General features: G+C 60.1%; 58 protein-coding genes (1 of these 58 running past the window's edge). 50 read left to right on the forward strand and 8 right to left on the reverse strand.

Translation table 11 applies throughout. From position 1 onward, the window contains the following. Positions 1-298: 298 nt before the first annotated feature. On the reverse strand, positions 299-820 hold the full coding sequence (locus tag AF70_RS08470) for a DUF2062 domain-containing protein (protein WP_028938939.1): 522 nt from the start codon (positions 818-820) through the stop codon (positions 299-301). A 136-nt stretch (positions 821-956) separates the two neighbouring features. Here AF70_RS08470 and AF70_RS08475 point away from each other — a divergent pair, with 136 nt between their 5' ends. The 15 genes from AF70_RS08475 to AF70_RS08545 all read left to right on the forward strand — a co-directional run bounded on the left by AF70_RS08475 (position 957) and on the right by AF70_RS08545 (position 15798). Next, positions 957-3191, forward strand: coding sequence for a DNA internalization-related competence protein ComEC/Rec2 (locus AF70_RS08475; RefSeq protein ID WP_028938940.1), 2235 nt, complete (start codon positions 957-959; stop codon positions 3189-3191). 97 nt (positions 3192-3288) lie between these two features. Further along, positions 3289-3924, forward strand: a complete 636-nt coding sequence (locus AF70_RS08480; protein WP_007941964.1) for a MotA/TolQ/ExbB proton channel family protein — start codon at positions 3289-3291, stop codon at positions 3922-3924. Next, a complete protein-coding gene (locus AF70_RS08485; protein WP_018926235.1) occupies positions 3921-4349 on the forward strand; it encodes a biopolymer transporter ExbD in 429 nt (142 codons plus the stop codon). The genes AF70_RS08480 and AF70_RS08485 overlap by 4 nt, the downstream gene beginning before the upstream one ends. Further along, a complete protein-coding gene (gene lpxK / locus AF70_RS08490) occupies positions 4349-5359 on the forward strand; it encodes a tetraacyldisaccharide 4'-kinase (RefSeq protein ID WP_028938941.1) in 1011 nt (336 codons plus the stop codon). Before AF70_RS08485 ends, lpxK begins: the two co-directional genes overlap by 1 nt. A gap of 25 nt (positions 5360-5384) precedes the next feature. Then, complete coding sequence (locus AF70_RS08495; RefSeq protein ID WP_003179363.1) at positions 5385-5570, forward strand: Trm112 family protein; 186 nt, start codon at positions 5385-5387, stop codon at positions 5568-5570. After that, positions 5567-6331: a 3-deoxy-manno-octulosonate cytidylyltransferase gene (gene kdsB, locus AF70_RS08500; RefSeq protein WP_018926233.1), complete on the forward strand. Its 765-nt coding sequence runs from the start codon at positions 5567-5569 to the stop codon at positions 6329-6331. Before AF70_RS08495 ends, kdsB begins: the two co-directional genes overlap by 4 nt. Beyond that, positions 6331-6795 carry a low molecular weight protein-tyrosine-phosphatase gene (locus AF70_RS08505; protein WP_019582718.1) on the forward strand — a complete coding sequence of 155 codons (465 nt, stop codon included), beginning with the start codon at positions 6331-6333 and terminating at the stop codon, positions 6793-6795. The genes kdsB and AF70_RS08505 overlap by 1 nt, the downstream gene beginning before the upstream one ends. Continuing rightward, positions 6792-7811, forward strand: a complete 1020-nt coding sequence (gene murB, locus AF70_RS08510; protein ID WP_028938942.1) for a UDP-N-acetylmuramate dehydrogenase — start codon at positions 6792-6794, stop codon at positions 7809-7811. Before AF70_RS08505 ends, murB begins: the two co-directional genes overlap by 4 nt. 243 nt (positions 7812-8054) lie before the next feature. Then, entirely contained in the window at positions 8055-8525 is a 471-nt protein-coding gene (locus AF70_RS08515; RefSeq protein WP_007941956.1) for a (2Fe-2S)-binding protein, read from the forward strand. Continuing rightward, positions 8522-10843, forward strand: coding sequence for a xanthine dehydrogenase family protein molybdopterin-binding subunit (locus AF70_RS08520; RefSeq protein ID WP_028938943.1), 2322 nt, complete (start codon positions 8522-8524; stop codon positions 10841-10843). Before AF70_RS08515 ends, AF70_RS08520 begins: the two co-directional genes overlap by 4 nt. Then, a complete protein-coding gene (locus tag AF70_RS08525) occupies positions 10843-11826 on the forward strand; it encodes an XdhC family protein (RefSeq protein WP_018926228.1) in 984 nt (327 codons plus the stop codon). The genes AF70_RS08520 and AF70_RS08525 overlap by 1 nt, the downstream gene beginning before the upstream one ends. Continuing rightward, positions 11823-12416: an NTP transferase domain-containing protein gene (locus tag AF70_RS08530; protein WP_019582723.1), complete on the forward strand. Its 594-nt coding sequence runs from the start codon at positions 11823-11825 to the stop codon at positions 12414-12416. The genes AF70_RS08525 and AF70_RS08530 overlap by 4 nt, the downstream gene beginning before the upstream one ends. 414 nt (positions 12417-12830) lie before the next feature. Beyond that, on the forward strand, positions 12831-13973 hold the full coding sequence (locus AF70_RS08535) for a hypothetical protein (RefSeq protein WP_231508955.1): 1143 nt from the start codon (positions 12831-12833) through the stop codon (positions 13971-13973). Between the two features lie 11 nt (positions 13974-13984). Beyond that, complete coding sequence (locus AF70_RS08540; RefSeq protein WP_019582726.1) at positions 13985-14902, forward strand: DMT family transporter; 918 nt, start codon at positions 13985-13987, stop codon at positions 14900-14902. Then, the gene (locus tag AF70_RS08545) at positions 14902-15798 is read left to right on the forward strand and encodes a hypothetical protein (protein ID WP_019582727.1); all 897 of its coding nucleotides are present in this window, start codon (positions 14902-14904) and stop codon (positions 15796-15798) included. Before AF70_RS08540 ends, AF70_RS08545 begins: the two co-directional genes overlap by 1 nt. Before the next feature lie 13 nt (positions 15799-15811). Here the strand turns inward: AF70_RS08545 and AF70_RS08550 are convergent, their stop codons facing one another. Both AF70_RS08550 and rne read right to left on the reverse strand, forming a co-directional pair. Beyond that, positions 15812-16699: a LysR family transcriptional regulator gene (locus AF70_RS08550; protein WP_019582728.1), complete on the reverse strand. Its 888-nt coding sequence runs from the start codon at positions 16697-16699 to the stop codon at positions 15812-15814. A gap of 259 nt (positions 16700-16958) precedes the next feature. Continuing rightward, complete coding sequence (rne, locus tag AF70_RS08555; RefSeq protein ID WP_028938945.1) at positions 16959-20165, reverse strand: ribonuclease E; 3207 nt, start codon at positions 20163-20165, stop codon at positions 16959-16961. A gap of 700 nt (positions 20166-20865) precedes the next feature. Between rne and rluC the strand changes: the two genes are divergently transcribed. The 3 genes from rluC to sppA are packed head-to-tail and all read left to right on the forward strand — an operon-like array spanning position 20866 to position 23488. Further along, positions 20866-21825, forward strand: coding sequence for a 23S rRNA pseudouridine(955/2504/2580) synthase RluC (rluC, locus tag AF70_RS08560; RefSeq protein WP_007941997.1), 960 nt, complete (start codon positions 20866-20868; stop codon positions 21823-21825). Then, the gene (locus AF70_RS08565) at positions 21812-22474 is read left to right on the forward strand and encodes an HAD-IA family hydrolase (RefSeq protein ID WP_018926225.1); all 663 of its coding nucleotides are present in this window, start codon (positions 21812-21814) and stop codon (positions 22472-22474) included. Before rluC ends, AF70_RS08565 begins: the two co-directional genes overlap by 14 nt. Positions 22475-22498: 24 nt before the next feature. Further along, entirely contained in the window at positions 22499-23488 is a 990-nt protein-coding gene (gene sppA / locus AF70_RS08570) for a signal peptide peptidase SppA (protein WP_019582730.1), read from the forward strand. Between the two features lie 60 nt (positions 23489-23548). On the opposite strand, the gene AF70_RS08575 is transcribed toward sppA, so the two are convergent. After that, positions 23549-24127 (reverse strand): nucleoside triphosphate pyrophosphatase, encoded by a 579-nt coding sequence (locus AF70_RS08575; protein ID WP_019582731.1) that lies wholly within the window; start codon positions 24125-24127, stop codon positions 23549-23551. Positions 24128-24232: 105 nt separating this feature from the next. On the opposite strand from AF70_RS08575, the gene AF70_RS08580 reads away from it, so the two are divergent. The 17 genes from AF70_RS08580 (at position 24233) to AF70_RS08660 (ending at position 38053) form a co-directional block, all read left to right on the forward strand. Further along, positions 24233-24760: a YceD family protein gene (locus AF70_RS08580; protein ID WP_007942001.1), complete on the forward strand. Its 528-nt coding sequence runs from the start codon at positions 24233-24235 to the stop codon at positions 24758-24760. Between the two features lie 13 nt (positions 24761-24773). Further along, positions 24774-24956, forward strand: a complete 183-nt coding sequence (rpmF, locus tag AF70_RS08585; RefSeq protein ID WP_003179396.1) for a 50S ribosomal protein L32 — start codon at positions 24774-24776, stop codon at positions 24954-24956. A gap of 3 nt (positions 24957-24959) precedes the next feature. Further along, entirely contained in the window at positions 24960-25970 is a 1011-nt protein-coding gene (gene plsX, locus AF70_RS08590) for a phosphate acyltransferase PlsX (protein WP_081625794.1), read from the forward strand. 125 nt (positions 25971-26095) lie between these two features. Then, on the forward strand, positions 26096-27034 hold the full coding sequence (fabD, locus tag AF70_RS08595) for an ACP S-malonyltransferase (protein ID WP_026286430.1): 939 nt from the start codon (positions 26096-26098) through the stop codon (positions 27032-27034). Between the two features lie 16 nt (positions 27035-27050). After that, positions 27051-27794 carry a 3-oxoacyl-ACP reductase FabG gene (fabG, locus tag AF70_RS08600; RefSeq protein ID WP_007942004.1) on the forward strand — a complete coding sequence of 248 codons (744 nt, stop codon included), beginning with the start codon at positions 27051-27053 and terminating at the stop codon, positions 27792-27794. A gap of 192 nt (positions 27795-27986) precedes the next feature. Further along, on the forward strand, positions 27987-28223 hold the full coding sequence (acpP, locus tag AF70_RS08605) for an acyl carrier protein (RefSeq protein WP_003175607.1): 237 nt from the start codon (positions 27987-27989) through the stop codon (positions 28221-28223). Between the two features lie 109 nt (positions 28224-28332). Further along, positions 28333-29577 (forward strand): beta-ketoacyl-ACP synthase II, encoded by a 1245-nt coding sequence (gene fabF, locus AF70_RS08610; protein WP_007942005.1) that lies wholly within the window; start codon positions 28333-28335, stop codon positions 29575-29577. After that, positions 29577-30392, forward strand: a complete 816-nt coding sequence (gene pabC / locus AF70_RS08615) for an aminodeoxychorismate lyase (RefSeq protein WP_019582733.1) — start codon at positions 29577-29579, stop codon at positions 30390-30392. The genes fabF and pabC overlap by 1 nt, the downstream gene beginning before the upstream one ends. A gap of 3 nt (positions 30393-30395) precedes the next feature. Further along, a complete protein-coding gene (mltG, locus tag AF70_RS08620) occupies positions 30396-31586 on the forward strand; it encodes an endolytic transglycosylase MltG (protein ID WP_028938946.1) in 1191 nt (396 codons plus the stop codon). A gap of 19 nt (positions 31587-31605) precedes the next feature. Beyond that, positions 31606-32238 carry a dTMP kinase gene (tmk, locus tag AF70_RS08625; RefSeq protein ID WP_028938947.1) on the forward strand — a complete coding sequence of 211 codons (633 nt, stop codon included), beginning with the start codon at positions 31606-31608 and terminating at the stop codon, positions 32236-32238. After that, positions 32231-33217 (forward strand): DNA polymerase III subunit delta', encoded by a 987-nt coding sequence (locus AF70_RS08630; protein WP_019582735.1) that lies wholly within the window; start codon positions 32231-32233, stop codon positions 33215-33217. The genes tmk and AF70_RS08630 overlap by 8 nt, the downstream gene beginning before the upstream one ends. Before the next feature lie 194 nt (positions 33218-33411). Further along, entirely contained in the window at positions 33412-33768 is a 357-nt protein-coding gene (locus tag AF70_RS08635) for a PilZ domain-containing protein (RefSeq protein ID WP_019582736.1), read from the forward strand. Between the two features lie 14 nt (positions 33769-33782). Then, entirely contained in the window at positions 33783-34574 is a 792-nt protein-coding gene (locus tag AF70_RS08640) for a TatD family hydrolase (protein ID WP_019582737.1), read from the forward strand. A gap of 383 nt (positions 34575-34957) precedes the next feature. After that, positions 34958-35596, forward strand: coding sequence for a TetR/AcrR family transcriptional regulator (locus AF70_RS08645; RefSeq protein WP_007942012.1), 639 nt, complete (start codon positions 34958-34960; stop codon positions 35594-35596). Positions 35597-35742: 146 nt separating this feature from the next. Then, positions 35743-36711, forward strand: a complete 969-nt coding sequence (locus tag AF70_RS08650) for a GTP 3',8-cyclase MoaA (protein ID WP_018926212.1) — start codon at positions 35743-35745, stop codon at positions 36709-36711. A gap of 159 nt (positions 36712-36870) precedes the next feature. Next, complete coding sequence (locus AF70_RS08655; RefSeq protein ID WP_019650440.1) at positions 36871-37476, forward strand: DUF4823 domain-containing protein; 606 nt, start codon at positions 36871-36873, stop codon at positions 37474-37476. 16 nt (positions 37477-37492) lie between these two features. Then, positions 37493-38053 carry a DUF1285 domain-containing protein gene (locus tag AF70_RS08660; RefSeq protein WP_019582739.1) on the forward strand — a complete coding sequence of 187 codons (561 nt, stop codon included), beginning with the start codon at positions 37493-37495 and terminating at the stop codon, positions 38051-38053. Between the two features lie 56 nt (positions 38054-38109). On the opposite strand, the gene AF70_RS08665 is transcribed toward AF70_RS08660, so the two are convergent. Next, the gene (locus AF70_RS08665) at positions 38110-38982 is read right to left on the reverse strand and encodes a triacylglycerol lipase (protein ID WP_019582740.1); all 873 of its coding nucleotides are present in this window, start codon (positions 38980-38982) and stop codon (positions 38110-38112) included. Between the two features lie 241 nt (positions 38983-39223). Between AF70_RS08665 and AF70_RS08670 the strand changes: the two genes are divergently transcribed. The 10 genes from AF70_RS08670 to AF70_RS08715 all read left to right on the forward strand — a co-directional run bounded on the left by AF70_RS08670 (position 39224) and on the right by AF70_RS08715 (position 50136). After that, positions 39224-39940, forward strand: a complete 717-nt coding sequence (locus AF70_RS08670) for a FadR/GntR family transcriptional regulator (protein WP_018926208.1) — start codon at positions 39224-39226, stop codon at positions 39938-39940. Positions 39941-39981: 41 nt separating this feature from the next. Next, positions 39982-40857: an SMP-30/gluconolactonase/LRE family protein gene (locus AF70_RS08675; protein WP_028938948.1), complete on the forward strand. Its 876-nt coding sequence runs from the start codon at positions 39982-39984 to the stop codon at positions 40855-40857. A 273-nt stretch (positions 40858-41130) separates the two neighbouring features. After that, positions 41131-41949 carry an SDR family oxidoreductase gene (locus tag AF70_RS08680; RefSeq protein WP_018926206.1) on the forward strand — a complete coding sequence of 273 codons (819 nt, stop codon included), beginning with the start codon at positions 41131-41133 and terminating at the stop codon, positions 41947-41949. Between the two features lie 130 nt (positions 41950-42079). Beyond that, positions 42080-43084, forward strand: coding sequence for a substrate-binding domain-containing protein (locus tag AF70_RS08685; protein ID WP_019582742.1), 1005 nt, complete (start codon positions 42080-42082; stop codon positions 43082-43084). A gap of 65 nt (positions 43085-43149) precedes the next feature. Continuing rightward, positions 43150-44694: an L-arabinose ABC transporter ATP-binding protein AraG gene (gene araG / locus AF70_RS08690; protein WP_019582743.1), complete on the forward strand. Its 1545-nt coding sequence runs from the start codon at positions 43150-43152 to the stop codon at positions 44692-44694. A gap of 9 nt (positions 44695-44703) precedes the next feature. Continuing rightward, the gene (gene araH / locus AF70_RS08695) at positions 44704-45672 is read left to right on the forward strand and encodes an L-arabinose ABC transporter permease AraH (RefSeq protein WP_018926203.1); all 969 of its coding nucleotides are present in this window, start codon (positions 44704-44706) and stop codon (positions 45670-45672) included. Positions 45673-45871: 199 nt separating this feature from the next. Then, positions 45872-46585: a GntR family transcriptional regulator gene (locus AF70_RS08700; protein WP_028938949.1), complete on the forward strand. Its 714-nt coding sequence runs from the start codon at positions 45872-45874 to the stop codon at positions 46583-46585. Continuing rightward, positions 46582-47580, forward strand: coding sequence for an ADP-ribosylglycohydrolase family protein (locus tag AF70_RS08705; protein ID WP_028938950.1), 999 nt, complete (start codon positions 46582-46584; stop codon positions 47578-47580). The genes AF70_RS08700 and AF70_RS08705 overlap by 4 nt, the downstream gene beginning before the upstream one ends. Before the next feature lie 155 nt (positions 47581-47735). Beyond that, complete coding sequence (locus tag AF70_RS08710) at positions 47736-49214, forward strand: cytosine permease (protein ID WP_028938951.1); 1479 nt, start codon at positions 47736-47738, stop codon at positions 49212-49214. Beyond that, positions 49207-50136 carry a PfkB family carbohydrate kinase gene (locus AF70_RS08715; protein WP_028938952.1) on the forward strand — a complete coding sequence of 310 codons (930 nt, stop codon included), beginning with the start codon at positions 49207-49209 and terminating at the stop codon, positions 50134-50136. The genes AF70_RS08710 and AF70_RS08715 overlap by 8 nt, the downstream gene beginning before the upstream one ends. Before the next feature lie 42 nt (positions 50137-50178). Here AF70_RS08715 and AF70_RS08720 read toward each other — a convergent pair whose 3' ends face one another. From AF70_RS08720 to AF70_RS08730, 3 genes are all read right to left on the reverse strand, one after another. Next, complete coding sequence (locus AF70_RS08720; RefSeq protein WP_019582748.1) at positions 50179-50559, reverse strand: Rho termination factor N-terminal domain-containing protein; 381 nt, start codon at positions 50557-50559, stop codon at positions 50179-50181. Positions 50560-50612: 53 nt separating this feature from the next. Continuing rightward, a complete protein-coding gene (locus AF70_RS08725) occupies positions 50613-50867 on the reverse strand; it encodes a hypothetical protein (RefSeq protein ID WP_018926197.1) in 255 nt (84 codons plus the stop codon). Between the two features lie 127 nt (positions 50868-50994). Further along, complete coding sequence (locus tag AF70_RS08730; protein WP_019582749.1) at positions 50995-51648, reverse strand: HD domain-containing protein; 654 nt, start codon at positions 51646-51648, stop codon at positions 50995-50997. A 231-nt stretch (positions 51649-51879) separates the two neighbouring features. On the opposite strand from AF70_RS08730, the gene AF70_RS08735 reads away from it, so the two are divergent. From AF70_RS08735 to AF70_RS08755, 5 genes are all read left to right on the forward strand, one after another. Next, complete coding sequence (locus tag AF70_RS08735; protein WP_019582750.1) at positions 51880-52362, forward strand: GNAT family N-acetyltransferase; 483 nt, start codon at positions 51880-51882, stop codon at positions 52360-52362. 218 nt (positions 52363-52580) lie between these two features. Further along, entirely contained in the window at positions 52581-53573 is a 993-nt protein-coding gene (locus tag AF70_RS08740) for a 2-dehydro-3-deoxygalactonokinase (protein ID WP_028938953.1), read from the forward strand. A 19-nt stretch (positions 53574-53592) separates the two neighbouring features. Further along, positions 53593-54213, forward strand: a complete 621-nt coding sequence (locus AF70_RS08745; RefSeq protein ID WP_018926189.1) for a 2-dehydro-3-deoxy-6-phosphogalactonate aldolase — start codon at positions 53593-53595, stop codon at positions 54211-54213. Between the two features lie 47 nt (positions 54214-54260). After that, positions 54261-55409, forward strand: coding sequence for a galactonate dehydratase (gene dgoD, locus AF70_RS08750; protein ID WP_007903915.1), 1149 nt, complete (start codon positions 54261-54263; stop codon positions 55407-55409). Between the two features lie 83 nt (positions 55410-55492). Then, on the forward strand, positions 55493-56723 hold the 5' portion of the coding sequence (locus AF70_RS08755; RefSeq protein ID WP_019650464.1) for an MFS transporter. It continues 80 nt past the right edge of the window; only the first 1231 of its 1311 coding nucleotides appear in the window; the start codon lies at positions 55493-55495; the stop codon falls past the right edge of the window.

Below are 56723 nucleotides of genomic sequence, written 5' to 3' on the forward strand. Positions count from 1 at the left end.
CTTTCCCAGAGGCCGAACGCAGGTATTGCGCAGGGGGCACCGCGGCAGGGATGCCGCGGTAGCCGCCCCCGGCCATGGATGGCCGATGGCGGCGGGCCCCCGGAATAATGCCGGAGTGAGGGCATGCCGAGCCTAAGCGAGGCACCGAATGGCGGGGCAAGAGCGCTTTGGTTACTTTCGCGCTTTTCGAAAGTGACCCGCTGTAAGAGCGGAACCCTAAGTGGCCGTTACAGAAAAAACGGATATGTACGCCACCAAAAAGCCATAAAAAAACGGCCTCCCAAGTGGAGGCCGTTTTTCATTCCTGCATCCGGCTGCGCTTACGCCGTGCCCACTGCCGACTCACCCACCAGCGCCAATACATCATCACCAGACAATAAGCCAATGCCCCAAGCACCAGCCCCGTTACCACCGAGCCGAGTAAAAACGGCTGCCACAAAGTAGAGAGTTCGCTGCTGATCCATGCCCAGGTCAACTCGTCCGGCAAGCTCCTGGCGGGGATGTCCATCAGCCAGGCGCCAGTCTGGTAAGTGCAGAAGAACACCGCCGGCATGGTGATCGGATTGGTCAGCCAGACCAGGCTGACGGCAATCGGCATGTTGCCGCGCACCACGATGGAGAGGATGGCGGCCAGCAGCATTTGCAACGGGATGGGCAGGAATGCCGCGAACAGACCGACGGCCATGGCCCGCGCGACGGAATGGCGATTGAGGTGCCAGAGGTTCGGGTCATGCAGCAGGGTGCCAAGAAAGCGTAAGGATTTGTGTTCCCTGATGCTGGTCGGGTCTGGCATGTAACGTTTGAATAAGCGCCGGGGCATAAGGCTTCTCGGTCGGTTAAGGCGGCAAGTATGTCTGGATTCTACGAACCGCCCATTCAGACTTTGTGACAATTGTTAACGACGCCTGTGCGGCGCGACGGCTAAGCCTAGGGAGGGGACTCTCAAGGACGGGCTTATGCGCACAGGGATGATGGCGCTGGCGTTGGGTCTGCTGGCCCTGCGTTTTTTGCCGGCCCTGCCGCCGGCAGGGTTGTGGCTGTTGTTGCCGGTAGTGGGTTTGATGTTGCTGCCGTTTCGAACCTTTCCACTGGCATTTTGGTTGTTCGGTTTCAGTTGGGCGTGTGCGAATGCGCAGTGGGCGCTGGATGATCGCCTGGCGCTGAAGCTCGATGGCGAGACTCGCTGGGTCGAAGGCCGGGTTACCGGGTTGCCGCAGCAGGCCGAGGGTGTAGTGCGTTTCGAACTGACAGACAGTCAGTCGCGTCGCACCCAACTGCCTCGGCACCTGCGTCTGGCCTGGTATGGCGGGCCGCCCGTCAACAGTGGCGAGCAGTGGCGGCTGGCAGTCAAATTGAAGCGTCCTGCCGGGCTGCTCAACCCCCATGGTTTTGATTACGACGCCTGGTTGCTGGCCCAACGTATTGGCGCCACTGGGACCGTCAAGGATGGTCAGCGACTGGGTCAAGCGCAGTGGGCCTGGCGCGACGGCATTCGTCAGCGTTTGCAGGCCGTGGATGCGCAGGGGCGAACGGGGGCGCTGACGGCGTTGGTGCTGGGGGACGGCGCCGGGATGAGCCGTGAGGACTGGCAGGTGCTGCAAGACACCGGCACCGTGCATCTGTTGGTGATTTCCGGGCAACACATTGGTTTGCTGGCGGGGCTGGTGTATCTGCTGATCGCCGGGCTGGCGCGCTATGGCTTATGGCCCAGGCGCTTGCCGTGGCTGCCATGGGCGTGTGGGCTGGCGTTCGCGGCGGCACTCGGTTATGGGTTGCTGGCCGGCTTCGAGGTGCCGGTGCGTCGGGCCTGCCTGATGATTGGTCTGCTATTGTTGTGGCGGCTACGGTTTCGTCACCTCGGCGCCTGGTGGCCGCTGTTGCTGGCGCTTGACGGTGTTTTGCTGCTGGACCCGCTGGCAAGCCTGCAACCGGGTTTCTGGTTGTCCTTTGCGGCAGTAGCGGTGCTGATTTTCACCTTTGGCGGGCGATTGGGCCCGTGGAGTTGGTGGCAAACCTGGACCCGTGCCCAATGGCTGATCGCAATCGGTCTGTGCCCGCTGCTGTTAGTGCTGGGGTTGCCGATCAGTCTCAGCGGACCGCTGGCCAATCTGCTGGCGGTGCCCTGGATCAGCCTGCTGGTCTTGCCGCCGGCGTTGCTCGGAACGCTGCTGTTGCCCATTCCCTATGTGGGCGAGGGGTTACTGTGGTTGGCTGGCGGTCTGATCGACCTTTTGTTCAAGGGGCTGGCGTTGGTGGCCGGGCAATTGCCCGCGTGGGTGCCGGTGGCGGTTCCGTTGTGGGTTTGGGCATTCGGCACGCTGGGCGCATTTCTGCTGTTACTGCCAAGGGGCGTGCCGTTGCGCCCGATGGGCTGGCCGTTGTTGCTGTTGCTGGTTGTTCCGCCTCGGCACACGCTGCCTGAAGGTGTCGCCGAAATCTGGCAACTGGATGTCGGCCAGGGGTTGGCCATTCTAGTGCGCACCCGCCATCACACACTGCTGTATGACGCCGGGCCACGGTTCGGCGATATCGACCTGGGTGAGCGGGTGGTGTTGCCAACATTGCGCAAACTGGGGGTGAATGAACTTGATCTGATGCTGATCAGCCACGCCGACGCCGACCATGCTGGTGGCGCGCGAGTCATTGCCAGGGGATTGCCGGTGACGCGGGTGCTGAGCGGCGATCCATTGGCCCTGCCGGACGAGCTACACGCCGAGGGCTGCGAGAGCGGTCAACAGTGGACTTGGGACGACGTGCGGTTCCAGCTCTGGCAGTGGCCGTCGGCCAGTGACAGCAATCAGAAATCCTGCGTGCTACAGATCGAAGCCAACGGTGAACGATTGCTGCTGACCGGCGATATCGATACCGCAGCCGAGCGGGCGCTGCTCGACAGTCCACTGGCGGTGCCGACGGACTGGTTGCAGGCCCCGCACCACGGCAGTCGCAGTTCATCTTCGATGGCGTTGCTCAGCGCTCTGCAACCCAAAGTCGTGCTGATCTCTCGCGGCAACGGCAATTCTTTCGGGCATCCTCATCCCACGGTCGTGGCGCGCTATCAAAAACGTGGCATGGCGATCTACGACAGCGCGGAGGAGGGTGCCATTCGTCTACAACTGGGGCGCTTCAAACCACCGTGGACGATGCTTCAGGAACGGCGCTTCTGGCGCGATCCGCCAGCATTGCGCCAGTAACCAGCGTCGTCAAACCCCGACCGGATGCGACATCGCGGTCTTCGGTGCGCTCACCCCCTATGTTAGAGTGGCGCACTTTTTCGAGGGGACTGTCACTGTGTGGGAATTGGTCAAATCCGGCGGCTGGATGATGCTGCCGATCATTCTGAGTTCCATCGCGGCCATGGCGATCGTCGCCGAGCGTCTCTGGACCCTGCGCGCCAGCCGCGTGACCCCGGAGCACCTGCTCGGGCAGGTCTGGGTCTGGATTAAGGACAAGCAACTCAATAAAGAAAAGCTCAAGGAACTGCGCGCCAACTCCCCGCTGGGCGAGATCCTGGCCGCCGGTCTGGCGAACTCCAAGCATGGTCGCGAGATCATGAAAGAGTGCATCGAAGAGGCCGCCGCGCGGGTGATTCATGAGCTCGAACGTTACATCAACGCCTTGGGCACCATCGCCGCCATGGCTCCGTTGCTGGGGCTGCTGGGTACGGTGCTGGGCATGATCGATATTTTCAGTGCGTTCATGGGCACGGGCATGGGCACCAACGCCGCGGTGCTGGCCGGAGGTATTTCCAAGGCACTGATCACCACCGCCGCCGGCCTGATGGTCGGTATTCCGGCCGTGTTCTTCCACCGCTTCCTGCAACGTCGGATCGATGAGCTGGTGGTGGGCATGGAGCAAGAGGCGATCAAACTGGTCGAGGTTATTCAGGGCGATCGCGACGTGGACCTGGCCGAGGGTAAAGCGTGAAATTCCGTCGTAAACCACGGGAAACGGTAGACATCAACCTCGCGTCGCTGATCGACGTGGTGTTTATCCTGTTGCTGTTTTTCGTCGTGACCACCACCTTCACCCGTGAAACCCAGTTGCGCGTCGACCTGCCGGAGGCGGTCAGCGGCTCCCCGGCTGAAGACCAGCAGCTCAAGCAACTGGACATCGCCATCAGCGCCGACGGGGCGTATTCGGTCAACAACCAGCTATTGCCGAAAAACGACCTCACCAGCCTGATGGAAGCGCTACAGAAAGAATCCAATGGCGACACCAATCTGCCGTTGTCCATCAGCGCCGATGGCAAAACCCCCCATCAGTCCGTCATCACCGCGATGGACGCTGCCGGCAAGCTCGGTTTCAGCCACTTGCGCATGACCACTGTCGAGGCGGCGCCGGCGTCCTGATGGCCATGTCCGATCGATTGCTCGCTGCGTGGTACGAAGGTCATCCGGCGTTGAAGCTGTTGCAGCCTCTTGAATGGCTGTACCGGCGCGTGGTCACTGGCAAGCGCGAGCGCTTTTTGGCGGGCGAGGGCGAGATCTACCAATCGCCCGTGCCGCTGATCGTGGTCGGCAATATCACGGTGGGCGGCACGGGCAAGACGCCGCTGATTCTGTGGATGATCCAGCACTGCCAGCGCAGCGGCCTGCGGGTCGGTGTGGTCAGCCGTGGTTACGGCGCCAAACCGCCGCAATTGCCGTGGCGGGTCACAGCGGATCAAGGCGCGGACGTGGCGGGCGATGAGCCGCTGTTGATCGTCCAGCGCACCGGCGTGCCGCTGATGATCGACCCGGACCGCAGCCGTGCGGTCAAAGCCTTGCTGGCGAGTGAGCCGCTGGACCTGATCCTCTCCGACGACGGTATGCAGCATTACCGGCTGGCTCGAGACCTGGAACTGGTGCTGATCGACGCCGCTCGCGGCTTGGGCAACCGCCGTTGTCTGCCCGCCGGACCATTGCGCGAACCGGTCGAGCGCCTGCAAAGCGTCGATGCAGTGCTGTACAACGGCGCTGCCAATGATCGCGAAGACGGTTTTGCCTTCCAGTTGCAACCCACCGAACTGGTCAACCTGCACAGCGGCGAACGGCGGCCTCTGGACTACTTTCCCGCTGGTCAGGCCCTGCACGCCGTGGCCGGGATCGGCAATCCCCGGCGTTTCTTCACGACCCTCGAAACGCTACACTGGCGGCCAGTGCCCCATGCATTTGCCGACCACGCCGAGTACAGCGTGCAGGCTTTGAATTTCACACCGTCATTGCCAGTGGTGATGACAGAAAAGGACGCGGTGAAGTGCCGTGCCTTCGCCGCCGCCGATTGGTGGTACCTGGCGGTCGATGCTGCGCCATCGCCGGCCTTCGTGGCCTGGTTCGATACGCAGCTGATGCGCCTGTTGCCGGCTCGTCTTTTGCCTTAACTCCGTTTCTATCCAGGGAATGTACATGGACACCAAATTGCTCGACATCCTCGCTTGCCCGGTCTGCAAAGGCCCGCTCAAGCTCAGCGCCGACAAAACCGAGCTGATCAGCAAGGGCGCCGGCCTCGCGTACCCGATTCGCGACGGCATCCCGGTGATGCTCGAAAGCGAAGCGCGCACCCTGACCACCGATGAGCGTCTGGATAAATGACCACAGCCTTTACCGTTGTCATTCCATCGCGTTACGCCTCCACCCGCTTGCCGGGCAAGCCGCTGCTGCTGATCGCCGGCAAGCCGATGATCCAGCACGTCTGGGAACAGGCGAGCAAAAGCAGCGCCCAGCGCGTGGTGGTTGCCACTGACGATGCGCGCATCGTCGAGGCCTGCAAGGGCTTTGGTGCCGAAGTGGTGCTGACTCGCGAAGATCACAACTCCGGCACTGACCGCCTGGCTGAAGTGGCGGCGAAACTGGGCCTGGCCCCGGACGCGATCGTGGTCAATGTTCAGGGCGACGAGCCGTTGATCCCGCCAAGCGTGATCGATCAGGTCGCCGCCAACCTGGCCGCTCACACCGAAGCACGCATGGCCACCCTGGCCGAGCCGATCGAAGACGTCGAAACCCTGTTCAACCCCAATGTGGTCAAAGTGGTCAGCGACCTCAATGGCCTGGCGCTGACCTTCAGCCGTGCGACCTTGCCGTGGGCTCGGGACGCGTTTGCCAAGAGCCGCGAGCAATTGCCGGAAGGCGTGCCATATCGCCGCCACATCGGCATTTATGCTTACCGTGCCGGCTTCCTTCAGGACTTCGTCACCTGGGGCCCGTGCTGGCTGGAAAACACCGAGTCTCTGGAACAGCTGCGTGCCCTGTGGCACGGCGTGCGGATTCATGTCGCCGACGCGCTGATCGCACCGCCCACCGGCGTCGACACCGTTGAAGACCTCGAGCGCGTTCGTCGCCTGCTGGAGGCCTGATGCGGGTCCTGTTCGTCTGCCTGGGCAACATCTGCCGTTCCCCCACGGCTGAGGGCGTATTGCGGTGCAAGCTGCGTGAGGCGGGGCTGGCCGATCAAGTCGAAGTGGCTTCTGCCGGCACCGGTGACTGGCACGTCGGCAAGGCCCCGGACAAGCGCAGCCAGGCTGCTGCGAAGCTGCGCGGCTACGACCTGTCCGCCCAGCGCGCCCAGCAAGTGACCCGCGCCGATTTCGCCACTTACGACCTGATTCTGGCGATGGACAACAGCAACCTGCGCCACCTCAAGGCCATGCAACCGGCCAAGGGCAAGGCCGAGCTGGATTTGTTCCTGCGTCGCTACCAGTCGGAAGTCGATGAAGTGCCGGATCCTTATTACGACGGCGACCAAGGCTTCGAACAGGTACTGGACCTGATCGAGCGCGCCAGCGATCTGCTGGTGATCGAATTGAAGGGACGGTTATGAGTTTGCAGGTTCAACCCCGGGTTTCGCTCAAACCGTACAACAGCTTTGGCGTGGACGTTCAGGCGCGGCTGTTTGCCGAAGCCCATAGCGATGCCGACGTGCGCGAAGCCCTGGCCTACGCGGTGGAACACGAAGTGCCGGTGCTGGTGATCGGTGGTGGCAGCAATTTGTTGCTGACCACTGATGTGCCGGCGCTGGTGCTGCGCATGGCCACACGGGGGATTCGCCTGCTGAGCGATGACGGCAACCAGGTGGTGATCGAAGCCGAGGCCGGTGAGCCGTGGCATCCGTTTGTGCAGCACACCCTGGCGCAAGGGTGGTCGGGGCTGGAAAACCTCAGCCTGATTCCCGGCACCGTCGGCGCGGCACCGATGCAGAACATCGGCGCTTACGGTGTCGAGATAAAGGACGTATTCGCCGGCCTGACAGCCCTCGATCGCCAGACCGGCGAGCTGCGGGACTTCACGCTGGCCGAGTGCAACTTTGCCTACCGCGACAGCCTGTTCAAACAGGAACCTGGGCGCTGGTTGATCCTGCGGGTGCGTTTCACCCTCACGCGCACCGCGCACCTGCACCTGGAATACGGCCCGGTGCGTCAGCGCCTGACCGAGCAGGGTATTGATCACCCGACGCCGACCGATGTCAGCCAGGCCATTTGCAGCATCCGCAGCGAAAAACTCCCGGACCCGGCGGTGCTCGGCAATGCCGGCAGCTTCTTCAAGAATCCGTTGGTGCCCGCCGCACTTGTGGCACAACTCAAGGGTGAATACCCGGATCTGGTGGCGTATGCGCAGCCCGATGGGCAAATGAAGCTGGCGGCGGGGTGGCTGATCGAACGGGCCGGCTGGAAAGGCTTTCGCGACGGCGATGCCGGTGTGCATAAATTACAGGCGCTGGTGCTGGTCAACTACGGCAGCGCAACGGGCCTGCAATTGCTGAATCTGGCGCAGCGCATTCAGAAAGACATTGCAGAGCGTTTCAAGGTCGACCTGGAAATGGAACCTAACCAGTATTGAGGCTACGCTTTCAGGCTGAATAAAAAGCCCTGCACATTTTCAAATGTGCAGGGCTTTTTTGTTAATGCTCAGTTAACTTAGCCAGCTAACGATGCAAACATTTGCTCCATCAAAGGCCCGGTGCAGACGTCGCGTCTACATAAGAGAGCCGATTAGCCTGAGTCGATCTGCGTGTAGTGAACCGCGAACCACAAGCGGCAGATTGCTCGACCCCATAACCTCTATAACTATGCGGGCGTGCCCATGATTACCCTGAAACTCAATGGTCAAGATCATCAACTCGATGTCACCGAGGACATGCCGCTGCTCTGGGCGATCCGTGACGTGGCTGGCTACAACGGCACCAAATTCGGCTGCGGCATGGGCCTGTGTGGCGCCTGCACCATTCATATCGACGGCGCGCCCGCGCGCAGTTGCATCACACCGATCGGCTCGGTGGTCGGCCAGAACGTCAGCACCATCGACAACTTGCACGCCGACCCGGTGGGCAAAGTCGTCCAGCAAGCCTGGCTCGACAGCGCCGTGGCTCAGTGCGGTTATTGCCAGGGCGGACAGATCATGTCGGCCACCGCGCTGCTGAAAACCAACCCGAACCCCAGCGACGAGCAGATTGAAGAGGCGATGGTCGGCAATATATGCCGTTGCGGCACCTACAACCGGATCAAGACCGCCATCCGCCAGGCATCCACTCACCTGAAGGAGGCCAAGGCATGAGCCAGCTACCGAATGATTTTGCACTAAGCAACCTCAGCCGCCGCGGTTTCCTCAAAGGCGTGGGCGCCACCAGTGCGCTGGTGCTGGCTGCCAGTTGGGGCTGGCAGGATGCATTGGCCGCCGAAAAAGAGCAGAAATTCGGTGCCGACGGCATGCCCAACGGCTGGATCGATGACCCGAAGGTTTACATCAGCATTGCCGCCGACGGCAGCGTGACGGTGATTTGCAATCGTTCGGAAATGGGCCAGGGCGTGCGCACCAGTCTGTCCATGGTGGTGGCCGATGAACTGGACGCCGACTGGGCACAGGTCAAAGTGCAACAGGCGCCGGGCGACGAAGTACGTTTCGGCAATCAGGACACCGACGGTTCGCGCAGCATGCGTCATTGGTACGAGCCGATGCGCCGTTGCGGTGCAGCCGCGCGGACCATGCTTGAGCAAGCCGCTGCCGAGCAATGGAAAGTGCCGGTCGGTGAATGCCATGCGCAACTGCACAAAATCATCCATAAACCGACTGGCCGTGAATTGGGCTACGGCGCGTTGGCCGCAGCAGCCAGTGCGCTGGCGGTGCCGGCACGCGACAGCCTGCGGCTCAAGCAGCCGTCGGAGTTTCGCTACATCGGCAAGGAAGGGACCAAGGCCATCGACGGTGCGGACATCGTTAACGGTCGTGCGGTCTACGGCGCCGATGTGCATTTCGATGGCATGCTTTTCGCCACCATCGCCCGTCCGGCGGTCTACGGCGGCAAGGTCAAATCCTTCGATGCCAGCGCTGCGATGAAAGTCCCTGGGGTGATCAAGGTCCTGCAAGTCGAAAGTCGTCCACTGCCGTCCGAGTTCCAGCCTTTGGGTGGTGTGGCCGTGGTGGCCAGCAACACCTGGGCGGCGATCAAGGGCCGCGACGCGCTGAAGATCGAGTGGGATGACGGCCCCAACGCCAGTTACGACTCGATCGCCTACCGCAAGGAACTCGAAGCCGCGTCGCTCAAGCCCGGCAAAGTGGTGCGCAACACCGGCAACATCGACCAGGCCATGAGTGCTGCCGACAGCACCCTTGAAGCTTCTTACTATCTGCCGCACCTGGCGCAATCGCCGATGGAGCCGATGGTCGCCATCGCCCGTTTCAAGGACGGTGTGTGTGAGGCCTGGGCGCCAAGCCAGGCGCCGCAAGTCACCCGCGAGCGGATTGGCGAGCGCCTGGGCATTCCATTCGATAACGTCACGTTCAACGTCACCTTGCTCGGCGGCGGTTTTGGTCGTAAGTCCAAGCCGGACTTCGTGGTTGAAGCGGCGATCCTGGCCAAGGAATTCCCGGGCAAAGCGGTGCGGGTGCAGTGGACCCGTGAAGACGACATCCACCACTCGTATTTCCACACCGTGTCTGCCGAGTATCTGAAGGCCAGTCTGAATAAGGACGGCTTGCCGTCTGGCTGGTTGCACCGTACGGTGGCGCCGAGCATCACCGCGCTGTTCGCGCCGGGGATGAACCATGAGGCGGCTTTCGAGCTGGGCATGGGCTTTACCAACATGGCTTATGCGATCCCCAACGTGCGCCTGGAAAACCCTGAAGCGGCGGTGCACACGCGGGTCGGCTGGTATCGCTCGGTGTCGAACATTCCCCACGGCTTTGCGATTCAGTGCTTTGTCGATGAACTGGCACATAAGGCCGGCCAGGACCCGCTCAAATACCAGATCAAGCTGCTTGGCCCGGACCGTCAGATCGATCCGCGTACCTTGAGTGAGGAGTGGAACTACGGCGAATCCCCCGAGCGCTATCCTATCGATACCGCACGGATGCGCACGGTGCTGGAAACCGCCGCCAAAGCCGCCGGTTGGGGGCGTAAGTTGCCCAAGGGCCGAGGCCTGGGCCTGGCGGTGCATTACAGCTTCGTGACGTATGTGGCGGCGGTGATCGAAGTCGAAGTCAAAGACGATGGCACGCTGATCGTGCACAAGGCCGACATCGCCGTGGATTGCGGCCCGCAGATCAACCCCGAGCGGATTCGCTCGCAGTTCGAAGGCGCCTGCGTCATGGGTCTGGGCAACGCGGTGTGGGGAGAGATCAGCTTCAAGGACGGCAAGGTCCAGCAGGATAACTTCCACATGTACGAGGTGGCGCGCATGTCCCTGGCACCGAAAGAAGTCGCCGTGCACCTGGTCACACCACCGGGCAATGTGCCGTTGGGCGGGGTCGGTGAGCCGGGCGTGCCGCCGATAGCGCCAGCGCTGTGCAACGCAATCTTCGCCGCCACCGGCAAGCGCATCCGTAACTTGCCGGTTCGCTATCAGCTGCAAGGCTGGCAAAAGGCTGAAGCCTGATGGACAGCGTCGATCTGAACGTCCTGCGCAGCGTGCTGGAATGGCGCCGCGCCGGTCAGCGGGTGATGTTGTACAGCGTGGTCCAGACCTGGGGCACTGCGCCCCGGGCACCTGGCGCCATGCTCGCCTTGCGTGGCGATGGCGTAGTGATTGGCTCGGTGTCCGGTGGCTGTGTCGAGGATGACCTGATTGCCCGGCTGCACGATGGCCGTATCCCGGCCGATGGGCCGCCGGTGCAGTTGATTACTTATGGCGTCACTCGTGAGGAGGCCGCGCGGTTTGGTTTGCCCTGCGGCGGCACGTTGCGCCTGACCGAGGAGCGCGTCGGCGATCCGGCGTGGGTCGCCCAATTGCTGGCACGCTGCGAGGCACATGAAATCGTGGCGCGCTCGTTGGATATAGCGACCGGTGAAGTGGTTTTGCAGCCGGCGAACAAGCACGATGTGCTGAGTTTTGACGGCAACACACTGCGCGCCATTTATGGCCCGCGTTGGCGATTGTTGTTGATCGGCGCGGGGCAGCTATCGCGGTATGTCGCCGAGATGGCGCGGCTGCTGGATTTCGAAGTGCTGATCTGCGATCCGCGCACCGAGTTCGTCTACGGCTGGGAAGAACAACACGGTCGATTCGTACCGGGCATGCCCGACGAAGCGGTGCTGACCATCCAGACCGACGAACGCACTGCCATCGTCGCACTCACCCACGATCCGCGCCTGGATGACATGGCGCTGCTCACGGCCCTGGACTCCAGGGCGTTTTATGTCGGGGCGCTGGGTTCTCGGGTCAACAGCCAGAAGCGCCGGGACAACCTGGCTCAGCTAGGCTTGTCCCAACAGGCCATCGAGCGTTTGCACGGCCCGATCGGCTTGCACATCGGCAGCCATACTCCGGCGGAAATCGCCTTGTCGCTGCTGGCCGAGATTGTGGCGATCAAGAACGGCATCGAGCTCAAGCAGAAGAGGCCGTTGCAGGAGGGCGTATGAGTGACTCCATTGGCGTTATCGTTCTAGCCGCCGGGCAGGGCAGCCGGTTTCGACAGGTAGCGGGTGACGATAAGGACAAGTTGCTGGTGGACTGCACCGCCCGTGATGGCATCACCGTGCACTCAGTGATCGAGCAGGTGCTGGTGAATCTGCCAGCCACACTCGAGAAGCGTGTGCTGGTCACCACCGCGGACCGCCCGCAAGTGATTCGCATGGCGCAGGCTTATGGTTGCGAGATTGTGCGAATCGAGACGACCGGCCTGGGCGACAGCATTGCGGCGGGAGTGGCGGCCTGTTCGCACCTCGGTGGCTGGCTGATCATGCTGGGGGATATGCCGTTTATCCTGCCGTCGAGCATTGAACAGGTCGTCGCGGCCATTGCGGATGACGCCATCAGCGTGCCGGTGCATGAAGGGCAATATGGGCATCCGGTGGGGTTCGGGCGAAGCTTCGGTCCGGGATTGATGGCGTTGACCGGCGATCAGGGCGCCAAGTCACTGTTCGCGCAGGCGAGGGTGGTCGAGGTGGCGGTGGAGGACCGCGGGGTGTTGTGGGATGTGGATGTTCCTGAGGCGCTGGTTTTTCAATAACGGTTGTCAGCGGGATTGCATTCGCACTTTCCTTGGAATAATCGGCTCTTCCTTTCGCCCATTCGTATTTATCGATGGGTGCCAGATATAAAACTCGTTATTCAGCGGGTTCTGTCCGACATACGATCATGTGGCGTGTGGTGTTCACAGTTGGGGTGAACATCCGGTCAGTACTCATTAGAAAAAAGAGCCTGCATGATAAAGCACTATATGGATGCGTCGGTCAGTGTCAGCCCTTTGGAGCTGGACGGTGATATTCAGGAGTTGGGAGCATTGGAGCGGGCATTAAGTTCTGCAGATGTTTTTCAACCTGTTCCGCGTTATGTCAAAACACTTCGGCAACTTAGAAAGGCGTCGCAAACAATTAGTTGTCATCGCGACGAGATCAAGTTCGGGGTCACTTTTGGAGAACGTTTGAAAGAACTGGGTGACGACTTCGGTTTGTCCCCGGAGCACTTTTCGGTCAACACCAGTGGCTCACCGCTGCTCGTCAAGGAGCAGGTCGGAGAACACCTGATTTCGCCCACTCACTTTGAAAACGGTGCGTATTTCAGCCACCCCCATGCCGATCATCAACTCGATCACTCGGCACAGGAGTTGCCTTCGATCAAGATTGGACAGTATGTGCGTTTTGGTCGTAACGCCGCGGTCAATGCCGGCGGCGATGTGGATATAGGCGATGGTGTCTGGCTATCGCCGGGAAGTCAGTTACTGCGTCAGGACCATGACCCGTATGGCCGGCTCTCCATCGGCTCGCGGACTGTCGCGATGACGCGCCTGCCACCGGTGCGACTGTGCGATTACGCATGGGTGGGGCGTGAAGCGATTGTGGGCTGGAACGCGGATTATCTGGGCAAGGCAAGCATCGTCGGAATCCGTTCCTTCCTCAATACATGGGTCGGCGACTATTCCATCGTTGGCGATCAGGGAAAGGTCCTGCAATACCTGCCGTTCAAGGCTCACCTCATGGAAACCTACCAGCCGTCGATCGAGCAGACGCTGCAAGTCAGCAATTGGGCCGCGATCAATTCGGACTGGTTGATGATCTACCGTGACAGCCCGAAGCGCGAGACGCCGATATTGCCAGCGCCACTGGCGGAGTATCTCGACACGCCGGGCAAAAAGTCCGTATTGCTGATTGCCCCATCCGATAACGCTCAGCTTCAAGCGTTCGGTCAGCACAGCCTGGATGTCATTTCCAGTTCCAGGCAGCCGTTTGCCCACCACTTGCAGTGGGCTCAGGACTACGGTCATAAGCAGCTCAGATTGCGCGCCGATCTGGATTTTTCGAGGTTGCCATTCGCCTCGGCCGGCGACTTTCACTATCGCCGTCGATTGGGTTACTCACTGATTGTCGCCAACAGTTCGCCTGTCGAGGCCGAGCCTTGCCGAGTCTATGTCAATGAACTGGCTCGGGTGCTGGCGACGCAGGCACTGTTGTTGGTGCCCATTACGGATGTGTTGCAGGCGCAACTGTCTGTGTATCAAGACTTGTTCCATCTGCAAGGGGAAGTCGAGTTCGACGGTGCCTCTTTCATGTTAATGAAGAAGATCTAACGGAGGCGTCAATGCCGTACTTATTACTTTCACTCGCTGCCGTGTTCTGGGGCGGTAACTATGTCGTCGGAAAGTTGATGGTGGTGGATGTTGATCCGGTGCTGCTGTCGCAACTTCGATGGCTGATTACCAGCGGTTTACTACTGCTGATTAACTATAAAGCCGTGATCGCCAGTTTGCCGGACGCCCGTAAGTCATGGTTGACCCTGGTTATGTTGGCGGTCTGTGGCCAAGTTATATTTCCGCTGACCTTGTATATCGGATTGCAATACACCAGTTCGTTGAATGCGGCGATTTACCTGTCGGCCACGCCGTGTCTGGTACTAGCCCTCAACCGTTTCGTTTTCGGTGATTTCATCTCCAGGTCGAACATGCTTGGGGTGGTCATCAGTACGGTGGGTGTGTTCTGGCTGGTGACGATGGGGCATCTGTCCGATTTGAGCTTCCTGGAAGGCTTCAACAAAGGCGATTTCTGGACCATGGCCTCGGCTGCCAGTTGGGCTGTCTATTGCTCCTTTTTGCGGACAAAGCCAAAAACCATCGCCGGCAATGCGTTCGTGACGTATTGCGCGGTGGTGGGGGCGCTTTGCCTGATTCCGTTCAGCCTGGGTATTTGGGCGTTGCGCCCTGATCTCACGTTCAACCTGGGGCAGGGCGCTGCACCGTGGCTGGGCCTGGCGTATCTGGTGATCTTCCCGTCCTGGCTGTCGTACTTGTTCTGGAGCAAAGGCATCGGTGAAATCGGTGCCACCCGTGGTGAGATCTTCACTCACTTGGTGCCACTGTCCGGTGGGCTGTTCAGTATCGTGTTCCTCGACGTGCAACTGCACGCCTATCACCTGGTCAGTCTGGTGCTGATCGTATTTGGGGTGATCCTCTGTTCCATTAAAAGGCGGACACCGGTGATATTGCGCACGGAGGCGGCTTGATGGACAGAATCATCGATTCGCTCGACCGTCACGGTGTGCGGTGGGTGGGGATTGTGCAGGGCAAGGGGGCATCGGCTACGGTCTGGCAGGTCGAAGATGCCGAAAGTTCTCAGGCGCTGGCTGTGCGATTCATGCGTAGCAAGCAATCCTGGGAGCACTTCAAAAGCAACTTGTCCTTGGTAGCGGTGCCGCTTGAAGCGCTTTCATTGATGACCTTTAATGTGCCGCTGCGGCCCGTACGGGATGCCGTGTGCATGGTGAGCGGTTTTGGTTACACGCATCGGTCGGTCAATGGTCTGCCCATGCCTCAGCGGTCCTCGCCGGACTGGTACTACAAAGGCAACGGCAAAGGGTTGGTGGCCGCTTCCCGGGCGATCAAATCACCGTGTCATGCCAGTGGCGCGGGAATCGAGATCGAGTATGCCTGTGTGTACCTCATCGATGACTGCCGAAACCCCCGCTATATCGGTTACACCTTGGCGGTGGATTTTTCTGACCCGGTGCTGCGTCACACTCAACCCGGGCTGGCCGGTCTCTCCAAGTTGCGCAATACCGCGTTGTGCCACGAGCTGGTGATCGCAGAACCACCGCGCTACTCAGTGGTGAGGAGTTCGATTGTCCGGCGTGGTGAAACCGTGTGGGACAAACAGTCGCTATTGGGGCTGGATCAGTTGATGTTTGCCAAACGTGAACTCGAAACCCTGTTGTTCCAGCATGAAGAGCTTTGCGAGCCCGGTACGGTTCACTATGTTTTGCTCGGTGCCTCATTAAGCACCGACAAGGATGCCTTTGAGTTGCAGCACGGTGACGTCATTCGGGCTAGCAGTCAGGAGGATGGACTGCAACTGTCCAATCTCTTCGAGGACGAGGTGGTGCGGCAATCGTGTAACTGCTGAGGGGGCCGGCCCGTTACCCTTCCGTCAGCGGTAGGCGGGCCGGTTTTTCGAAGTCCAGCACCCATTGCGCCAGCGCTCTGGGGGCTGGTTTGCCAGGGTGATCGAAAAACACGAATTCGGTGGTCAGCGAGGCATATGAACCACTCAGGAAATACGTTTGCACCTGTTCACTGCGGCAGCACGAATCGACCAGTGACAACGGCACCAGGGCAACGCCCACGCCGTTGATCACATTAGAAAACAACAGCGGATAAGAGCCACACTCGATGATTTTTTCCGGGGTGATGTTACCCATAATGAATAGTTCGTCGAGATTACGTTGCGAAGCGCTGCGCCGGCTGTTGACCAGGAACACTTGGCCGCTGAACGCTTTCAGGTCCTGGATGGCGGGGTGTGCTGCGCTGTAGATCAAGGCCAGCGGATCGTTGAACAGCGTTACCCGGCGATAATGCGAAGGTGCAAAGCCTGCGCCGACAATCACTGCGTCGAGCTTGTCGGCCTCAAGATCCTTGAGCAGCGACTGTGTATTACCAATGCTGACATCCACTGCCAGCCCGTCGGGATTGGCAACGATGCTTTGCAACAGATTCTGGCGAGTAATAGTGAGGTTTTCGATGACCCCCAAACGCACCCGTGTTTCGGTTTTTGTCTGGCTCAGGCTGGCTTGGGCGCGAGCAACCAGTTCGAGGATTTGTGAGGCGTAGGCATAGAGCTCCTTGCCCGGCGCCGTCATCGTGATACCGCGACCGGAGCGTTCGAACAGCTTGGTATCGAGCCGTGATTCGAGTGTCTTGATGCGGAAGGAAATACTGGATTGAGCTCGGTTTAACCTGATCGCAGCTTGTGTGACGCTGCCGTAGTCAACAATCGCTTTGAAAGCGTCCAGCTCAGCAATTTCCATAGTCTCGCACTCTTTGCTCCATAACGGGCCGAAGGCTTTCGGGCCGTGGCAGGACCTGGTTTGAGCCCTGCACCGCTCTATTCTGCACGTTGCACAGCTCTTTCGTAATACTTGCTTACAAATACTTAGGCGGATGTTTAGCGAGGAACGCAATCGCCTCGGCAATAAAGCGTTGCCAGGTAGCGACTGGCTTCAGTTTCTATGACAAAAAAAGCCCCGCCTGGGATCACCAGGCGGGGCTTTTTAGTGGCCGATGGAATCAGGCGAGGGGTTTAGGCTCGTGCTCTTTTTCCAGGGCCTGCTCGTGTTGCTGTACCGCTTCCTGAACGGAGCGCGGTGCTTCGTCGATCGCGGATTCAACCGGCTCGGCAGGGACTTCAGCGGCCGGGGCAGGGGCTGCCTCGACGACTTCAGCAACAACCGGTGCTGGCTCGGCAGCGGCCGGAGCAGCAGCGGCAGCCAGTTCGGCTTCCTTCTGCAGACGCTCGGCTTCACGCTTGCGACGACGTACTTCACGTGGGTCGTTCGGCGCACGGCCACTTGGGGTCAGAGCGCTGACAGGAGCGGCTTCGACCACGGGTGCAGCTTCGGCAACCACCGGTGCTTCAAGCAGCGGAGCAGGCTCGGCAGCCGCAACCACTGGCTCGGAGACCGTGGCTTCAGCCGCTGGGGCTTCAGCAACCGGAGCCTCAGCGACTGGCGCTGGAGCTTCGACAGCAACCGGTGGCTCGGCAACCCAGTTGAACGTGGTTTGTTCTTCACGAACTTCGCGAACTTCACGTGCCGGTTCAGCCACTGGTGCTTCAACGACAGGTTCTGCAGCAACCACTGGTTCGGCGGCAGCTTCAACTTCCGGCTGTGCTTCACGAACCGGGGCCACTTCGATCTCCGGAGCGGCGATGACTTCCACCGGCGTGGTCGCTTCAACCACTGGCGCTTCAACCGGAGCGGTTTCCAGAGTGGCAGCAGTAGCGCGTTCGGCTTGCTCGTTGGCTTGTGCTTCAGCAGGTGCGCTGATCACGGTGCTGGCAACGGCTGCGGTAACAGCCAGGCCGGCGGCCAGATCGGCAGCGCTTGGCGCTTCGGCGTTTTCAGCGGATTCGGATTCTTCCGAACCTTCGATCACGTTGCCGTTGGCATCGCGCTGACGCTCACGACGGTTGCTGCGACGACGCTGGCCACGGGAGCGGCGGCGTGGACGATCGCCTTCGGCGACTTCCTGACCGTCTTCCTGCAGTTGCTCTTCGTTGGTTGGCAGCTCTTCTTCGGCAGCGGCAGCGGCAGCAGCTTGCTCGGTGCGTGGTTGACGTTCTTCACGCGGTGGGCGTGGAGCGCGCTCTTCGCGGGGCTGACGGGCCGGACGCTCTTCAGCGGTGGCAGCGGCGGCCGGAGCGGCATCCAGAGGCTCGCGCAGTTCACGAACCGGACGCTCTTCACGATCGCCACGTGGCTTGCGATCTTCACGCGGTGCGCGCGGTGCACGTTCTTCACGAGGAGCGCGTGGTGCACGTTCTTCACGGGCTACTACAGGCGTTTCTTCGCGGGCTTCGCGTGGTTGACGCTCTTCGCGTGGCTCACGTGGTGCGCGCTCTTCACGCGGTGCACGTTCCTCACGAGGCTTGCGCTCTTCATCGCGGCGACCGTTACGGTTGCGGCTCTGCTGACGACCGTTGCGACGCTCTTCGTTGCGGGCAGGGCGCTCGGTGGTCGCTGGTTTTTCAACCACAACCGGAGCAACAGGCTCTTCCTTGGTTGCGAACAGGCTGATCAGCGACTTCACCAGGCCCTTGAACAGGCTTGGCTCAGGCGCGGCAGCTGGCGCAGCCACTGGCGCGGCGACGACTTCGGTCGGAACCGGAGCGTTGGCGCGGGCCGGTGCAGTCTTGACCGCGGCTTCCTGGCGAACCAGGGTGCGGGTCGCGGCGGCTGGCTGGACTTCTTCGACTTCCGCAGCGGCAGCAGCGATCTCGTAGCTGGACTGGTTGATGCTGGCTTCCGGGCTGTCATCGCGCAGACGCTGAACTTCGAAGTGCGGCGTTTCGAGGTGATCGTTCGGCAGAATGACGATGCGGGCGCGGGTGCGCAGTTCGATCTTGGTGATCGAGTTGCGTTTTTCGTTGAGCAGGAACGCCGCCACCGGGATCGGCACTTGTGCGCGAACTTCGGCGGTGCGGTCTTTCAGGGCTTCTTCTTCGATCAGGCGCAGGATCGCCAGCGACAGCGATTCAACGTCGCGGATGATGCCGGTGCCGTTGCAACGCGGGCAAACGATGCCGCTGCTTTCGCCCAGCGATGGACGCAGGCGCTGACGGGACATTTCCAGCAGGCCGAAGCGCGAGATGCGACCGACTTGCACGCGGGCGCGGTCGGCTTCCAGGCATTCGCGGACTTTCTCTTCCACGGCGCGCTGGTTCTTGGCAGGGGTCATGTCGATGAAGTCGATGACGATCAGGCCGCCGATGTCGCGCAAGCGCAACTGACGGGCGATTTCTTCGGCGGCTTCAAGGTTGGTCTGCAGAGCGGTTTCTTCGATGTCGCTGCCTTTGGTGGCGCGCGCCGAGTTGATGTCGATGGACACCAGGGCTTCGGTCGGATCGATGACGATGGAGCCGCCGGAAGGCAGTTCGACGACGCGCTGGAAGGCGGTTTCGATCTGGCTTTCGATCTGGAAGCGGTTGAACAGCGGAACGCTGTCTTCGTACAACTTGATCTTGCTGGCGTACTGCGGCATCACCTGGCGAATGAAGGTCAGGGCTTCGTCCTGGGCTTCAACGCTGTCGATCAGCACTTCGCCGATGTCCTGGCGCAGGTAATCGCGGATGGCGCGGATGATCACGTTGCTTTCCTGGTAGATCAGGAACGGCGCGGCGCGGTCCAGCGAGGCTTCTTTGATGGCGGTCCAGAGTTGCAGCAGGTAGTCGAGGTCCCACTGCATTTCTTCGCTGCTGCGGCCAAGGCCGGCAGTGCGAACGATCAGACCCATGTCGGCCGGTGCAACCAGGCCGTTGAGGGCTTCACGCAGTTCGTTGCGCTCTTCACCTTCGATGCGACGGGAGATACCGCCGGCACGTGGGTTGTTCGGCATCAGAACCAGGTAACGACCGGCCAGACTGATGAAAGTGGTCAGGGCGGCGCCCTTGTTGCCACGTTCTTCTTTTTCGACTTGAACGATGACTTCCTGGCCTTCGCTCAGGACGTCCTTGATGTTGACGCGGCCTTCAGGGGTTTTCTTGAAGTATTCGCGGGAGATTTCTTTGAGGGGCAGGAAGCCGTGGCGCTCAGAGCCGAAATCGACAAAGGCAGCCTCAAGGCTTGGTTCGATGCGAGTAATCCGGCCTTTATAGATGTTGGCCTTCTTCTGCTCGCGTGCACCGGATTCGATGTCCAGGTCGTAGAGGCGTTGGCCATCTACCAGTGCAACACGCAACTCTTCAGGTTGAGTCGCGTTAATCAGCATTCTTTTCATGTAGTACCGTCGGTTTCCGGGCTGCCGGAAACGGCGTTCGGCACACACGACTTCTCACGGTCGGTGTCAGGTGCGTCGGGAGTGGTTGGCCATTCCCGTGTCCAGCGATGTCCGACCAATTGGGCCGGTATCGCGACGTACGCGTCCTGCTTGCTGTGGCTACTTAAGCACTCAGTCAGGAGGAGGAATCAACCGGCGGCTGTGGACGAGATGAAGCGTCTTGATAAAGCCTATTGCTACACAGTCCAGCGGTTGTGCATCTCCACCCTACACGTATCCCTGATAATTCGGGTGCTGCCGCGCGCAGAATCCGCAGCGGGTTGGCATTTACCGTGAGCTCCGAAAGGGGAGGTCACGCATCATGGCTAATTTAGGCGTTGTTTCCGAAGCGTTCGCTCGGGGTCGTTTGCAGCTGACTGCACTTTGTGAACTGGCCGTGAATATTTGCTCGGAAGGCGAGTGAAAACTCTGCTTTGCGGCATGATTCAGGCCTTATGTCACCTGCGCTTGTTACAACTGCAAACTCTGCCGTTACGTAGCGAAAGCCCCGTAGGACGGCCTCTCGTCCTCGTGAATTGCGTTGGTCAGGGCCGGTTTTTGACCGTTAGTCCGCTGTCCAGGCCACTTTTGGCGGCGTTCGCGACTATAGCAGCAATGATTAAGTGCTTCAATTCCATAAAAAATTGTTATCATCCGCACCATGACGACTACTGCCCCTTCGACCCCAGGCGTACAACTGCTTGAGGTCTCGCCGGAATATGCCGGCCAACGTATTGATAACTTCCTTCTCGCTCGGCTCAAAGGCGTGCCCAAGACCTTGATTTACCGCATTTTGCGTAAAGGCGAAGTGCGGGTGAACAAAGGTCGGATCAAGCCCGAATACAAGCTGCAGGCGGGCGACATCGTGCGCGTGCCGCCGGTTCGCGTGCCTGAACGCGACGAGCCCGTGCCACTGGCGCAGGGGCTGCTGCAGCGGCTCGAGGCCTCGATTGTCTATGAAGACAAGGCGCTGATCGTGATCAACAAGCCCGCTGGCATCGCGGTTCACGGCGGCAGCGGCTTGAATTACGGCGTCATCGAAGCCTTTCGTCAGTTACGTCCCGATGCAAAAGAGCTTGAGTTGGTTCACCGCCTCGACCGGGACACCTCCGGCCTGCTGATGATCGCCAAAAAGCGCAGCATGTTGCGTCACTTGCACGCCGCATTGCGCGGTGATGGCGTCGACAAGCGCTATATGGCGCTGGTGCGCGGCAACTGGGCGACCTCGATCAAGCAAGTCCGTGCGCCGTTGCAAAAGAGCAATCTGCGCTCCGGCGAACGCATGGTCGAAGTCGACGAAGAGGGCAAGGAGGCGCTGACCGTGTTCAAGGTGCTGCGCCGCTTCGGTGACTTTGCCACCATGGTCGAAGCCAAGCCAATCACCGGTCGCACTCACCAGATTCGCGTCCATACTTTGCATGCCGGGCATTGCATCGCCGGCGACACCAAGTACGGCGATGAAGATTTCAGCAAGGAAATTCGTGATCTGGGCGGCAAGCGTCTATTCCTGCATGCCTACATGCTGACCGTGCCGCTGCCTGATGGCGGCGAGCTGAAGTTGCAGGCGCCGGTCGACGAGATGTGGGCCAAAACCGTGGAGCGATTGAGTGCGCCCATCTGATTACAAACTGCTGATTTTCGATTGGGACGGCACGCTCGCAGACTCCATTGGTCGGATTGTCGAGGCGATGCACGTGGCGTCCAGGCGCTCCGGCTTTCCGTTGCGCGATGATTTTGCGGTCAAAGGCATTATCGGTCTCGGGTTGCCGGAAGCGATTCGGACCTTGTATCCCGAGATCGGCGATGGCGAACTGATGGCTTTCCGTGACTATTATGCGGAGCACTACATCGCGGCGGAGGCTGTTCCTTCGCCGTTGTTCGAGGGCGTGCTTGAGTCGATGGAAGCGTTTCGTGCCGACGGCTATCACCTGGCGGTTGCCACCGGCAAGGCTCGGCGCGGGCTGGACCGGGTGCTGAAAGCTCACGGCTGGGAAGATTATTTTGATGTCACTCGCGCAGCCGATGAAACGGCCAGCAAGCCGCATCCGTTGATGCTTGAGCAGATTCTCGCCCATTGCGAGGTTCGCCCGGAGCAGGCGCTGATGGTCGGGGATTCGTCCTTCGATCTGCAGATGGCGCGCAACGCCGGCATGGATTCGGTGGCGGTCAGCTATGGCGCTCAATCGATTGAGGCGTTGCAGCAGTTCGAGCCTCGACTGTCCATTGATCGTTTTTCAGAATTGCGCGCCTGGCTGAGTCAGCGGGCATAACGGTTTTTTGCAGGGGTAAATGTCATGACCGACGAATGGAAAGCACCCGCCAAGGCGAGCGCAGAGAGCGGTGACGAAAAAAGCTGGAAGCTGCTGGAAACGACCCTGCTGGCCAGTGTGCAGGAGCATCGCCGGTCCCGTCGCTGGGGGATTTTCTTCAAGCTGCTGACCTTTGCATATCTGTTGTTTGCGTTGTTCTTGTTCTCGCCGCTGATGGATATGGAAAAAAGCGCCACTCGCGGTTCCGGTTACACGGCGCTGATCGATATAACCGGCATGATCGCCGACAAAGAGCCGGCGAGTGCAGATAATATCGTCAGCAGCCTGCGTAAAGCCTTCGAGGACAACAAGGTCAAGGGTGTGATCCTGCGGATCAACAGTCCGGGCGGCAGTCCGGTGCAGTCGGGTTATGTCTATGACGAGATCCGTCGTTTGCGCGGCCTGCATCCGGATACCAAGGTTTACGCGGTGATCTCGGATCTGGGGGCTTCCGGTGCCTATTACATTGCCAGTGCGGCAGATCAGATCTATGCCGACAAGGCGAGCCTGGTGGGTTCCATTGGTGTGACCGCGGCCGGTTACGGTTTCGTCGGCACCATGGAAAAGTTGGGCGTCGAGCGTCGTACCTACACCTCTGGCGAGCACAAATCATTCCTCGATCCGTTCCAGCCGCAGAAGCCCGAAGAAACTCAGTTCTGGCAGGGTGTGCTCGACACCACTCATCAGCAGTTCATCAGTAGCGTCAAGAAGGGGCGTGGCGATCGTCTCAAGGACAAAGATCATCCGGAGCTGTTCTCCGGGCTGGTCTGGTCCGGTGAGCAGGCGCTGCCGCTGGGCTTGATTGATGGTCTGGGCAGTGCCAGTTCGGTGGCGCGTGACGTGATTGGCGAGAAAGAGCTGGTGGACTTCACTATCCAGGAGTCGCCGTTTGATCGCTTCTCGAAAAAGCTCGGTGCCAGCGTGGCTGAGCATTTGGCGATGTGGATGGGCTTCCAGGGGCCGGCGTTGCGCTGATCGTTGGCTGCATAAGAAACCGGCCTGTGTGGCCGGTTTTTTTGTGCGCGCGCAGTCGGTTCAGGGTATTTGCAGGCCTTCAGCCAGCAACATGTCAACCAGGCGAATCAGTGGCAGGCCGATCAGGCTGGTGGCGTCAGGGCCTTCGGTGCTTTGAAACAGACTCACCCCCAATCCTTCAGCCTTGAAGCTGCCAGCGCAGTCGTAGGGTTGTTCGGCGTGCAGGTAGCGTTCGATGCGTGCTGCGTCGAGTGCGCGCATGTGCACGGTAAACGGCACGCAGTCCACCTGGCAGTGGCCGGTCTGGCTGTTGAGCAGTGCCAGGCCGGTGAGGAATGTCACGCTGGCTCCGCTCGATGCGAGCAGTTGTTCGCGGGCCTTTTCGAAGCTGTGTGGCTTGCCGATAATCCGCTCGCCCAGTACCGCGACCTGGTCCGAGCCGATGATCAGGTGGGCGGGATGACTGGCGGCAAGTGCGCGGGCTTTTTCTTCGGCGAGGCGTTTTACCAGTTTGATGGCTGACTCGTCCGGGCGATGGCTTTCGTCGATATCCGGCGAGCTGCAAGTAAACGGCAACTGCAGGCGGGCCAACAATTCCCGGCGATAAACCGAGCTTGAAGCGAGTAATAAAGGCAGCATGCGCATCTCCAAAGGGCAAGGGGCGAATTCTAGCGCAGGCTCAAGTGGCAGACAGGGCTGAATTTCCTTTGACATGGCTGGGGGCATCCCTATAATGCTGCGCCTATGTTGAATGACCCGATTCCACCTCACGTTGACCCGCGCAAATTGGCTGACCGTGGCACCACCCTTCAAGGTGAAATGCTGCTGGCCGATTTGGAGAGACTCTGCGACCCGCTTTCCGACAATGTCGGTACGGTGCAGGCTAAATTCGTTTTTGAACGAGATGAACGTAAGTCTGTGGTAATCCACAGCTTTATCGACACCGAAGTCAAAATGGTTTGCCAGCGTTGTCTTGAGCTGGTCACCCTGCCGATCCATAGCGAATGCAGTTATGCTGTGGTGAAGGAGGGTGCGAATACCCAGTCGTTGCCGAAAGGTTATGACGTGCTGGAACTGGGCGAAGATCCATTGGATCTGCAGTCACTGATCGAGGAGGAGCTTCTGCTCGCCTTGCCCATTGTGCCTGCTCATCATCCGGAAGAATGCCAGCAGCCGGCGGGAGCAGATGAGCCCGAACCGAGCGAGGACGAGGTAACGCGGTCCAACCCGTTCAGTGTATTGGCGCAGTTAAAGCGTGACCCAAACGTTTAGGAGTTAATCAATTATGGCTGTTCAGCAGAACAAAAAATCCCGCTCTGCCCGTGACATGCGTCGTTCGCACGATGCTCTCGAGGCTAGCACCCTGTCTGTAGAAAAAACCACCGGTGAAGTTCACCTGCGTCACCACGTATCGCCAGAAGGCGTATACCGTGGCCGTAAAGTGATCGACAAGGGCGCTGACGAGTAATCCTTGTCCGCTCAAGTCATCGCGATTGACGCAATGGGCGGGGACTTCGGTCCCCGCAGCATTGTTCAGGCCAGCCTTGCTTGTCTGTCAGCTACGCCCTCGCTGCACCTGACCCTTGTCGGTCAACCCTCCCTACTTGAAGAATTGATCGCTGGCCAATCGGCTGTGGATCGCTCGCGCCTGTCGATTGTGCCGGCGTCCGAAGTCATCACCATGGACGAAAAACCTGCCCAGGCCCTGCGCGGCAAGCCTGATTCGTCGATGCGCGTGGCGCTGGAGTTGTTGCGTGATGGCAAGGTCCAGGCGTGCGTCAGTGCCGGCAATACCGGTGCGCTGATGGCGTTGTCGCGGTTTGTGCTCAAAACTTTGCCGGGGATCGATCGGCCGGCCATGGTCGCCGCCATTCCGACCGAAAAAGGTTTCTGCCAGTTGCTCGATCTGGGCGCCAATGTCGATTGCAGTGCCGAGCATCTGTTGCAGTTTGCGGTGATGGGGTCTGTGGCGGCGCAAGCCTTGGGCGTTGTTCGCCCACGGGTCGCGTTGCTGAATATCGGCACCGAAGACATTAAGGGCAATCAGCAAGTCAAGCTGGCGGCGACCCTGCTGCAAAATGCGCGTGGCCTGAACTACATCGGGTTTGTCGAGGGCGACGGTTTGTACCGTGGCGAGGCGGATGTGGTGGTGTGTGACGGTTTTGTCGGTAACATCCTGCTCAAGTCCAGCGAAGGCCTGGCGACCATGATCGCCGGGCGCATCGAAGCCCAGTTCAAGAAAAATTTCGCGTCGAAACTGGTAGGCGCACTGGCGCTGCCGCTGATGAAGCGCTTGCAGGCCGAGCTGGCGCCGGCACGCCATAACGGCGCAAGTTTTCTCGGCTTGCAGGGAATTGTCGTGAAAAGTCATGGTTCGGCGGGGGTTCAGGGCTTCCAGAGCGCGATTCAGCGCGCCTTGATCGAGATCCAGGAAAACTTGCCGGAACGTCTTCATGGGCGCCTGGAAGATTTGTTGCCTTAGGCGTTTTCGTCAGACAATGCTTAAATGTGACCGCTCAGTTCAATGAGCCATCCAACTGTCAGTTTCTTGCGTTCCCCTGGCGGGACGTCAATTCTCCGACGACAAGATCATTAGGGGCTTGTTACATGTCTGCTTCCCTCGCATTCGTCTTTCCAGGACAGGGTTCGCAGTCCCTCGGCATGCTGGCCGAGTTGGGCGCGCAACACCCAGTGGTCCTTGAAACATTCAAAGAAGCTTCCGATGCTCTGGGTTACGACCTGTGGGCACTGACCCAGCAAGGGCCGGAAGAACTACTCAATCAAACCGATAAAACCCAACCGGCCATTCTGACCGCCTCGATCGCCTTGTGGCGTCTGTGGCTGGCTGAAGGCGGCGCGCGTCCGGCTTACGTTGCCGGTCACAGCCTGGGTGAATACAGCGCTCTGGTGGCTGCGGGCAGCCTGAGCCTGGGCGCTGCGGTGAAGCTGGTAGAGCGTCGCGGTCAATTGATGCAGGAAGCCGTTCCGGCCGGGCAGGGCGGCATGGCCGCTATCCTCGGTCTGGACGATGCTGACGTGCTGGCAGCCTGCGCTGAAGCGGCGCAAGGTGAAGTGGTCAGCGCGGTCAACTTCAACTCGCCGGGCCAGGTAGTGATTGCCGGCGCCAAGGCTGCGGTCGAACGCGCCATCGAAGGCTGCAAGGCGCGTGGTGCCAAGCGTGCCATGCCGTTGCCGGTCAGTGTGCCGTCCCACTGCGAGTTGATGCGTCCGGCCGCCGAGCGATTCGCTGAGTCGATCGCAGCGATCGACTGGCAGGCGCCGCAGATTCCAGTAGTGCAGAACGTCAGTGCCGACGTACCAGCCGATCTGGAAACCCTCAAGCGCGATCTGCTTGAGCAGCTTTACAAGCCTGTGCGCTGGGTCGAATCGGTCCAGGCACTGGCTGCCAAGGGCGCGACCCAACTGGTCGAGTGCGGTCCGGGCAAGGTTCTGGCCGGTCTGAACAAACGTTGCGCTGAAGGCGTGTCGACCTCTAACCTCAATACCCCAGATGCTTTCGCTGCCGCCCGTGCAGCGCTGGTCTGATCAAGGAGAAGCTTGCATGAGTCTGCAAGGTAAAGTTGCACTGGTCACCGGTGCCAGCCGTGGTATCGGCCAGGCTATCGCTCTGGAGCTGGGTCGTCAGGGTGCCATCGTTGTTGGCACTGCGACCTCCGCATCGGGTGCCGAGCGTATCGCCGCCACTCTGAAAGAAAACGGTATTCAGGGCACTGGCCTGGAACTCAATGTCACCAGCGACGAGTCCGTAGCGGCCGTGCTGGCGAGCATTCAGGAGCAGTTCGGTGCGCCGGCGATCCTGGTCAATAATGCCGGTATCACCCGCGATAACCTGATGATGCGCATGAAAGATGACGAATGGCATGACGTTGTCGATACCAACTTGAACAGTCTGTTCCGCCTGTCCAAGGGCGTTTTGCGCGGTATGACCAAAGCCCGTTGGGGACGAATTATCAGTATTGGCTCGGTTGTGGGTGCCATGGGCAACGCAGGCCAAGTAAACTACGCAGCCGCCAAGGCCGGTCTGGAAGGTTTCAGCCGTGCGCTGGCGCGTGAAGTCGGTTCGCGTTCGATTACGGTAAACTCGGTGGCCCCAGGGTTCATCGACACCGATATGACCCGCGAACTGCCCGAGGCGCAGCGTGAAGCCTTGCAGACGCAAATTCCGCTGGGTCGTCTGGGGCAAGCTCAAGAGATCGCGTCTGTGGTCGCTTTTCTTGCGTCCGACGGTGCGGCTTACGTTACTGGGGCTACAATCCCGGTGAACGGCGGGATGTACATGAGTTAAATGTGACGGATTGCTTCAAAAAAATGTCATACGAGCTGTCTAAAATCCGTTATAAAGCTGCAATCTATTTTATCGGCAGAGGGCCGCAGGGTTTGAGGAGTGAAGCTTTCAGTTGAAAAACTGAAAAGTCTTTCTATACACTTACCCACTGGCCAGCTGCCTGAATTTGTCCATTAGGAGTGAAAACAAGGTATGAGCACCATCGAAGAGCGCGTCAAGAAAATCGTTGCTGAGCAACTGGGCGTTAAAGAAGAAGAAGTGGTCAACACCGCTTCCTTCGTTGAAGACCTGGGTGCCGACTCCCTTGACACCGTTGAGCTGGTGATGGCTCTGGAAGAGGAATTCGAGACCGAAATTCCTGACGAAGAAGCTGAAAAGATCACTACTGTACAAGCAGCAATCGACTACGTTACCAGCCATCAGGCGTAATAGTTTTTAGTCGTCGCTCGCTGTCATGGAAAAACCGCACTGCCATCATGGCGTGCGGTTTTTTCTTTAGGCCTTGTGCGAAGTCGTCATTTGAAAAAAGGAGAGTGCTGTGTCGCGTAGACGCGTCGTAGTCACCGGTATGGGTATGTTGTCGCCACTGGGCACGGATGTGCCGAGCAGCTGGCAGGGCATTCTGGCTGGCCGCAGTGGCATTGGTCTGATCGAACACACCGACCTTTCTGCCTATTCCACCCGCTTTGGCGGCTCGGTAAAGGGCTTCAATGTCGAGGAATACTTGTCGGTCAAGGAAGCCCGCAAACTCGACCTGTTCATTCAATACGGTCTGGCTGCAGGTTTTCAAGCCGTGCGTAACGCAGGTCTTGAGGTTACCGACGCCAATCGCGAGCGTATCGGCGTGGCCATGGGCTCGGGTATTGGCGGTCTGACCAATATCGAAGACACCAGCCGCACACTGCATGATTCCGGCCCACGGCGGATTTCTCCGTTTTTCGTGCCTGGCTCGATCATCAATATGATTTCCGGTTTCCTGTCCATTCACTTGGGTGCACAGGGACCTAACTACGCCATCGCCACGGCGTGTACCACCGGTACGCACTGCATCGGCATGGCTGCGCGTAACATCATGTACGACGAAGCCGACGTAATGATCGCCGGCGGCGCCGAGATGGCCGCATGTGGTCTGGGCATGGGCGGCTTTGGTGCCTCCCGCGCACTGTCGACCCGCAATGACGAGCCGACCCGTGCCAGTCGTCCATGGGACAAGGGTCGTGATGGCTTCGTGCTGTCCGATGGTGCCGGCGCACTGGTTCTCGAAGAGCTGGAGCACGCCAAGGCCCGTGGTGCGACCATTTACGCCGAGCTGATCGGTTTCGGCACCAGTGGCGATGCCTACCACATGACCTCGCCACCGGCCGATGGCGCGGGTGCTGCGCGTTGCATCACCAATGCCTTGCGCGATGCGAAGATCAATGGTGATCAGGTGCAGTACATCAATGCCCACGGCACTTCGACCTCGGCTGGCGACCTCGCCGAAGCCTGTGCGATCAAATCGGTGTTCGGCGATCACGCCTACAAACTGGCCGTCAGTTCGACCAAGTCCATGACTGGTCACCTGCTGGGTGCGGCAGGGGCGGTCGAGGCGATTTTCAGCGTACTGGCAATCAACAGTCAGGTAGCCCCGCCGACCATCAACCTCGATGAGCCGGACGAAGGCTGCGACCTTGACTTCGTACCCCACACCGCGCGCGGCATGGATATCGACGTGGTGCTGTCCAACTCCTTCGGATTTGGCGGTACCAATGGCTCGCTGGTGTTCCGCCGGTTCGCTGACTGATGGACAGCTGGGTCGACGGTCAACCGGCTGACGCTTTGTCGCTGAAAGATCGCGGCCTGGCTTACGGCGATGGCCTGTTCGAGACCATCGCCGTCAAGGGCGGGCAGCCGTTGTTGCTGGATCGACATTTGTCGCGTCTGGCCGAAGGCTGTTCGCGCCTGGCGATTGCCGCCGATCATGAGCTGATCCGCGCGGAGCTGCTGGCCTATGCCGCCGCGCTGGGCGAGGGCGTGCTCAAACTCATTCTCACCCGCGGCGACAGCCTGCGCGGTTACGCCCCCGATCCTTCGGCCCAGGCCCGGCGCATTCTGCAAGGCAATCCTCCTGCTGCCTATCCGGCTGTGCATGCGAAGCAAGGCGTGCGCCTGTTCCCTTGTACAACACGGCTTTCCAAGCAGCCATTGCTTGCCGGTCTCAAGCACCTGAATCGTCTGGAGCAGGTTATCGCCCGTTCCGAATGGCAGGACACCGAGCATGCCGAAGGCTTGATGCTGGATCAGGTCGGGCGGGTGATCGAAGGTGTGTTCAGTAATCTGTTCCTGGTGCGCGATGGCGTGCTGGTGACCGCCGATCTCAAACGTTGTGGCGTGGCAGGCGTGATGCGTGCCGAATTATTGTTTCAAGCCGAGTCATTGGGGATCCCCACACAAATCACCGACATTACCCTCGAACAGCTGCAATGGGCTGATGAGGTCTTTGTCTGCAACAGCGTTTATGGCGTTTGGCCGGTGCGCGCCTATGCCGCACTGAGCTGGCCGGTTGGGCCGCTCACCCGTAAACTCCAAACCATTGCCCGTGCGCTACTGGATGCCTGATTCGTGAGACGTAAATTATTGCTGCTGCTGGAAACCGGACTGGTTCTGGCGGGGCTGTTGGCGGGCGCTTGCGCCTGGAAAATCCATTCGGCGCTGGAACAGCCGCTGAACATCGCCCAGGAACAGCTGTTGGAAGTGCCCAAAGGCACTACGCCGAACCGCACTTTCATTCGACTTGAAGCCGATGGCGTCATCAAGGACGCTTTCTGGCTGCGCGTGTACTGGCGCTTCAACCTGCCGGGTCAACCGCTGCACAGCGGCGAATACCGCATGGTTCCCGGCATGACAGTCGAAGGGCTGATCGACCTGTGGAAGCGCGGGGAAATGGTTCAGTACAGCCTGACGCTGGTCGAAGGCTGGAATTTCCATCAGGTCCGTGCAGCCCTGGCCAAGGATGAAAAACTCGAACAGACCCTCAACGGTCTGAGCGACAGCCAGGTGATGGACAAGCTCGGGCACGGCGGGATTTTCCCGGAAGGGCGCTTCTTCCCCGACACGTACCGTTTCGTGCGTGGCATGACTGACGTCGATCTGCTCAAGAAAGCTTACGACCGCCTTGACGAAGTCCTCGCCATGGAATGGAGTCAGCGTGCTGCCGACGTGCCCTACACCGAACCCTATCAGGCGCTGATCATGGCCTCGCTGGTGGAAAAGGAAACCGGTGTGCCGCAGGAACGCAGGCAAATCGCCGGCGTGTTCGTGCGGCGCATGGAGATGGGCATGTTGCTGCAGACCGATCCGACGGTGATCTACGGCTTGGGCGATCGCTATAACGGCAAGTTGACCCGCGCCCATCTCAAGGAGCCGACGCCGTATAACACTTACCTGATCGCTGGCCTGCCGCCGACTCCGATCGCGATGGTCGGCCGCGAGGCGATCCATGCGGCGTTGAATCCGGCGGACGGCAACAGCCTGTATTTTGTTGCGCGCGGTGATGGCAGCCACGTGTTCTCCGATGATCTGGACGCCCATAACAATGCGGTGCGGGAGTTCCAGCTCAATCGCCGTGCCGATTACCGCTCCAGCCCGGCACCGACTACCACGCCGCTGACGGAAGGTGCCCAGGCGCCGACCCCGGCGGCTTCGCCTGATACGGCGGCCGAAGACGTGCCACAAGTAGCGCCGCAAGACTCTGCACAAGAGCCTGCGCCAGCACCCGAGCGGGATGCTCCGGCGCCGCAAAGCCCGCAATGACTCTGATTAAGGACTGCCTGTGACTGGCTTGTTTATTACCCTGGAAGGCCCGGAAGGCGCCGGCAAGAGCACCAATCGCGAATACCTGGCCGAGCGTCTGCGCGCCGCCGGGATCGAGGTGGTGTTGACCCGGGAGCCGGGCGGCACGCCCCTGGCCGAGCGGATCCGCGACGTGCTGTTGGCGCCGGTCGATGAGGTCATGAACCCTGACACCGAGCTGCTGTTGGTGTTCGCTGCGCGAGCCCAGCACCTGGCCGAGGTGATCCGCCCGGCGCTGGCCCGTGGCGCGGTGGTTCTGTGTGATCGTTTTACCGATTCGACCTATGCCTACCAGGGCGGTGGTCGCGGTTTGTCGCTGGGGCGCATCGCGACCCTCGAAACGTTCGTCCAGGGTGATCTGCGCCCGGACTTGACGCTGATCTTCGATCTGCCGGTGGAAGTGGGCCTGGCCCGCGCCAGCGCCCGCGGTCGCCTGGACCGTTTCGAACTTGAAGGCCGTACGTTCTTCGATGCCGTGCGCAGTGCCTTCCTCGAGCGCGCCAAAGCGGATCCTGCGCGTTATGTCCTGGTGGATGCCGCTCAACCGCTAGCGCAGGTCCAGCAGTCTCTGGATGCCTTGCTGCCACGTCTGCTGGAGTTGACCCGTGGCTGAAGCCTATCCGTGGCAGGACAGTCTCTGGCAGCAATTGGCCGGTCGTGCCCAGCACGCCCATGCCTATTTGCTGCATGGCCCGGCCGGGATCGGCAAGCGTGCGCTGGCCGAGCGGTTGATGGCCAGTTTGTTGTGCCAGCGTCCGACCGCCCAAGGCGCCTGCGGTGAGTGCAAATCCTGCCTGCTGCTCAAGGCCGGTAGTCATCCCGACAACTACGTCCTGGAACCGGAAGAGGCAGACAAGGCGATCAAGGTCGATCAGGTGCGTGACCTGGTCAGCTTCGTGGTTCAGACCTCGCAGATGGGCGGTCGCAAAGTGGTGCTGATCGAGCCGGTCGAGTCGATGAACATCAACGCCGCCAACGCCTTGCTCAAAAGCCTTGAAGAGCCGTCCGGCGACACCGTATTGCTGCTGGTCAGCCACCAGACCAGTCGTCTGCTGCCGACCATCAAGAGCCGTTGCGTACAGCAGGCCTGTCCATTGCCGAGCGAAGCCATGAGCCTGGCGTGGCTGGCCAAGACGTTGCCGGACTGCTCGGAAGAGGAGCGCATTGAACTGCTGACCCTTGCTGCCGGTTCGCCATTGGCCGCGGTCAAATTGCAGGCCCAAGGCGTGCGCGAGCAGCGGGCGCTGGTGGTCGAGGGCGTGAAGAAGTTGCTCAAGCAGCAGCAATCGCCGACACAACTGGCCGAGGAATGGAAAACCATTCCCATGTTGCTGCTGTTCGACTGGTTCTGCGACTGGTCGAGCCTGATCCTGCGTTATCAGTTGACTCAGGATGAAGCGGGGCTGGGGCTGGCGGACATGCGCAAGGTGATTCAATACCTGGCGCAGAAAGCCGCTCAGGATAAAGTCCTGAATATTCAGGACTGGATTCTAGCCCAACGGCAGAAAGTGATGAGCAAGGCCAACCTCAATCCGGCGCTGTTGCTGGAGGCGCTGTTGGTGCAATGGGTATCCTTGCCTGCCCAGAGGTGACTTTGAGTATCCTGTCTCGCAAATACTGTTCCTTTTTGACGGCGTCTGTTGCCGTCATGCTGCGTTGCCGCTCCTCGCCATAGCGGGCTATGACTCGTCGCGGCGCCTTGCTTGACGACAACAGACACTCGTCAAAAAAGAACGTATTTGTGAGACAGGACACTAGACTCTGATCATCAGAAATGGAGGTCAGCATGAACGAACCCATCAGTCCGGGGCCGCGCAATGGCATTTTGTCCTTGACCATCAAGGACAGGTCCGTGCTCTACGCGGCCTACATGCCATTCATCAAGAACGGTGGCCTGTTTATCCCGACCAACAAGAGCTACAAGTTGGGCGATGAGGTCTTCATGCTGCTGCACCTGATGGACGAACCGGAAAAGATCCCGGTCGCCGGCAGGGTCACCTGGATTACCCCTAAAGGTGCCCAAGGCAACCGCGCCGCTGGAGTCGGCGTGCAATTCAACGAAGGCGATGACACCGCGCGCAGTCGAATCGAAACCCATCTGGCCGGAGCCCTGAAGTCCGACCGTCCCACTCATACGATGTAAGTTGCAGCCCTTTTATGCTTGTAGATTCCCATTGCCACCTTGATCGCCTCGACCTCACCGCCCACGATGGCTCCCTGGATGCCGCGCTCGACGCGGCTCGTCAGAGGGGAGTAGGGCACTTTCTGTGCATTGGCGTCAGCGTTGAGAACGCCGCCGATGTCAAAGCCCTGGCCGAACGCTACGACGACGTCGATTGTTCGGTCGGCGTGCATCCGCTGGACGTGCAGCCGGGTGCCGCTCCGGCGCTGGATTGGCTGTTGCGCGAACTCAATCATCCGCGGGTGGTGGCGATCGGGGAAACCGGCCTGGATTACCACTACGAACCGGAAGCGGCAGAGTTGCAGCAGGAGTCGTTCCGTCTGCACCTGCAAGCGGCGCAACAGACCGGCAAACCGGTAATCATCCACACCCGTGGCGCCCGGGCCGACACCCTCGAACTGCTGCGTGAGGCGGCGCTGCCCCAAGCAGGCGTTCTGCATTGCTTCACCGAAGACTGGGAGATGGCCAAGGCCGCGCTGGATATGGGTTATTACATTTCCTTGTCCGGTATTGTCACTTTTCGCAATGCCGATGCCTTGCGCGATGTGGCCAGCAAAGTGCCGGCCGACCGCTTGCTGGTGGAAACCGATTCGCCGTACCTGGCGCCGATCCCGTATCGCGGCAAACCGAACCTGCCGCAGTACGTGCGTGAGGTAGCGGAATTTCTGGCAATGTTGCGAGGCGAGCCCTACGAGCGATTTGCCGAGCAGACTACCGAGAATTTCAAGCGGTTATTTCCGTTGGCGCACGTCAGGGCATCGGCGTAACGTTGGAAAATGTCGCAACCTGTGGCGGGCTTTGCCCTTAAATTGCAGGCAAAAAAAACCCGGGTTCTGGGGGGTGAATCCGGGTTAAGACCATTAGGAGTAAAACAAAGGCACGCAATCCTTTGGTACCTTCATCGGCGCGACACTTGGGGGAGATGCCTCGCCGACAGTTGAAGTATTGATCAGTATCGCGCCGAGTCCAGTTTGGTTGGTCGGGTTTTTAAACAAATTTGGAATACGTGCGCTTCGGTTGAGTTCTCATCAACCGGCGAGGTCGCGTGAATTCATCAAGAAACACATATATGGTCGGATGATCCGTGCATTTTTGCGCAAGTTAGGCATAATACGCGGCTTCGAATTTTGACCCCTACAGACCTTTTCTTATGCATAAAGAACCTCGTAAGGTCCGTGAGTTTCGTCGCCGCGAGCAAGAAATTCTCGATACCGCGCTCAAGCTGTTCCTCGAACAAGGTGAAGACAGTGTCACCGTCGAGATGATTGCTGATGCCGTAGGTATCGGCAAAGGCACGATCTACAAGCACTTCAAATCCAAGGCGGAGATCTACCTGCGCCTGATGCTCGACTACGAGCGTGATTTGAACGAGCTGTTGCATTCCGCCGATGTCGATAAGGACAAGGAAGCCCTGTCCCGGGCCTACTTCGAATTCCGCATGCGCGATCCGCAACGCTATCGGTTGTTCGATCGCCTGGAAGAAAAGGTGGTCAAGGGCAACCAGGTACCGGAGATGGTGGAGGAACTGCACAAGATCCGCGCCTCGAACTTCGAACGCCTGACTCTGCTGATCAAGGGCCGGATCAGCGAAGGCAAGCTCGAAGACGTGCCGCCTTACTTCCATTACTGCGCAGCCTGGGCGCTGGTGCATGGCGCCGTGGCGCTGTATCACTCGCCGTTCTGGAGCAATGTGCTGGAAGATCAGGAAGGTTTCTTCCAGTTCCTGATGGACATTGGCGTGCGCATGGGCAACAAGCGCAAGCGCGATACCGACACTCCGAGCAGCTGAGCCATCCAGTTGTCTAATTGCGCCATGAGCCATGATTTAGCTACGTGGCGCAGTACCGCAGGAATATACTCAGGCATAGGGCTTGCTAAAACTTGATTTGTGAGTCAAGTTTTGCGCGTTCGAATCTTCTTTCGCCGGAGTGATCCATGATCGTTGACCGTCAAGGCAGGCGTTTTCGCAATTTGCGGATCAGTCTGACCTCCGCCTGCAACTACGCCTGTACCTACTGCGTGCCCAACGGCAAACGGCTGGTGGCTGCGCAGGATGAGTTGTCGGCCGAGGCGATGGCACGCGGCGTGGCCTATCTGATCGAAGCAGCCGGCATCGAGCGCCTGCGCATTACCGGTGGCGAGCCACTGGTCAGCCCCAAACTCGAAGCCTTCATGACTGCCGTCGGGCAGATGGGGCTGGCGGACATCAGCCTGACCACCAATGGCCAGCTGTTGGCGAAGAAGCTGCCGCTGCTGGTGGATGCCGGCATTCGGCGCATCAACGTTTCCCTCGATACCCTGGACGCCGGGGCTTTCCGCAGCATTGCCCGCGGCGGCGATCTGGCGACCGTGCTCGACGGCATGGCCCAGGCCGCGGCAGCCGGCATGAAGATCAAGGTCAATATGGTGCCGCTGCGTGGGCAAAACCTTGATCAGGTGATGCCACTGCTCGATTACTGCCTGGAACGCGGCTACGAGCTGCGCTTCATCGAGTTGATGCGCATGGGCCACCTGGCCAGTGATTCCAACGCCTTCCTGCAACAGTTCGTCAGCCTTCAGCAATTGCTGAGCCTGATCGGCGAACACTACGAATACCTGCAGGCCGACGCGCCGGTCGATGCCACGGCGGTGCGCTACGAGATTCCGGGGCAGGGCCACTTCGGCGTGATCGCCAACGAAAGCGTGCCGTTCTGCCGCACCTGCTCGCGGTTGCGCTTGTCGTCCACTGGCTGGCTGCATGGCTGCCTGTCGTCGAGTAATCGCCACTATGTCGGCGATCTGCTGGACAAACCTCGTCACCAGGCATTGCCGGCGTTGCAGCGACTGCTGGTGAAGGCTCTGGGGGACAAGCAGGAAGTGGCGTTCTCCGGTGGCGCGACCATCATGAAAATCATCGGCGGCTGATCGCGATCTGTAGCAGCTGCCTCGCTGGGGCTCGACAGCTGCTACAGCCGAACGCAGCCTTCGGCAGCTGCTACAAAGATGATCCTGGCATGAGCTGGCGCGGAAGCTGCATCCCTCGGCCATTCGCCGGTTTTCCGTCACCGGCTTCTGGAGGGAAGGATGCGTAGCCTGGTTTTGCTGCTGGCCGTTTTGGCGCTTGGTGGCTGCATGAATGTCAGCGATATGGCTGAAGGAACTCGCTACCACATGAGCGACGCGGGGCTGCTGGACCACAGCGACAGCCGTCGCGTGAATAACATCCGCATTCAGCCAGATTCGTTCATCTACATCGCCCAGGGCGCCTTCGCGCCGCCGGGCACTGCCTATCCGCGACCTAACGTGGTGGCCGAAGAAGCCTTCAACGGCTTTATCGAATATTTCCCGATGGTCCGCCGTGCCCGCGCGCCGGAAGGCCTCGACGCCGCCATGGGCGAAGCCCGTGCCGCCGGTGCCCACTACCTGCTCTATACACGTTTTGCCAAGGCCGACGACCGCATCGGCAACACGGACGAATTGATCGATCAGGAACGCTCGGATCGCCTCGGGATCGACAGTGGCGTCATACAGATCATGTTGATCGAGACCAGCACCCAGTATTTGATCGATACTGCACGTATCAAGAGTCGTGGCGGTTTACTGACGTTCCACGATAACAAACCAGAAGATCTGCTGGGCCCGCCGCTGGAGCAATACGCTCGTAGTCTGCTGGGGATCAGCGACCAGTAATTCAAAGGAGAACGCCATGAGTGGCCCGCAAAAAGCCAATGACCTGTTGGGACAAATCCCCAAAACCAAAGGCTTGCCACCGGTCCACTTGTGGAACCCCGACTTCTGTGGCGACATCGATATGCGCATCGCCCGCGACGGCACCTGGTATTACCTGGGCACGCCGATCGGGCGCAAGCCGATGGTCAAGCTGTTCTCCACCATCATTCGCCGCGACGGCGATGATTACTTTCTGATTACTCCAGTCGAAAAGGTCGGCATCAAGGTCGACGACGCACCGTTCGTGGCGATTGCCGTGGAAGTCGAAGGCGAGGGTGAGGCTCAGGTCTTGCGCTTTACCACCAACGTCGATGAAACCACCGACGCCGGTGTCGAGCACCCCATGCGCGTGGTGATCGACCCGGTGACTCAGGAACCCGCCCCGTACGTGCATGTGCGCAGCAACCTTGAAGCGCTGATTCACCGCAATGTGTTCTACCAATTGGTAGAGTTGGCCGTGAGCCGTGAGATTGACGGGCAGAGCTGGCTCGGTGTCTGGAGCGGTGGCGAGTTTTTCCCGATCGGACTTGAGCCGTAAGCGCTGAACCCGAGAAACGAAACGGCCCGTTATTGCAACGGGCCTTTTTTATGGGCTTACAAACCCTTGCTCTTGAGCCGGGCGGCATGTTCTAGGTAGAGCATCACCGGGCTCACGTTCCAACTGTTGATCCCGGCCATCTGGTTGACTGCATCAAAGTGGTCCATGGGGTAATCCGAGCGGATCACTTTGCCCAAATGAGAGCTGTAGCGGCCGACCAGCCCATCATTGGCGTGCTTCTCTTTATAAAATAACTGCGACAGCACTTTACAGTTCAAATGGGTCGGGTCGAGGAGTTGCAGGCTTTGAAAGTTCTGCACGATCCCGCTCCAGGAGTAGTAATACACGCCGTTCTCAACTTCGTTGCCTTCCCCGCCCCAAACCTTTGGCAACCCTTGCGGGTACTTGCGATTGAAGGCGGCCAGGCCTGCGCTGGTCAGCGATTCGAACGCCGCTTGAGGGTCGATGGGGTTTTCCGGGTGGCCGCTGATCAACGAAATGAAGGTGCCGACTGCGCCTAACAGGGCTAATACCAAGGCTTCGGGTAATTCTCCGGGTGTCAGTGCCTTGTGTAGTTGGTCGGCAATCTCGGAGCCGTGGTTAGGGCAACTGACCGAGGTGACCGACGCAACCTTTTCCGGGTACAGGGCTGCGACGTAGCGTGCCGCCAGCGGACCTTGGCTATGGCCGATCAGATTGACCTTGGCGGCGCCCGTTTCCCGCAAGATGCGATCGACGTGTTCGAGCAGTTTTTCACCACGCTCCTCATTGCCGTTGACGGTTGGAATATTCACGGCAAACACCTGGGCACCGGCACGTTCCAGGGCTTCCTCGATTTCGAAGAAGTACGGATAACCGGCGATTCTGTCGAAGCCGAAAAGACCGTGAACCAACACAATGGGGTATTTCGTAGACGCATCCATGTCCATGTTCATACCTGCGATAGCGGATTTTAGTGAGGTTGTCTGATCTGTTGCGGGCTAACCGTAGTTTACAAAGTGGGTGGGTTCAAAGCGCCGGGGGGAGTAATCGGACGAACAGTCATGCCTGTGTTGGCAAGGACTCCAGAAAAATCCAATTGACACCCAATCATATGATGATTAGCGTGGGCATCCATCGCGAACGGCTTTTGTGTCGTTTCATTTTTTTTCACCGGGCGGTGAGGTACCCATGTCCAGCAGTTTTCACGCGTCGACGGTTGATTGGCTGGGGTGCTGGATTGCCGCTGGCCAGGTGAAGCCCGGTCAGACCATCAAGGTTGAAGCCGACCTGGGCGAGCAGCTTGGGGTCAGCCGTACGGTCATCCGCGAAGCGATCAAAACCCTGGTGGCCAAAGGCATGCTCGAAGTCGGGCCGAAGGTCGGCACGCGGGTGTTGCCGGTACGGCGCTGGAACCTCTTCGATCCACAAGTCGTCGGCTGGCTGTCGCGCAGCGGTTTGCCGGAAAACTTCGTCGACGACTTGCTTGACCTGCGCCGCACCATCGAACCGATGGCGGTGCGTTGGGCCTGCGAGCGCGCAACAGTGGAACAAGTGCAAGCGGTGCTTCAGGCCTACAACGCGCTGGAACGAGCCGTAGACAGCGGCATCGATTACAACCGCGCCGACCAGTTCTTCCACGAGTGCATCCTCGCCGCCAGCCACAATCAATTCATCGAACAAATGGTCCCGGCCCTCGGCGCGCTGCTGGCGGTGTCGTTCGAAGTGTCTGCCGCCGACCCGGACGAACTACGCCGAACCTTGCCGATTCACAAAGACATGGCCGACGCCATCGCCGCCCGGGATGCCGCGCGGGGTGTGTGGGCCTGCATGACCCTGATCGATAACGCCGACCTGGCGATCAAACGGTTTTACCCCCAAGTCATGGCCGACAAGAAGGCAAGCTGACCAGGCTCGCTCCCACATAAAAGCAATAAAAAGGAGGTTTCATGACGTGGACTGCGGTTACCGAACACCGTGCGCGACTCGGTGAAGGTCCGTTCTGGGATGCACCGACCCAGGCGCTGTACTGGGTTGATATCGCCGGCCAACAGGCGCTGCGACTGATCGGCGCCAATGTGGAAATCTGGCAGATGCCGGAACACGTGTCCGCATTCATCCCCTGCGAAAGTGGCGATGCCTTGGTGGCATTGAGCAGTGGGGTTTATCGGCTGGACCTGAACTCTCCCGGCCTGGAACCTCGGCTGACCTTGCTCTGTGTGGCTGATCCGCAACCCGGCAATCGCGCCAACGAAGCCCGCTGCGATGCCTTGGGCCGGCTCTGGCTGGGCACCATGCAAAACAACATTGGCGAGCAGGGCGAAGACTTGCCGATCGTGCGCCGCTCCGGTGGCCTGTTTCGCATCGACCGCGATGCTCGGGTCACGCCGCTGCTTCGAGGGCTCGGCATCCCCAACACATTGCTATGGAGCGACGACGGCACGACCCTGTATTTCGCCGACAGCCTCGACGGCACGTTGTACCAACATTTCATCCATACCGACGGCAACCTCGACACCGCCTACGTCTGGTTTGGCCCCCACGAACGGGGTGGCCCCGACGGCTCGGCGATGGATGCCGAGGGCTATATCTGGAACGCCCGCTGGGACGGCAGTTGCTTGCTCAGGTTGAGCCCGGACGGTCATGTCGATCGGGTGATCGAACTGCCTGTCAGTCGCCCCACCAGTTGCGTGTTTGGTGGCGAAGACTTCAGAACCTTGTACATCACCAGTGCGGCGAGCCCGCTCAACCATCCATTGGATGGTGCGGTGTTGTCGGTTCGAGTCGATGTACCCGGAAAACCTTGTCAGAGATTTGCTGGTTAAATCCCAAAATATGGGATGTAAAATTATATATTGAGATTTGTTGGTGGCCGGGTTTATAGTCGGCCCCATCAGTTACACGCACTCACACTTAAAAAAACAAAATAGGTGAAGTGATGCAGCGATATTCCACCGTCCTCCCTTGGGTCGACAGTGCTTCAGGCCGCCCCGGCGCCCGGGCGTTTGCACGCCTGCCTGCCTATTCCAAAAAGCCTTTTGACCGGACATCGACAGATGTCCGGTTTTCGTCGTGCCCTCGAACAGGAGTGTTGATCCATGGCTGAACCCCTTTCCTTGCCACCGGTGCCCGAACCGCCGAAGGGTGAGCGCCTGAAAAACAAGGTCGTGCTGTTGACCGGCGCCGCTCAGGGGATCGGCGAAGCGATTGTCGCGACCTTTGCGTCCCAGCAAGCCAAGCTGGTCATCAGCGATATCCAGGCCGAGAAAGTCGAAAAAGTCGCGGCGCATTGGCGTGAACAAGGCGCGGATGTGGTGGCGATCAAGGCCGACGTATCGCGCCAGCAAGACCTGCACGCCATGGCCAAGTTGGCCATTGAGCTTCACGGTCGCATCGATGTGCTGGTCAACTGCGCTGGGGTCAACGTGTTCCGCGACCCGCTGCAAATGACCGAGGACGACTGGCATCGCTGCTTCGCCATCGACCTGGACGGCGCTTGGTATGGCTGCAAAGCCGTGCTGCCGCAGATGATTGAGCAGGGCATCGGCAGCATCATCAACATCGCCTCGACCCATTCCACTCACATCATTCCCGGCTGCTTCCCGTACCCGGTGGCCAAGCATGGCTTGCTCGGGCTGACCCGCGCTTTGGGCATCGAATACGCACCCAAGGGCATTCGCGTCAACGCCATCGCGCCGGGCTATATCGAAACCCAACTGAACGTCGACTACTGGAACGGCTTTGCCGACCCTCATGCCGAACGTCAACGGGCCTTCGACTTGCATCCACCGCGCCGCATCGGTCAGCCAATCGAAGTGGCGATGACCGCCGTGTTCCTGGCCAGCGATGAGGCGCCATTCATCAACGCTTCGTGCATCACCATCGATGGTGGTCGTTCGGTCATGTACCACGACTGAATAATTTGGGTTTCAGGCGCAAAACTACACCTGAAATCCAATCATCATACGATATGACTATTGTCTGCATGTTTCGACCGCTGTATTGGCTTTCAAATAACGCTCAAAAAAAATAACAAGGAGTCAGCTTATGAAACGTCGTCGTGGGATCCGTTCCCTGTGCTGTGCCGCTTTGGCGGTCACCGCGGTCAGCCTGAGCAGTACGTTGCTGGCGGCCGAGGAAGTGAAGATCGGTTTTCTGGTCAAGCAAGCCGAAGAGCCCTGGTTCCAGACCGAATGGGCCTTCGCTGAAAAGGCCGGCAAGGACAAGGGCTTCACCGTCATCAAGATCGCCGTGCCTGATGGCGAGAAAACCCTTTCGGCCATCGACAGCCTGGCAGCGAACGGCGCCAAGGGCTTCGTGATCTGCCCGCCGGACGTCTCCCTGGGCCCTGCGATCATGGCCAAGGCCAAGCTCAATGGTTTGAAAGTGATCGCTGTCGATGACCGTTTCGTCGATGCCGGCGGCAAGTTCATGGAAGACGTGCCGTACCTCGGCATGGCAGCTTTCGAAGTTGGCCAGAAGCAGGGCGCCGCCATGGCCGCCGAAGCGAAAAAACGCGGCTGGGACTGGAAACAAACCTATGCGGTGATCAACACCTTCAACGAACTCGATACCGGTAAGAAACGCACCGACGGTTCGGTTAAAGCCCTGGAAGACGCCGGGATGCCGAAAGACCACATTCTGTTCTCGGCCCTGAAAACCCTCGACGTACCTGGCAGCATGGACGCCACCAACTCGGCGTTGGTGAAGCTCCCGAGCGGGGCGAAAAACCTGATCATCGGCGGGATGAACGACAACACCGTGCTGGGCGGCGTGCGCGCCACCGAAAGCGCCGGTTTTGCCGCCGCCAACGTAATCGGTATCGGCATCAACGGCACCGATGCCATCGGCGAACTGAAGAAAGCCAACAGCGGCTTCTTCGGCTCGATGCTGCCGAGCCCGCACATCGAGGGCTACAACACCGCCAGCATGATGCACGAGTGGGTCACCACCGGCAAAGAACCGCCGAAATACACCGCCATGGACGACGTGACGCTGATCACGCGCGACAACTTCAAGCAGGAACTGGAAAAGATCGGCCTGTGGAATTGAGGGTCGGTTGATTTCATTGGTGGCCCCGGCGACGGGGCCGCCTGATCGGTGTGATGAGGTGGGTTATGCACGCACACGTACAAACAGATGAACAGCGCATTGGCGGCAGCCTGCGCTTCAACGGGATCGGCAAAACCTTTCCCGGGGTGAAGGCGCTGGACGGCATCAGTTTCGTCGCGCATCCGGGGCAGGTCCATGCCTTGATGGGCGAGAACGGCGCCGGTAAATCCACGCTGCTGAAGATCCTCGGCGGTGCTTACACGCCGAGCAGCGGCGACCTGCGGATCGGCGAGCAGACGAGGGTCTTCAAATCCACTGCCGACAGCATTGGCAGCGGGGTCGCGGTGATCCATCAGGAGCTGCACCTGGTACCGGAAATGACCGTGGCCGAAAACCTGTTTCTTGGGCATCTGCCGGCAAGTTTCGGCCTGATCAATCGCAGCGTTTTGCGGCAACAGGCACTGGCCTGCCTCAAAGGCCTGGCCGATGAAATCGATCCGCAAGAGAAAGTCGGGCGCTTGTCCCTCGGTCAGCGGCAACTGGTGGAAATCGCCAAGGCGCTGTCCCGTGGCGCGCATGTGATTGCGTTCGACGAACCCACCAGCAGCCTGTCGGCGCGGGAGATCGATCGCTTGATGGCGATCATCGGTCGTCTGCGCGACGAAGGGAAAGTGGTGCTCTACGTCTCCCATCGCATGGAAGAGGTCTTCCGCATCTGCAACGCGGTAACGGTGTTCAAGGACGGTCGCTTCGTGCGCACCTTCGAGGACATGAGCGCGCTGACCCATGACCAGTTGGTGACGTGCATGGTCGGCCGCGACATTCAGGACATCTACGATTACCGCAGCCGCCCGCGTGGCGCGGTGGCGCTCAAGGTTGACGGTTTACTGGGGCCGGGTTTGCGTGAACCGGTGAGTTTCGAGGTGCACAAGGGCGAGATTCTGGGACTGTTCGGCTTGGTTGGCGCGGGCCGCACCGAGCTGTTTCGCATGCTCAGCGGACTTACCCGCAACACGGCCGGACGCCTGGAGTTGCGTGGACATGAACTGAAACTGCGTTCACCGCGCGATGCCATTGCGGCGGGGATTCTGCTGTGCCCCGAGGACCGCAAGAAAGAGGGCATCCTGCCACTGGCCAGTGTCGCCGAGAACATCAACATCAGTGCTCGTGGCGCTCATTCCACCTTCGGTTGCCTGTTGCGCGGGCTGTGGGAAAAGGGCAACGCCGACAAGCAGATCAAGGCGCTGAAGGTGAAGACGCCCAACGCGGCGCAGAAAATCATGTACCTGTCCGGCGGCAATCAGCAGAAGGCGATTCTCGGTCGCTGGCTGTCGATGCCGATGAAAATCCTGCTGCTCGATGAGCCTACACGCGGCATCGACATCGGTGCCAAAGCCGAGATTTACCAGATCATTCATAACCTGGCCGCCAGCGGCATCGCGGTGATCGTGGTGTCCAGCGACCTGATGGAAGTCATGGGCATTTCCGACCGCATCCTGGTGCTCTGCGAAGGCACGATGCGCGGCGAACTGACCCGCGAACACGCCAATGAATCCAACCTGCTGCAACTGGCTTTGCCACGCCAACGCGCTGCCGACGTGGCGAACTGAGAGGTGACTATGACCATCCAAAACAACGCTCTGCCAACCCCGCGCAAACCGCTGGACCTGCGACGCTTTCTCGATGATTGGGTAATGCTGCTGGCGGCCGTCGGGATCTTCGTGCTCTGCACCTTGCTGATCGACAACTTCCTGTCGCCGCTGAACATGCGCGGTCTGGGCCTGGCGATTTCCACCACCGGGATTGCCGCCTGCACCATGTTGTATTGCCTGGCGTCGGGGCACTTCGACTTGTCCGTGGGCTCGGTGATTGCCTGCGCCGGCGTGGTCGCGGCGGTGGTGATGCGCGACACCAACAGCGTGTTCCTCGGCGTCAGTGCGGCGCTGGTGATGGGGCTGATTGTCGGGCTGATCAACGGGATCGTGATCGCCAAGCTGCGGGTCAATGCATTGATTACCACACTGGCGACGATGCAGATCGTTCGTGGCCTGGCTTACATTTTTGCCAACGGCAAAGCGGTGGGCGTGTCCCAGGAGTCATTTTTCGTCTTCGGTAACGGCCAGTTGTTCGGTGTGCCGGTGCCGATTCTGATCACCATCGTATGCTTCCTGTTTTTCGGCTGGCTGTTGAATTACACCACCTACGGGCGCAACACCATGGCCATCGGTGGCAACCAGGAAGCGGCGTTGCTGGCTGGGGTAAACGTTGACCGAACCAAGATCATCATCTTCGCCGTGCACGGGGTGATTGGTGCATTGGCCGGGGTGATTCTGGCGTCGCGCATGACCTCGGGTCAGCCGATGATTGGCCAGGGTTTCGAGCTGACAGTGATCTCGGCTTGCGTGTTGGGCGGGGTGTCGCTGAGTGGCGGGATCGGGATGATTCGGCATGTGATTGCCGGGGTGCTGATTCTGGCGATCATCGAGAATGCGATGAACCTGAAGAACATCGATACCTTCTATCAGTACGTGATTCGCGGTTCGATCCTGTTGCTGGCGGTTGTGATCGACCGACTGAAACAACGCTGATTTTCCCTGGGGGAGCGGGATGTCCGGCACATGGATACTGGATGTGCCGACGCCTTCGCGGGCAAGCCTCGCTCCTACAGTACCGCGCAGATCCCCCTGTAGGAGCGAGGCTTGCCCGCGAAAGCGGTCTGTCTGTCACACAATCCAGCCACAAAATATCCCTTGCTCGCCCTAATCCCTTTCGGTTATCACTTTGTACATGGTTAGACAGGTACGATTTGACAAGAAACAACGGGTTATCGATGAGCTTGTCCGGCGCATCGAAAGCGGCCTCATGGAGGACGGCTTGCTATTGCCGGGTGAACATCAGTTGGCTCAAGAATTCAAGGTCAGCCGCGGCACGCTGCGTGAAGCCCTGGCCGAACTGAAACGGCGTCACTACATCGCCACGCAAAGCGGAGTCGGTTCCATCGTTACTTACGACGGCGTAGTGCTCGATCAGAGCAGCGGCTGGGCTCAGGCGCTGGCGGACAGTGGGGCGTTGATCAATACCGAAGTGCTGCGGCTGGAGGCGGTGACTCGGCCTGACCTGCTGTCGCGGTTTGGCACCGATCAATTCATTACCCTCGACCGTCGCCGGCGCGCCACCGACGGCACGCTGGTGTCTCTGGAGCGCGCGTTGATGCCCGCGACCGGAGGCCTGGAAGGCCTGCCGCGAGTGGGACTGATTGATAACTCCCTGACCATCACGTTGGCTGCCTACGGCTATGTCGGCGAGCACGGCGATCAGTGGATCGGTGCTGAACCCTTGAACACCGAAGACGCCGAACTTCTCGGGCGCCCGGTCGGCACGGTATTTCTCAAGGCCCTGCGCACCACCTACGACCGTCAGAACCGTTTTATGGAGCAGGTCGAAAGCCTGCTCGATCCGGTGCACTTTCGCCTGCATTTGCAGTTTGGAGCTCCAAAATGACCGCGCTCAACCGTGCCCTCGGCGCGTTCTATGGACTGGCCCTGGGCGATGCGCTGGGCATGCCGACCCAATCCCTGAGCCGCGCCGAAATCAAGGCGCGCTTCGTTGAAATTACCGATCTGCAAGACGCCGGCCCCAATCAACCGATTGCCGCGAACTTGCCCAAAGGTTCGATCACCGACGATACCGAGCAGGCGATTCTGGTCGCTCGGTTGTTGATCGAGGGCGAGGGCCGGATCGAACCGGCGGTACTGGCCCAACGATTGATCGAGTGGGAAGCCGGGATGCAGGCCAAGGGCTCGCAAGACTTGCTCGGCCCTTCGACCAAACGCGCGATCGAAATGATCCTCGCCGGCCACTCGCTGGAAGAGGCGGGGCGCTATGGCTCCACCAATGGCGCAGCGATGCGCATCACCCCGGTGGGGATTGCGGCCGATGTTGCCGATCCCGAGCGTTTCATCCGTGCCGTGGTGCAAGCCTGTCAGGTGACCCACAACACCACGCTGGGGATTGCCAGTGCGGCGGCGGTGGCGGCAGTGGTTTCCGCCGGGATCAACGGCATGGACCTGGGTGAGGCGTTGAACCTCGGCCAGCAATTCGCGCAGCAGGCAGAAAGTCACGGCCACTGGGTCGCCGGCGGGCGCATCGCCTCGCGCATCAGTTGGGCGCGGAGCATCGGCATCGACAGCGACAAGGCGTTGCTGGCGGATTTGCTGTACGACGTGATCGGCACTTCGGTGGCCTCACAGGAATCGGTGGTGGTGTCTTTTGCGCTGGCCCAGCAAGTGGCCATCGGCGAGATGACGGCCTTCGAAGCGCTGTGCATGGCCGCGAGCCTGGGTGGTGACACCGACACCATCGCGGCGATGCTCGGCGCCATGCTCGGGGCCTGTCTGGGGCTTGAGAGTTGGCCGGTGGCGATGATCGAGCAGGTTAAAGCGGTTAACTCGTTGGAGTTGGAACCGTTGGTAAAAGGTCTGTTGGCTTTACGTTGACTGGACTGGCCCCATCGCGGGCTGCCCGCGATGAATACGCCGCATACTTGAATTTTTCACCCGCAATGGAATGCACAAACACGGGCAGGACGGTCGGCTGTTGTTTTGTCCTCCGAGATTGCCCACAACCACAATAATGGCAAGGAGCATCTTTCATGAGTTCATCGAGCGCCGGGCAAAGTTCCGGGCAAAGCGCCGGACAACTGGAAACCCGTGGTATAGAACCGGTACCGGAGGGGGAGTGCAACGGTCATCCGCTGCAACTGTTCTGGGTCTGGTTTGCGGCCAACATTTCCATTCTCGGCTTGCCGTTGGGTGCCACGCTGGTGGCCTTTCGCGGCCTGGCGATCTGGCAAGCGATCATCGTCGCGATCCTTGGTGCCGCCGGTTCTTTCGCGGTGGTCGGGATCATCTCCATTGCCGGTCGTCGTGGTCGCGCACCGAGCCTGACGCTGTCGCGAGCGATCTTCGGCGTACGCGGCAATATCGGCCCGACGCTGGTCTCGCTGATGTCGCGTCTGGGCTGGGAAACCGTTAACACCACCACCGCCGCCTTCGTCTTGCTGTCGCTGTGCTCGATAGTGTTCGGCTCGCCGGTGGAAGCCAAAAGCGCACCGCTGCTGACCCTGGTGTTCATCGCGATTTTCGTGCTGCTGACGTTGTCGGTGTCCGGTCTCGGCCACGCCACATTGCTGGTGATCCAGAGATGGGCAACCTATGTGTTCGGTGCGCTGAACATCCTGGTCGGCGGTTTCCTCTGCGCGACCATCGATTGGAGCGCCGTATTCAATGCCACGCCAGCACCGCTGAGCGCGATGATCATCGGCATCGGCACCATGGCCGCCGGTACGGGGATCGGCTGGGCCAACGCCGGCGCGGACATGTCGCGCTACCAGCACCGCAGCGTCAAAGCGGTGCGCCTGGTGGCGTCGGCGGCGTTCGGTGCGGGGATTCCGCTGGTGCTGCTGATCACCCTAGGTGGTCTGCTGTCGGTGGGTAACAACGATCTGGCCTCGGCCACTGACCCGATTGTCGCGATCCGCGACATGCTGCCGACCTGGATGGCGGTGCCGTACCTGATCACCGCGTTCGGCGGGCTACTGCTGTCGAACAACCTGTCGGTGTACTCCGCCGGTTTGACCACCTTGACCCTCGGCCTGAAGGTCAAGCGCGTGTATGCGGTGGTGGTCGATATCGTGGCGATCTTCGCCGGCTCGATCTACTTCATGCTGATCGCCGAGAGCTTCTACGGTCCGTTCATTACCTTCATTTCCTTGCTGGCGGTGCCGATCACGGCGTGGGTCGGGATCTTCGTGGTCGACCTGATCCATCGTCATTACTACAGCCCCAAGGACCTGCTGGACGTCAGCCCGAGCAGCGCCTACTGGTATCGCGGTGGCGTCGAGTGGCGTGCATTCGGTGCGTGGGCGGCGGCGATTGTGTTGGGTTTCAGCTTCACCACCATTGGCACCACTGAACAAGATGTCTGGTTCCGGGGCTTCCTGTCCGACTCCTGGCTGGGCCACAACGGTCTGGGCTGGATCGTGACATTCGTGGTGGCTGGCGGGATTTACTGGGCGCTCGGCGGTGCGAAGGACCGTCGTACCGCGTTGCTCGAGCCTGCGCATGTCTAGGCTGCTGCACACCGGCCAGGTCATCATCGACCTGGTCATGGCCGTGGATAAACTGCCTCATTCGGGCGGTGACGTGTTGGCGCAATCCGCCCGTTTCGAGGCGGGCGGCGGTTTCAATGTGATGGCCGCGGCCCGACGGAACGGCTTGCCGGTGGTTTACCTCGGGCGCCATGGCAACGGCCGTTTTGGTGACCTGGCCCGGGAGGCGATGACGGCAGAAGGCATTCGGATCGGCATCGCTCACCGTGCTGAGCGCGACACCGGGTTGTGTGTCGCACTGACTGAAGCCTCGGCCGAACGCACGTTCATTTCCTACATCGGTGCCGAAGGCGAATTGACCGCCGAAGACCTGGCGAGTGTGTCGGCCGAGGCGGGCGACTTTGTCTATGTCAGCGGCTACAGCCTGCTGCATGCCAGCAAGGCTCAGGTGCTGGTGGATTGGGTGCTGGAGCTGCCGGACGGGATCAAAGTGGTATTCGATCCGGGACCGTTGGTGGATTCGCCGGACACACCGCTGATGAAGGCCTTGCTGCCGCGCATCGATCTGTGGACCAGCAACCGTGTCGAGGCGCTGCGGTTTGCCGGGGCGTCGGACATTGCCGAGGCGTTGAATATTTTGGCGGATCAGTTGCCGACGGACGCCCTGATGGTGGTTCGCGATGGGCCGCAGGGTTGCTGGATCAGCCAGCATGGCGACCGTCGGCAGGTGCCGGGATTCAAGGTCTCGGCCGTCGACAGCAACGGTGCGGGGGATGCCCATGCCGGGGTGTTTGTTGCCGGGTTGGCGCAGGGGTTGTCGGCGATAGAGGCAGCACGGCGGGCGAATGCGGCAGCGGCGTTGGCAGTCACTCGTTGGGGGCCGGCGACTTCGCCGGGGACGGCGGAGGTGGATGCGTTGATCCGCGAAACTTTCAGCGCCTGATCAGCCGCCATCGGCCCTCAAATTCACCCTCAATCCTGACGTTCAACCCGCCTTGCGCAACGCCTCGATCAACTCTTGCTTGCGCATGCTCGAGCGCCCCGGAATCTTCTTCGCCCGGGCTTCCTTCATCAGGCTGTCCACCGTCTGGGTATCGCGTGAAGCCTTGCTGTTGCGCGGTTTGCCCTCTCTGGTGGCGACTGCACGGCGGGCTGATTCCTTGCGATCGGCAGACTTGGCAGCGGCCGGCTTATTGCGTCCCGAGCCACCGGCGCGCTCACCGCCACCCGACTGCTTGTTCACCGTCGCCCAGGCGCGGGCCTCGGCTTCATCTTTCGACACGCCTTTGCGTTCGTAGCTTTCTTCGATGTGTTCGGCCTTGCGTTTCTGCTCGGCGGTGTATTTGTCTTTGCTTCCACGAGGCATGGGATTTCTCCTGGCTATAGGAGCTGGCGCAGGCTTCGCCAGCTCCTGCTCGGTTAGTTATCCAGTTTGCGCGCCGCCTCAACCCCAGCGGCGCTGAGTTTGATCGGCAGGTTCAGCGAGTGTTCGCCGGCTTCGTTGCAGATCACATGACCGTGCTGGATCAGCCCACGCTCCTGCAGCGTCGCAAGGGTGCTGGCCACGACTTTCTCCCCCCGGTAATTGTCCAGAACCTCCTTACCCAAGCCGCTTGGATGGGCATGCAGCAGGCGGGTCAGGACTTCTTTTTCCAGGTTTTTATCGACGTTCATGGTGACCTCTTGGTTGGGATGGACGGGTATGGCGCCTGGCTCGCATCGGCGAACCCTTACCCGATATTGGTCCATCCACGATCTGGATTGGTGCCTGATGAACGACGAGCGGTGTGGCCCTGGCTCCTCAGCCGACGCCGATTTCTTCCTTGAACAGCTCCATGAATCCCTTCAAACGTTGATGGCGAACCTGTGCCAGACGCTGGCCGGTGGTCGTTTGGAAGCCGTCCGCCAGGTGCAGCAGCTTGGTCTGGAAATGATCGAGGCAAAAGCGTTTGTCGTCGTAGTCCCGCTCGTTTGCCTCCGGGTCCACAGGATCGTACAGCGCGCTGCCCATGCGCCCGGCTATGTAGAAGGTACGCGCCACGCCGAGCATGCCAAGCGAGTCGAGGCGGTCGGCGTCCTGGATGATTCGGGCTTCGAGGGTCGTGGGTGTGATGTTGGCGCTGAAGCTATGGGCCTCAATGGCATGGACGACCGCGGTGATTTTTGCGTCAGGCCAATCCATGGCTGTCAGCACTGTCGACGCTTTCTGCGCCGCCAGCCGCGACGCCTGGGAACGCAGCGGCGAGTTCTTCTCCACCGCCACGCAATCGTGCAACAGCACGGCGGCCAGCAGCACTTCAAGATCACCGCTTTCTTCAGCATGAAGCGTGCGCACGTTGTGCCATACCCGTTGCAAGTGCGACAGATCGTGAGCACCGTCCTCGCCAGGTTCCAGCGCATGGGGCAGCAGTTCAGAAGCCAGATTCTGCAAAGGTGCGAAAGCAGCGGTGCTCATAAATGTCCTAAGTATGAAAGCGCTTTTGTGGCGAGGGAGCTTGCTCCCGTTGGGCTGCGCAGCAGCCCCGACCCCAGACGGCACGGTATTTCAATTAGACCCGCGTCGCCAGTTTTTGCGACTGCTTTGCAGCCGAGCGGGAGCAAGCTCCCTCGCCACATTGCTTTCAAATGTGACGAGCGCCGCGCGCGGACTTAGTATGGCGTTTTCAACTTTTGACAAGGCACGTCCATGACGATCGAAATCCGCCCGGCAACCCCCAGCGATGCTCCGCAAATCCTCGCGTTCATCACTGAACTGGCCGACTTCGAACGTGCCCGCCACGAAGTCATCGCCAGCGTCGCCGACATCGAGCGCAGTCTGTTCAGCGAAGGCGCCACCGCCCATGGCCTGATCTGCCTGCGCGATGGCCTGCCGATCGGCTTCGCGGTGTTCTTCTTCAGCTATTCCACCTGGCTGGGCAGCAATTGCCTGTACCTCGAAGACCTCTACATCACCCCTGAACAACGCGGCGGTGGCGCCGGTAAAACCTTGCTACGCCACCTGGCAAAAATCGCCTGCGCCAACGACTGCGGCCGTTTCGAATGGAGCGTGCTGGACTGGAACAAACCGGCGATTGAATTCTACAAATCCCTCGGCGCACAACCGCAGGAAGAGTGGGTGCGGTATCGGATGGACGGGGCGGTGCTAAGGGATTTTGCCGCCGGTCATTGATCCTCTAAAAGATCGCAGCCTTCGGCAGCTCCTGCACGGGACTGTGTTTCGACCGCGATATTGCGGGCGTACATCGAATCTGTAGGAACTGCCGAAGGCTGCGATCTTTTTTTTGTCGAGTCTCAATATATGGGATTGATATTTATATATTGAGATTATCCATCGTCCAGGTTTATAGTCCAGCTCACTCACTGCCAAAAAACAAAACAGGTGAAGCGATGCTGGCGCAATTGATCGCGCTCGATTGGGGGACAACCTCATTACGTGCTTACAAACTCGGCTTCGGTGGCCAGGTGCTGGAACAGCGTGCGCTGTCGTCCGGGATCATGCAGTTGCCCAAGACGCCGCGAACCATCGCCGGTCAGGCGTGCGCCGACGGTTTTGAACTGGCCTTCGACGAGGCTTGCGGTGACTGGCTCGACGCGCAGCCCGATGTACCGGTGATTGCCTGTGGCATGGTCGGCAGCGCTCAGGGCTGGCGCGAAGCGGCCTACTGCGACACGCCGGCGAACGTCGCCAATCTCGGAACTTCCCTACAAACCGTTCGCAGTCTTCGCGGTGTCGATGTGCACATCGTGCCGGGGGTGATTCAGCGTTCGCACTTGCCCAACGTCATGCGTGGCGAGGAAACCCAGGTCCTCGGCGTATTGCAGAATCTGCCGGGCGAGGCGGGTAGCGATCTGTTGATCGGCCTGCCGGGCAGCCATTCGAAATGGGTGCAAGTGGCCGACGGCTGCATTGTGCATTTCGATACCTTCATGACCGGCGAAGTCTTTGCCGTGCTCAGTGAACACAGCATTCTGGGGCGCACTCAGCAGCGCGGCGGGGCTTTTGATGGCGATGCTTTTGACCGTGGCGTGCAAGTGGCGCTGTCGGCGGACGGCGAGATCGGGCCGCTGTCGACGTTGTTCAGTGCCCGCAGCCTGGGGCTGACCGGCGAGCTGAGCGCCACCGCTCAGCCGGACTATCTGTCCGGCCTGCTGATCGGCCATGAACTGTCGGCCCTGGCCAATGTTCAGCGGCGTCGACGCAATAGCGTGCACCTGCCCTCGATCATCCTTATCGGCAATGCCCAACTCTGCACTCGCTACAGCCGGGCGCTCGACGCCTGCGGTTTTACCCGGGTGACCCTGGCCGAGCAGGCCACCGAACGCGGCTTGTGGCAGTTGGCGGTAGCCGCCGGACTGGTCACTGCAAACCCATCCCGTTAAACCTGACTGGAGGTCTGACATGCTCAAGCAAGCATTGGCACAAAACGGTCTGATCGCGATCTTGCGTGGCCTGCGTCCGCAAGAGGCGGCAGCCGTCGGCGAAGTCCTGTATTCAGCCGGATTTCGCGTCATCGAAGTGCCGCTTAACTCCCCCGAGCCGTACGAAAGTATCCGCATCCTGCGCAGCACATTACCCGCCGACTGCCTGATCGGCGCGGGCACGGTGTTGACGCCGGAACAGGTCGAGCAGGTGAAAGCGGCGGGCGGCCAGGTGATCGTCATGCCCCACAGCGATGCCAAAGTGTTGCGCGCGGCGAAGGCAGCAGGGCTGTTCTTGTCGCCGGGCGTGGCAACGCCGACCGAAGCCTTTGCAGCCCTGGCCGAAGGGGCGGATGTGCTGAAGATGTTCCCGGCCGAGCAGATGGGCCCAGCCGTAGTGAAAGCCTGGCTGGCGGTGTTGCCGGCGGGGACGGTGCTGGTGCCGGTGGGCGGGATTACGCCAGACAACATGCAGGTGTTTGTCGAGGCCGGCGTCAAAGGTTTCGGTCTCGGTTCCGGGTTGTTCAAACCGGGCATGACGGCTGACGAAGTAGCGGTGCGCGCCAAGGCATATGTCGCTGCATGGAACGCTCTGCGTTAAGACTTTCTGGCGCTGTGAGCGCTGCATCTACAAGAGAGACAATAGAGATGAAAATCACCAAACTCACCACCTTCATCGTTCCGCCGCGCTGGTGCTTCCTCAAGGTCGAGACCGACGAGGGCGTGACCGGTTGGGGCGAGCCCGTGGTCGAAGGCCGCGCGCACACCGTTGCCGCTGCGGTTGAGGAATTGTCCGACTACCTGATCGGCAAAGACCCACGCAACATCGAAGACATCTGGACCGTGCTCTACCGTGGCGGCTTCTATCGAGGCGGGGCTATCCACATGAGCGCGCTGGCCGGTATCGACCAGGCGCTGTGGGACATCAAGGGCAAGGCGCTGGGAGTGTCGGTCAGCGATCTGTTGGGCGGTCAGGTGCGGGACAAGATCCGGGTTTATTCGTGGATCGGTGGTGATCGCCCGGCGGACACTGCTCGCGCCGCGAAAGAAGCGGTCAGCCGTGGTTTCACCGCAGTGAAAATGAACGGCACCGAAGAGCTGCAATTCCTCGATTCCTTCGAGAAAGTCGACCTGGCGCTGGCCAACGTTGCCGCCGTGCGCGATGCGGTCGGCCCGAATGTCGGCATCGGCGTGGACTTCCATGGTCGGGTACACAAGCCGATGGCCAAGGTGCTGATGAAGGAACTCGACCCGTACAAACTGATGTTCATTGAAGAACCAGTGCTCAGTGAAAACTACGAAGCGCTGAAGGAGCTGGCGCCGCTGACCAGCACACCGATTGCTCTTGGTGAGCGGTTGTTCTCGCGTTGGGATTTCAAGCGTGTGCTTAGCGAAGGCTATGTCGACATTATCCAGCCTGATGCGTCCCACGCGGGCGGCATCACCGAAACCCGCAAGATCGCCAACATGGCCGAAGCCTACGACGTGGCGCTGGCGCTGCATTGCCCGCTGGGACCGATTGCCCTGGCGGCGTGCCTGCAACTGGATGCGGTTTGCTACAACGCGTTCATTCAGGAACAGAGCCTGGGCATCCATTACAACGAGAGCAATGACCTGCTCGATTACGTGAAAGACCCGCGCGTGTTCGACTACGACAAAGGCTTCGTGAAGATCCCCAATGGGCCGGGCCTGGGCATCGAGATCAACGAGGAATACGTGATCGAACGCGCCGCCGTCGGCCACCGCTGGCGCAATCCGATCTGGCGCCATGCCGATGGCAGTTTTGCCGAGTGGTGATACTCGCGCGGTGATCGTTCCCACGCAGAGCGTAGGAACGATCAAACACCATGACCTCAATAAACATAAGAAGAGGCACCCCCATGCAACCGCAAACCCTCACCGGGCAGGCGTCGTTGGTGACGCCCAGTCGCAAGCGATTTTTCATCATGGTCCTGTTGTTCATCACGGTGGTGATCAACTATCTGGATCGCAGCAACCTGTCCATTGCCGCCCCGGCGTTGACCAGCGACCTGGGCATCGATCCGATTCATGTCGGGCTGATTTTTTCCGCATTCGGCTGGACCTACGCCGCCATGCAGATCCCCGGCGGCTGGCTGGTGGACCGGGTGCCGCCGCGCATTCTCTATAGCGTTGCATTGCTGCTGTGGTCGCTGGCCACGGTGATGCTCGGTTTCGCCGCCAGTTTTATCGCATTGTTCGTGCTGCGCATGGCGGTCGGTGCCCTGGAAGCGCCGGCGTACCCGATCAACAGCCGCGTAGTGACAACCTGGTTCCCCGAGCGCGAACGCGCCACAGCCATCGGTTTCTACACCTCCGGGCAGTTCGTCGGCCTGGCGTTCCTGACGCCGGTGCTTGCCTGGCTGCAACACCAATATGGCTGGCACATGGTGTTTGTCAGCACCGGTGTGGTGGGCATCCTTTGGGCGGTGATTTGGTACGCGGTGTATCGCGAACCACGGGATTTCAAGGGCGCCAACGACGCGGAAATCGAGCTGATCCGCGAGGGCGGCGGGTTGGTTGATATTCAGGCCGAAGCCGCCAGGGCCAAGGCGAAATTCAGCTGGGTCGACCTCGGGATTGTCCTGAGCAAGCGCAAGTTGTGGGGCATTTACCTCGGCCAGTTCTGCCTCAATTCGACTTTATGGTTCTTCCTGACATGGTTCCCGACTTACCTGGTGAAATATCGCGGCATGGACTTCATCAAGTCTGGCTTGCTGGCGTCGCTGCCGTTTCTCGCAGCGTTTGTCGGCGTGCTGTGCTCGGGGTTCTTCTCGGATTTTTTGATCCGTCGCGGCTACACCGTAGGCTTCGCCCGCAAGCTACCGATCATTGGCGGACTGCTGATTTCCACTTCGATCATCGGCGCCAACTTCGTCGAGTCGACGCCGCTGGTGATCGCCTTCCTCGCGCTGGCTTTCTTCGGCAACGGTCTGGCCTCGATCACCTGGTCGCTGGTGTCAACCCTGGCTCCAGCGCGGTTGCTCGGGCTGACTGGTGGGGTGTTCAATTTCATCGGCAACCTGGCGGCGATCACCACGCCGATCGTCATCGGTTTCCTTGCCTCCGGTGATTCGTTTGCTCCGGCGATCA

The organism is Pseudomonas sp. KD5 (assembly GCF_012932895.1).
GTDB lineage: Bacteria > Pseudomonadota > Gammaproteobacteria > Pseudomonadales > Pseudomonadaceae > Aquipseudomonas.

Coding starts and splice junctions, on each gene's coding strand:
- AF70_RS08470 (WP_028938939.1), bottom strand. CDS start 820: ATGCCCCGGCGCTTATTCAAACGTTACATGCCAGACCCGACCAGCATC.
- AF70_RS08475 (WP_028938940.1), top strand. CDS start 957: ATGCGCACAGGGATGATGGCGCTGGCGTTGGGTCTGCTGGCCCTGCGT.
- lpxK (WP_028938941.1), top strand. CDS start 4,349: ATGGCCATGTCCGATCGATTGCTCGCTGCGTGGTACGAAGGTCATCCG.
- AF70_RS08495 (WP_003179363.1), top strand. CDS start 5,385: ATGGACACCAAATTGCTCGACATCCTCGCTTGCCCGGTCTGCAAAGGC.
- kdsB (WP_018926233.1), top strand. CDS start 5,567: ATGACCACAGCCTTTACCGTTGTCATTCCATCGCGTTACGCCTCCACC.
- AF70_RS08505 (WP_019582718.1), top strand. CDS start 6,331: ATGCGGGTCCTGTTCGTCTGCCTGGGCAACATCTGCCGTTCCCCCACG.
- murB (WP_028938942.1), top strand. CDS start 6,792: ATGAGTTTGCAGGTTCAACCCCGGGTTTCGCTCAAACCGTACAACAGC.
- AF70_RS08515 (WP_007941956.1), top strand. CDS start 8,055: ATGATTACCCTGAAACTCAATGGTCAAGATCATCAACTCGATGTCACC.
- AF70_RS08520 (WP_028938943.1), top strand. CDS start 8,522: ATGAGCCAGCTACCGAATGATTTTGCACTAAGCAACCTCAGCCGCCGC.
- AF70_RS08525 (WP_018926228.1), top strand. CDS start 10,843: ATGGACAGCGTCGATCTGAACGTCCTGCGCAGCGTGCTGGAATGGCGC.
- AF70_RS08530 (WP_019582723.1), top strand. CDS start 11,823: ATGAGTGACTCCATTGGCGTTATCGTTCTAGCCGCCGGGCAGGGCAGC.
- AF70_RS08540 (WP_019582726.1), top strand. CDS start 13,985: ATGCCGTACTTATTACTTTCACTCGCTGCCGTGTTCTGGGGCGGTAAC.
- AF70_RS08545 (WP_019582727.1), top strand. CDS start 14,902: ATGGACAGAATCATCGATTCGCTCGACCGTCACGGTGTGCGGTGGGTG.
- AF70_RS08550 (WP_019582728.1), bottom strand. CDS start 16,699: ATGGAAATTGCTGAGCTGGACGCTTTCAAAGCGATTGTTGACTACGGC.
- rne (WP_028938945.1), bottom strand. CDS start 20,165: ATGAAAAGAATGCTGATTAACGCGACTCAACCTGAAGAGTTGCGTGTT.
- rluC (WP_007941997.1), top strand. CDS start 20,866: ATGACGACTACTGCCCCTTCGACCCCAGGCGTACAACTGCTTGAGGTC.
- sppA (WP_019582730.1), top strand. CDS start 22,499: ATGACCGACGAATGGAAAGCACCCGCCAAGGCGAGCGCAGAGAGCGGT.
- AF70_RS08575 (WP_019582731.1), bottom strand. CDS start 24,127: ATGCTGCCTTTATTACTCGCTTCAAGCTCGGTTTATCGCCGGGAATTG.
- AF70_RS08580 (WP_007942001.1), top strand. CDS start 24,233: ATGTTGAATGACCCGATTCCACCTCACGTTGACCCGCGCAAATTGGCT.
- rpmF (WP_003179396.1), top strand. CDS start 24,774: ATGGCTGTTCAGCAGAACAAAAAATCCCGCTCTGCCCGTGACATGCGT.
- fabD (WP_026286430.1), top strand. CDS start 26,096: ATGTCTGCTTCCCTCGCATTCGTCTTTCCAGGACAGGGTTCGCAGTCC.
- fabG (WP_007942004.1), top strand. CDS start 27,051: ATGAGTCTGCAAGGTAAAGTTGCACTGGTCACCGGTGCCAGCCGTGGT.
- acpP (WP_003175607.1), top strand. CDS start 27,987: ATGAGCACCATCGAAGAGCGCGTCAAGAAAATCGTTGCTGAGCAACTG.
- pabC (WP_019582733.1), top strand. CDS start 29,577: ATGGACAGCTGGGTCGACGGTCAACCGGCTGACGCTTTGTCGCTGAAA.
- AF70_RS08635 (WP_019582736.1), top strand. CDS start 33,412: ATGAACGAACCCATCAGTCCGGGGCCGCGCAATGGCATTTTGTCCTTG.
- AF70_RS08640 (WP_019582737.1), top strand. CDS start 33,783: ATGCTTGTAGATTCCCATTGCCACCTTGATCGCCTCGACCTCACCGCC.
- AF70_RS08645 (WP_007942012.1), top strand. CDS start 34,958: ATGCATAAAGAACCTCGTAAGGTCCGTGAGTTTCGTCGCCGCGAGCAA.
- AF70_RS08650 (WP_018926212.1), top strand. CDS start 35,743: ATGATCGTTGACCGTCAAGGCAGGCGTTTTCGCAATTTGCGGATCAGT.
- AF70_RS08655 (WP_019650440.1), top strand. CDS start 36,871: ATGCGTAGCCTGGTTTTGCTGCTGGCCGTTTTGGCGCTTGGTGGCTGC.
- AF70_RS08660 (WP_019582739.1), top strand. CDS start 37,493: ATGAGTGGCCCGCAAAAAGCCAATGACCTGTTGGGACAAATCCCCAAA.
- AF70_RS08665 (WP_019582740.1), bottom strand. CDS start 38,982: ATGGACATGGATGCGTCTACGAAATACCCCATTGTGTTGGTTCACGGT.
- AF70_RS08670 (WP_018926208.1), top strand. CDS start 39,224: ATGTCCAGCAGTTTTCACGCGTCGACGGTTGATTGGCTGGGGTGCTGG.
- AF70_RS08675 (WP_028938948.1), top strand. CDS start 39,982: ATGACGTGGACTGCGGTTACCGAACACCGTGCGCGACTCGGTGAAGGT.
- AF70_RS08680 (WP_018926206.1), top strand. CDS start 41,131: ATGGCTGAACCCCTTTCCTTGCCACCGGTGCCCGAACCGCCGAAGGGT.
- AF70_RS08685 (WP_019582742.1), top strand. CDS start 42,080: ATGAAACGTCGTCGTGGGATCCGTTCCCTGTGCTGTGCCGCTTTGGCG.
- araG (WP_019582743.1), top strand. CDS start 43,150: ATGCACGCACACGTACAAACAGATGAACAGCGCATTGGCGGCAGCCTG.
- araH (WP_018926203.1), top strand. CDS start 44,704: ATGACCATCCAAAACAACGCTCTGCCAACCCCGCGCAAACCGCTGGAC.
- AF70_RS08700 (WP_028938949.1), top strand. CDS start 45,872: ATGGTTAGACAGGTACGATTTGACAAGAAACAACGGGTTATCGATGAG.
- AF70_RS08705 (WP_028938950.1), top strand. CDS start 46,582: ATGACCGCGCTCAACCGTGCCCTCGGCGCGTTCTATGGACTGGCCCTG.
- AF70_RS08710 (WP_028938951.1), top strand. CDS start 47,736: ATGAGTTCATCGAGCGCCGGGCAAAGTTCCGGGCAAAGCGCCGGACAA.
- AF70_RS08715 (WP_028938952.1), top strand. CDS start 49,207: ATGTCTAGGCTGCTGCACACCGGCCAGGTCATCATCGACCTGGTCATG.
- AF70_RS08720 (WP_019582748.1), bottom strand. CDS start 50,559: ATGCCTCGTGGAAGCAAAGACAAATACACCGCCGAGCAGAAACGCAAG.
- AF70_RS08725 (WP_018926197.1), bottom strand. CDS start 50,867: ATGAACGTCGATAAAAACCTGGAAAAAGAAGTCCTGACCCGCCTGCTG.
- AF70_RS08730 (WP_019582749.1), bottom strand. CDS start 51,648: ATGAGCACCGCTGCTTTCGCACCTTTGCAGAATCTGGCTTCTGAACTG.
- AF70_RS08735 (WP_019582750.1), top strand. CDS start 51,880: ATGACGATCGAAATCCGCCCGGCAACCCCCAGCGATGCTCCGCAAATC.
- AF70_RS08740 (WP_028938953.1), top strand. CDS start 52,581: ATGCTGGCGCAATTGATCGCGCTCGATTGGGGGACAACCTCATTACGT.
- AF70_RS08745 (WP_018926189.1), top strand. CDS start 53,593: ATGCTCAAGCAAGCATTGGCACAAAACGGTCTGATCGCGATCTTGCGT.
- dgoD (WP_007903915.1), top strand. CDS start 54,261: ATGAAAATCACCAAACTCACCACCTTCATCGTTCCGCCGCGCTGGTGC.